This is a genomic window from Streptomyces sp. NPDC037421 (assembly GCF_055602105.1).
This window is the reverse complement of the sequence record NZ_JBVJWV010000001.1, coordinates 177,634-235,304: the sequence shown is the minus strand read 5'-3', so window position 1 is coordinate 235,304 and position 57,671 is coordinate 177,634. Positions and strand designations below refer to the sequence as shown.

General features: G+C 75.2%; 46 protein-coding genes and 1 pseudogene (2 of these 47 only partly in view). 23 read left to right on the top strand and 24 right to left on the bottom strand.

Going from position 1 to position 57,671, the window contains the following annotated elements; all coding sequences use genetic code 11:
- The 4 genes from ACZ7IF_RS00995 to ACZ7IF_RS00980 form a co-directional block, all read left to right on the top strand.
- On the top strand, positions 1-1,119 hold the 3' portion of the coding sequence (locus ACZ7IF_RS00995; RefSeq protein WP_470961071.1) for an SGNH/GDSL hydrolase family protein. Its footprint begins 147 nt before the window's first position; only the last 1,119 of its 1,266 coding nucleotides appear in the window; the start codon falls outside the window, past its left edge; it ends in the stop codon at positions 1,117-1,119.
- A 134-nt stretch (positions 1,120-1,253) separates the two neighbouring features.
- Positions 1,254-2,213: a PLP-dependent cysteine synthase family protein gene (locus tag ACZ7IF_RS00990; protein WP_470961069.1), complete on the top strand. Its 960-nt coding sequence runs from the start codon at positions 1,254-1,256 to the stop codon at positions 2,211-2,213.
- Positions 2,214-2,299: 86 nt separating this feature from the next.
- Complete coding sequence (locus tag ACZ7IF_RS00985) at positions 2,300-4,858, top strand: ATP-grasp domain-containing protein (protein WP_470961067.1); 2,559 nt, start codon at positions 2,300-2,302, stop codon at positions 4,856-4,858.
- On the top strand, positions 4,855-6,117 hold the full coding sequence (locus ACZ7IF_RS00980; RefSeq protein ID WP_470961065.1) for an MFS transporter: 1,263 nt from the start codon (positions 4,855-4,857) through the stop codon (positions 6,115-6,117). The genes ACZ7IF_RS00985 and ACZ7IF_RS00980 overlap by 4 nt, the downstream gene beginning before the upstream one ends.
- Before the next feature lie 86 nt (positions 6,118-6,203).
- Here ACZ7IF_RS00980 and ACZ7IF_RS00975 read toward each other — a convergent pair whose 3' ends face one another.
- Both ACZ7IF_RS00975 and ACZ7IF_RS00970 read right to left on the bottom strand, forming a co-directional pair.
- Positions 6,204-7,091 (bottom strand): carbonic anhydrase, encoded by an 888-nt coding sequence (locus tag ACZ7IF_RS00975; protein WP_470961063.1) that lies wholly within the window; start codon positions 7,089-7,091, stop codon positions 6,204-6,206.
- A 116-nt stretch (positions 7,092-7,207) separates the two neighbouring features.
- Positions 7,208-7,441, bottom strand: a complete 234-nt coding sequence (locus ACZ7IF_RS00970) for a DUF6296 family protein (protein WP_470961061.1) — start codon at positions 7,439-7,441, stop codon at positions 7,208-7,210.
- A gap of 99 nt (positions 7,442-7,540) precedes the next feature.
- On the opposite strand from ACZ7IF_RS00970, the gene ACZ7IF_RS00965 reads away from it, so the two are divergent.
- Positions 7,541-7,954 carry an MmpS family transport accessory protein gene (locus ACZ7IF_RS00965; RefSeq protein ID WP_470961059.1) on the top strand — a complete coding sequence of 138 codons (414 nt, stop codon included), beginning with the start codon at positions 7,541-7,543 and terminating at the stop codon, positions 7,952-7,954.
- Positions 7,955-8,003: 49 nt separating this feature from the next.
- On the opposite strand, the gene cynR is transcribed toward ACZ7IF_RS00965, so the two are convergent.
- Positions 8,004-8,915, bottom strand: a complete 912-nt coding sequence (gene cynR, locus ACZ7IF_RS00960) for a transcriptional regulator CynR (RefSeq protein ID WP_470961057.1) — start codon at positions 8,913-8,915, stop codon at positions 8,004-8,006.
- A 125-nt stretch (positions 8,916-9,040) separates the two neighbouring features.
- On the opposite strand from cynR, the gene ACZ7IF_RS00955 reads away from it, so the two are divergent.
- Together ACZ7IF_RS00955 and cynS are read left to right on the top strand one after the other, a co-directional pair.
- The gene (locus ACZ7IF_RS00955; protein WP_470962268.1) at positions 9,041-9,625 is read left to right on the top strand and encodes a carbonic anhydrase; all 585 of its coding nucleotides are present in this window, start codon (positions 9,041-9,043) and stop codon (positions 9,623-9,625) included.
- 27 nt (positions 9,626-9,652) lie between these two features.
- Positions 9,653-10,123, top strand: a complete 471-nt coding sequence (gene cynS, locus ACZ7IF_RS00950) for a cyanase (protein ID WP_470961055.1) — start codon at positions 9,653-9,655, stop codon at positions 10,121-10,123.
- 35 nt (positions 10,124-10,158) lie between these two features.
- Here cynS and ACZ7IF_RS00945 read toward each other — a convergent pair whose 3' ends face one another.
- On the bottom strand, positions 10,159-11,439 hold the full coding sequence (locus tag ACZ7IF_RS00945) for an amidohydrolase (RefSeq protein WP_470961053.1): 1,281 nt from the start codon (positions 11,437-11,439) through the stop codon (positions 10,159-10,161).
- A 155-nt stretch (positions 11,440-11,594) separates the two neighbouring features.
- On the opposite strand from ACZ7IF_RS00945, the gene ACZ7IF_RS00940 reads away from it, so the two are divergent.
- Positions 11,595-11,768 (top strand): thiazolylpeptide-type bacteriocin, encoded by a 174-nt coding sequence (locus tag ACZ7IF_RS00940; RefSeq protein WP_007268044.1) that lies wholly within the window; start codon positions 11,595-11,597, stop codon positions 11,766-11,768.
- A gap of 126 nt (positions 11,769-11,894) precedes the next feature.
- Here ACZ7IF_RS00940 and ACZ7IF_RS00935 read toward each other — a convergent pair whose 3' ends face one another.
- The 11 genes from ACZ7IF_RS00935 to ACZ7IF_RS00885 all read right to left on the bottom strand — a co-directional run bounded on the left by ACZ7IF_RS00935 (position 11,895) and on the right by ACZ7IF_RS00885 (position 29,131).
- Entirely contained in the window at positions 11,895-13,862 is a 1,968-nt protein-coding gene (locus ACZ7IF_RS00935) for a TOMM precursor leader peptide-binding protein (RefSeq protein ID WP_470961051.1), read from the bottom strand.
- Positions 13,859-14,614 carry an ABC transporter permease gene (locus ACZ7IF_RS00930; protein ID WP_470961049.1) on the bottom strand — a complete coding sequence of 252 codons (756 nt, stop codon included), beginning with the start codon at positions 14,612-14,614 and terminating at the stop codon, positions 13,859-13,861. The genes ACZ7IF_RS00935 and ACZ7IF_RS00930 overlap by 4 nt, the downstream gene beginning before the upstream one ends.
- The gene (locus ACZ7IF_RS00925; protein ID WP_470961047.1) at positions 14,611-15,579 is read right to left on the bottom strand and encodes an ABC transporter ATP-binding protein; all 969 of its coding nucleotides are present in this window, start codon (positions 15,577-15,579) and stop codon (positions 14,611-14,613) included. Before ACZ7IF_RS00925 ends, ACZ7IF_RS00930 begins: the two co-directional genes overlap by 4 nt.
- 51 nt (positions 15,580-15,630) lie before the next feature.
- A complete protein-coding gene (locus ACZ7IF_RS00920) occupies positions 15,631-16,737 on the bottom strand; it encodes a peptidase M50 (protein ID WP_470961045.1) in 1,107 nt (368 codons plus the stop codon).
- A complete protein-coding gene (locus tag ACZ7IF_RS00915; RefSeq protein ID WP_470961043.1) occupies positions 16,734-17,789 on the bottom strand; it encodes a lantibiotic dehydratase C-terminal domain-containing protein in 1,056 nt (351 codons plus the stop codon). Before ACZ7IF_RS00915 ends, ACZ7IF_RS00920 begins: the two co-directional genes overlap by 4 nt.
- Entirely contained in the window at positions 17,777-20,548 is a 2,772-nt protein-coding gene (locus ACZ7IF_RS00910) for a lantibiotic dehydratase (protein ID WP_470961041.1), read from the bottom strand. The genes ACZ7IF_RS00915 and ACZ7IF_RS00910 overlap by 13 nt, the downstream gene beginning before the upstream one ends.
- A 30-nt stretch (positions 20,549-20,578) precedes the next feature.
- Entirely contained in the window at positions 20,579-22,126 is a 1,548-nt protein-coding gene (locus ACZ7IF_RS00905; RefSeq protein ID WP_470961039.1) for a SagB family peptide dehydrogenase, read from the bottom strand.
- Between the two features lie 48 nt (positions 22,127-22,174).
- Positions 22,175-24,085: a TOMM precursor leader peptide-binding protein gene (locus ACZ7IF_RS00900; protein WP_470961037.1), complete on the bottom strand. Its 1,911-nt coding sequence runs from the start codon at positions 24,083-24,085 to the stop codon at positions 22,175-22,177.
- Positions 24,075-26,210, bottom strand: coding sequence for a TOMM precursor leader peptide-binding protein (locus tag ACZ7IF_RS00895; protein ID WP_470961035.1), 2,136 nt, complete (start codon positions 26,208-26,210; stop codon positions 24,075-24,077). Before ACZ7IF_RS00895 ends, ACZ7IF_RS00900 begins: the two co-directional genes overlap by 11 nt.
- A 132-nt stretch (positions 26,211-26,342) precedes the next feature.
- Positions 26,343-27,965 (bottom strand): AfsR/SARP family transcriptional regulator, encoded by a 1,623-nt coding sequence (locus ACZ7IF_RS00890; RefSeq protein ID WP_470961033.1) that lies wholly within the window; start codon positions 27,963-27,965, stop codon positions 26,343-26,345.
- Positions 27,966-28,510: 545 nt separating this feature from the next.
- Positions 28,511-29,131 carry an L-threonylcarbamoyladenylate synthase gene (locus tag ACZ7IF_RS00885; protein WP_470961031.1) on the bottom strand — a complete coding sequence of 207 codons (621 nt, stop codon included), beginning with the start codon at positions 29,129-29,131 and terminating at the stop codon, positions 28,511-28,513.
- 170 nt (positions 29,132-29,301) lie between these two features.
- On the opposite strand from ACZ7IF_RS00885, the gene ACZ7IF_RS00880 reads away from it, so the two are divergent.
- From ACZ7IF_RS00880 to ACZ7IF_RS00870, 3 genes are read left to right on the top strand one after another with little or no spacing between them, the layout of a single operon-like run.
- Positions 29,302-30,726, top strand: a complete 1,425-nt coding sequence (locus ACZ7IF_RS00880) for a L,D-transpeptidase (RefSeq protein WP_470961029.1) — start codon at positions 29,302-29,304, stop codon at positions 30,724-30,726.
- A 3-nt stretch (positions 30,727-30,729) separates the two neighbouring features.
- The gene (locus ACZ7IF_RS00875; RefSeq protein WP_470961027.1) at positions 30,730-32,157 is read left to right on the top strand and encodes an MFS transporter; all 1,428 of its coding nucleotides are present in this window, start codon (positions 30,730-30,732) and stop codon (positions 32,155-32,157) included.
- On the top strand, positions 32,154-33,335 hold the full coding sequence (locus tag ACZ7IF_RS00870) for an anhydro-N-acetylmuramic acid kinase (protein ID WP_470961025.1): 1,182 nt from the start codon (positions 32,154-32,156) through the stop codon (positions 33,333-33,335). Before ACZ7IF_RS00875 ends, ACZ7IF_RS00870 begins: the two co-directional genes overlap by 4 nt.
- Here the strand turns inward: ACZ7IF_RS00870 and ACZ7IF_RS00865 are convergent.
- A complete protein-coding gene (locus ACZ7IF_RS00865) occupies positions 33,256-33,906 on the bottom strand; it encodes a hypothetical protein (RefSeq protein ID WP_470961023.1) in 651 nt (216 codons plus the stop codon). The two genes, ACZ7IF_RS00870 and ACZ7IF_RS00865, sit on opposite strands and share 80 nt — an antisense overlap.
- 5 nt (positions 33,907-33,911) lie before the next feature.
- On the bottom strand, positions 33,912-35,060 hold the full coding sequence (locus tag ACZ7IF_RS00860; protein ID WP_470961021.1) for a dehydroquinate synthase/iron-containing alcohol dehydrogenase family protein: 1,149 nt from the start codon (positions 35,058-35,060) through the stop codon (positions 33,912-33,914).
- A 131-nt stretch (positions 35,061-35,191) separates the two neighbouring features.
- Between ACZ7IF_RS00860 and ACZ7IF_RS00855 the strand changes: the two genes are divergently transcribed.
- From ACZ7IF_RS00855 to ACZ7IF_RS00845, 3 genes are all read left to right on the top strand, one after another.
- On the top strand, positions 35,192-35,860 hold the full coding sequence (locus ACZ7IF_RS00855; protein ID WP_470961019.1) for a response regulator transcription factor: 669 nt from the start codon (positions 35,192-35,194) through the stop codon (positions 35,858-35,860).
- Between the two features lie 100 nt (positions 35,861-35,960).
- Entirely contained in the window at positions 35,961-38,063 is a 2,103-nt protein-coding gene (locus tag ACZ7IF_RS00850) for a sensor histidine kinase (protein WP_470961017.1), read from the top strand.
- Positions 38,064-38,112: 49 nt separating this feature from the next.
- Positions 38,113-38,367, top strand: coding sequence for a hypothetical protein (locus ACZ7IF_RS00845; RefSeq protein WP_470961015.1), 255 nt, complete (start codon positions 38,113-38,115; stop codon positions 38,365-38,367).
- An 85-nt stretch (positions 38,368-38,452) separates the two neighbouring features.
- On the opposite strand, the gene ACZ7IF_RS00840 is transcribed toward ACZ7IF_RS00845, so the two are convergent.
- The 4 genes from ACZ7IF_RS00840 to ACZ7IF_RS00825 all read right to left on the bottom strand — a co-directional run bounded on the left by ACZ7IF_RS00840 (position 38,453) and on the right by ACZ7IF_RS00825 (position 43,094).
- The gene (locus ACZ7IF_RS00840) at positions 38,453-39,235 is read right to left on the bottom strand and encodes an oxidoreductase (protein ID WP_470961013.1); all 783 of its coding nucleotides are present in this window, start codon (positions 39,233-39,235) and stop codon (positions 38,453-38,455) included.
- A gap of 81 nt (positions 39,236-39,316) precedes the next feature.
- The gene (locus tag ACZ7IF_RS00835) at positions 39,317-39,895 is read right to left on the bottom strand and encodes a TetR/AcrR family transcriptional regulator (protein ID WP_470961011.1); all 579 of its coding nucleotides are present in this window, start codon (positions 39,893-39,895) and stop codon (positions 39,317-39,319) included.
- Between the two features lie 33 nt (positions 39,896-39,928).
- The gene (locus tag ACZ7IF_RS00830; RefSeq protein ID WP_470961010.1) at positions 39,929-41,836 is read right to left on the bottom strand and encodes a hypothetical protein; all 1,908 of its coding nucleotides are present in this window, start codon (positions 41,834-41,836) and stop codon (positions 39,929-39,931) included.
- A gap of 160 nt (positions 41,837-41,996) precedes the next feature.
- Positions 41,997-43,094, bottom strand: coding sequence for an ADP-ribosylglycohydrolase family protein (locus ACZ7IF_RS00825; RefSeq protein ID WP_470961008.1), 1,098 nt, complete (start codon positions 43,092-43,094; stop codon positions 41,997-41,999).
- Positions 43,095-43,305: 211 nt separating this feature from the next.
- Between ACZ7IF_RS00825 and ACZ7IF_RS00820 the strand changes: the two genes are divergently transcribed.
- The 7 genes and pseudogenes from ACZ7IF_RS00820 (at position 43,306) to ACZ7IF_RS00790 (ending at position 53,097) form a co-directional block, all read left to right on the top strand.
- The gene (locus tag ACZ7IF_RS00820; protein ID WP_470961006.1) at positions 43,306-44,781 is read left to right on the top strand and encodes a multicopper oxidase family protein; all 1,476 of its coding nucleotides are present in this window, start codon (positions 43,306-43,308) and stop codon (positions 44,779-44,781) included.
- Between the two features lie 302 nt (positions 44,782-45,083).
- A complete protein-coding gene (locus ACZ7IF_RS00815) occupies positions 45,084-48,269 on the top strand; it encodes an amidohydrolase family protein (RefSeq protein WP_470961004.1) in 3,186 nt (1,061 codons plus the stop codon).
- A gap of 73 nt (positions 48,270-48,342) precedes the next feature.
- A complete protein-coding gene (locus ACZ7IF_RS00810) occupies positions 48,343-49,860 on the top strand; it encodes an alpha/beta hydrolase (RefSeq protein ID WP_470961002.1) in 1,518 nt (505 codons plus the stop codon).
- 91 nt (positions 49,861-49,951) lie between these two features.
- Positions 49,952-50,758, top strand: coding sequence for an MBL fold metallo-hydrolase (locus tag ACZ7IF_RS00805; RefSeq protein ID WP_470961000.1), 807 nt, complete (start codon positions 49,952-49,954; stop codon positions 50,756-50,758).
- 26 nt (positions 50,759-50,784) lie between these two features.
- A pseudogene (locus ACZ7IF_RS00800) lies at positions 50,785-51,780 on the top strand (threonine synthase); the annotation flags it as partial.
- Entirely contained in the window at positions 51,725-52,285 is a 561-nt protein-coding gene (locus tag ACZ7IF_RS00795) for a DUF2278 family protein (protein ID WP_470960998.1), read from the top strand. The pseudogene ACZ7IF_RS00800 and the gene ACZ7IF_RS00795, both read left to right, overlap by 56 nt.
- Positions 52,285-53,097 (top strand): class I SAM-dependent methyltransferase, encoded by an 813-nt coding sequence (locus ACZ7IF_RS00790; RefSeq protein WP_470962265.1) that lies wholly within the window; start codon positions 52,285-52,287, stop codon positions 53,095-53,097. The genes ACZ7IF_RS00795 and ACZ7IF_RS00790 overlap by 1 nt, the downstream gene beginning before the upstream one ends.
- Here ACZ7IF_RS00790 and ACZ7IF_RS00785 read toward each other — a convergent pair.
- Both ACZ7IF_RS00785 and ACZ7IF_RS00780 read right to left on the bottom strand, forming a co-directional pair.
- Positions 53,072-54,139: a peptidoglycan recognition protein family protein gene (locus ACZ7IF_RS00785; RefSeq protein ID WP_470960996.1), complete on the bottom strand. Its 1,068-nt coding sequence runs from the start codon at positions 54,137-54,139 to the stop codon at positions 53,072-53,074. The genes ACZ7IF_RS00790 and ACZ7IF_RS00785 overlap by 26 nt on opposite strands.
- Before the next feature lie 222 nt (positions 54,140-54,361).
- Positions 54,362-54,796, bottom strand: coding sequence for a CBS domain-containing protein (locus tag ACZ7IF_RS00780; protein WP_470960994.1), 435 nt, complete (start codon positions 54,794-54,796; stop codon positions 54,362-54,364).
- 157 nt (positions 54,797-54,953) lie between these two features.
- On the opposite strand from ACZ7IF_RS00780, the gene ACZ7IF_RS00775 reads away from it, so the two are divergent.
- Positions 54,954-55,538, top strand: a complete 585-nt coding sequence (locus ACZ7IF_RS00775; protein ID WP_470960992.1) for a TetR/AcrR family transcriptional regulator — start codon at positions 54,954-54,956, stop codon at positions 55,536-55,538.
- Positions 55,539-55,641: 103 nt separating this feature from the next.
- The gene (locus tag ACZ7IF_RS00770; protein WP_470960990.1) at positions 55,642-56,400 is read left to right on the top strand and encodes an SDR family NAD(P)-dependent oxidoreductase; all 759 of its coding nucleotides are present in this window, start codon (positions 55,642-55,644) and stop codon (positions 56,398-56,400) included.
- Here the strand turns inward: ACZ7IF_RS00770 and ACZ7IF_RS00765 are convergent.
- On the bottom strand, positions 56,328-57,671 hold the 3' portion of the coding sequence (locus ACZ7IF_RS00765) for an alpha/beta hydrolase (protein WP_470960988.1). Its footprint extends 276 nt past the window's final position; the window shows 1,344 of its 1,620 coding nt (coding positions 277-1,620); its start codon lies off the right edge, out of view; it ends in the stop codon at positions 56,328-56,330. The two genes, ACZ7IF_RS00770 and ACZ7IF_RS00765, sit on opposite strands and share 73 nt — an antisense overlap.

The following is a 57,671-nucleotide window of genomic DNA, read 5'->3' as shown; positions in this document are numbered from 1 at the left end:
TGGTTCCCCAACTGGTCCGAGGAGGGCTTCCGGAACCAGTCGGTGCGCCAGGTCGTCCGGGCCGGCGCCGAGGGCTCGGAGCTGCGCGTACGGCTCACCAACGCCTACGGGAAGACCCCGCTGCGGCTCACCGGCGCGACCGTCGCCCGCAGCGCCGGCGGCGCCGCCGTCCGGCCGGACTCCGTACGGACGCTGCGGTTCGGGGGCGCCGGAGCGGCGGCCGTCCCGGCGGGCGGAACGCTCGCGAGCGACGCGGTGGCCCTGCCCGTCAAGGCCTTCGAACAGCTCACCGTCACCCTGTGGTTCCAGGGCCCCACCGGCCCCGCCACCTTCCACAACGTGGCCATGGGCACCTCCTACCGGGCCTCCGGCGACCACCTGCGCGACACCGCCGGCGACGCCTTCTCGGCCCCCGGCGACCAGAGCCGGTCCTGGTACCACCTGGCCGGGATCGACGTGAAGGGCGGCGGCCGCGACGTCGCCCGCCGTGCGGTCGTCACCTTCGGCGACTCCCTCTCGGACGGCTTCGGCGCGACCCCCGGCACCGACCGCCGCTACCCCGACGCCCTCGCGGGCCGCCTCGCCGGGCAGGACCGGCCGCGCCCCGTCCTCAACGCCGGGATCGCCGGGAACAAGGTCCTGAACGACTCGCCCTGCTTCGGGGAGAGCGCCCTGCACCGCTTCCGCCGCGACGCGCTCGGCCGCCCGGACACCGGCACGGTGATCGTCCTCCAGGGCACCAACGACATCATCCAGCCCGACATGCCGCAGGACCGCTGCACGGCGGGCCCGCGGGCGACCGCGCAGGAGATCATCGCCGGTCACCGGCAGCTGATCCGCGAGGCCCGCCGGCACGGTGTCCGGATCCTCGGCGGCACCCTCCCGCCCTACGGCGGCGCCCAGTACTGGAACCCGGGCGCGGAAGCCATCCGGAACGAGGTCAACGAATGGATCCGCACCAGCGGGTCCTACGACGGCGTCGTGGACTTCGACCGCGCGGTCGCCGACCCGGAACACCCCGAGAAGCTGAAAGCGGAATTCGCCTTCGGGGACCGCCTGCACCTCAACGACGCCGGCTACCGGGCGATGGCGGAGGCGGTGGACCTCAACTCCCTGTGAACCACCCGGTCCACGGACGCACGCGGCGCGCGACCGGTACCCGAGTCCGGCCCGAGCCGGGCACCAATCGCGCGCTACCGGGTCTGGCTACTTTTCAGAGACCCACCGCACGTCCAGCACCAAAGGGGTAGCACGTGAACCACGCGCGCACCACCCGCCGCATCGCGGCATCGTTCGAGGACCTCGTCGGCGGTACGCCGCTGTTCCGGCTCCAGCTCGACGGCCTGCCCGAAACGGCCCGGGTCCTCGCCAAACTGGAAGCGGCCAACCCGCTGTCCAGTGTCAAGGACCGGGCCGCCCTCTTCATGCTGAGAGCCGCCGAGGAGTCCGGAGCCCTCCAGCCGGGTGCCACCGTCATCGAGTCCACCTCCGGCAACACCGGCATCGCCCTGGCGGCCCTCGCCGCCGCCCGCGGCTACCGCTGCCTGATCGTGCTCCCCTCCAACGCCTCCCGCGAACGCGTGCTGACCCTGCGCATGCTGGGCGCGGAGGTCGAGTTCACCGACCACACCCTCGGCTTCGCCGCCTGCATCGAGTACGCCGAGAAGCTGCACGCCGACATGCCCGGCTCCTGGTACGCGCGCCAGCACGAGAACCCCGACAACGTCCGCGCCCACTACGAGACCACCGGCCCCGAGATCTGGCACGACGCCGACGGCCGCGTCGACTACCTGGTGTGCGGGATCGGCACCGGCGGCACCCTCACCGGCACCGCCCGCTACCTGCGCGAGCGCAACCCGGACCTGAAGGTCGTCGCCGTCGAGCCGGCGGGCTCCGCGCTGCTCTCCGGCGGCCAGGCAGGCCCGCACGCCATCCCCGGCCTCAACGGCGGCTTCATCAGCCCCGTCACCGACATCCACCTCATCGACGAGGTGATCCCCGTCCAGGACGCCGACGCGGCCGCCACCACGCGCGCCATCGCCGCCCGCACCGGGCTCCTCGTCGGGATCTCCGCGGGCGCCGCCGCGTACGGCTGCCTCGAACTCGCACGCCGCCACGACCTGTCGGACGCGGTCGTGGCGACCGTGTTCCCCGACAGCGGCGAGCGCTACCTCAGCTGGTGGCCGCAAGAGGACACCGCCGGCCGGGGGTGAGCCGGCGCCCGGCCCCACCCCACCCCCCGTTCCCACCCGAGTACGAGCCCGAAAATCCCTGCGGCCGCAGGGGGAGAAGAGAGCTGATGAACCCCGAGCGCACCCTGCTGCTGGTCGGTGCGACCGACGAGACCGTGCGGAAGGCCCACGACCTGGGGCTGAGCGTGCTGCTGCTCCAGCACCCCACCAAGGTCAGCGAGGAGCAGAACCGGCTCGCCGCGGCCGTCGAGGTCGTGGACTTCACGGAGTGGGAGCAGATCGAACCCCTGGTCCGGGCCTGGCACGAGAGCCCCGGCTTCGCCGCGGCCGTCTCCCTGACCGAGCCGGGGCTGGAGAACGCGGGCCGGATCAACGACCTGTACGGGCTCGGGGGGACCGGCTACGAGGTCACCGCCCGCATCCGGGACAAGGCCGCCATGCGGCGCTACGTCGCCGAGCACGACCCGGAACACGCCGTCGGCGCCCGGTCCCTGAAGGCCCGTGAGGACCTGGACGCCTTCGGGGCCTCGTACGGCTTCCCCTTCATCGTCAAGCCCGTCGACGCCACCGCGAGCATCGGCGTCATGCGCGTCGAGGGGCCCGAGGACGCCGACCGGGTCTGGGCCGAGGTCACCCGGCTCTCCGGCACCCGCACCGACCGGGTCTCCTCGCTGTTCGTCCTGAAGGACTTCCTGATGGAGGAGTTCCTGCACGGACCCGAGTTCAGCGTCGAGTCCTTCAGCTTCGGCGGCCGCCACGTCATCGTCACCGTCACCGAGAAGTTCACCGCCGACGGCCACTTCGCGGAGCTCGGCCACGCGGTCCCGGCCCGGCTGTCCGACGCCGACGACGAGGCGATACGCGAAGGCATACGCGGCTTCCTCGACGTGATGGGCCTGCGCGACGGCGTCTGCCACACCGAGGTCCGCCTCACCCCCAAGGGCCCGCGCGTCATCGAGGGCCACAACCGGATCGGCGGCGACTCCATCCCCGAGCTGGTGCGCAGCGCCTTCGGCGTCGACCTCGTCACGCTCGCCGTCGGCGCCCCCTTCGGCCTGGTCGAGGAGCTGCCCGACCGGCCGCAGGCACACGGCGGGGCCAGCGTCCGCGCCCTGATCGGCACCCCCGGCACCCGGGTCGAGTCCCTCACCGGGATCGAGGAGGCGCGCGCCGCCGAGGGCGTCATCTCCGTCACCCCCAGCGCCAAGCCCGGCGACGAGGTGCGGGTCCTCCAGGACAACTGGGACCGGCTCGGCCTGATCGCCGTCGCCGCCGAGGACACCTCGGCCGCGATCCGCCGCGGCGCCGAGGTGATCCGCGAGCACATCCGCATCACCCTGGCCGGCCCGGACGGGGAGACCGTCCTCGCGCAGCCGTCCGAGATCGCCCCCCGCGAGAACCTGCTGATCCTGCACCGCAACCCGCTGGAGCCGTTCCCGTACCGCTCCTGGCTGCCCGACCACACCGGCGACATCGTCGTCCTCGCCGCCCGCGACAAGATCGAACTCGCGGGCGAGAAGGTGCCGGACGGCGACCTCGGCTACACCCGCCTGGAGATCTTCGACGACTTCGACGCGGAGGAGGTCGACGCCCGCGCCGTCGAACTCATCGCCGAGCACGGCATCACGGGCGTGACCGCGCTGCACGAGGCCGACATGCTGCGCGCCGCCCGGCTGCGCGAGCGCTTCGGACTGCGCGGCGCCTGGCACGACGACGTGATGCCGTTCCGCGACAAGGCGCTGATGAAGACCCGCGCCCAGGCGTCCGGCATCGACGTCGCGGCCTGGGTCCAGGCCCGAACCGCCGACCAGGCCCGCGAGTTCGCCGCCGCCGAGGGCTTCCCCGTCGTCTTCAAGGAGCGCAGCGGCTTCAACGCGGTCGGCCTGCGCATCCTCCAGGACGAGGCCTCCTTCGAGGAGTGCCTGACGGAGGTGTACGCCGACGGCGAGCGCGACGACGTCCTGCTGGAGGACTTCGTCCCCGGCCGCATGTGCCACGTCGACGGCGTGGTGCGCGACGGCCGGGTCGCCATGGCCTGGCCCTCGCAGTACCAGTACGACCTGTCCTCCTTCGCCTCCGACCCGGGCCCGCGCATCGACCTCACCCTCGACGAGGACGACCCGATCACCCCGCGCCTGCTCGACCTCGCCGAGCGGGTCCTCGCCTCGCTGGCCCCCGAGGGCTCCCGGCTGCGCGACCACACCTTCCACATGGAGGTCTTCCACACCCCGGACGACCGCCTCGTCATGTGCGAGATCGCCTGCCGCCCCGGCGGCGCCAAGATCCGCGAGGTCTTCAACAGCCTGTTCGGGGTGCACCTCGGCGGGTACGCCGTGCGCGCCGAGGCGGGCCACGAACTGCACCCCGCCGTACGCCGGGGCGGTGACTCCGCCGGGCTGCCGAAGCCGCGCCACATGGCGGGGCAGCTGCTCATGATGAAGCGGCCCGGCCTGGTGCGCCGGCTGCCCGCGGTGCCGGGGCACGACTGGCTCGCCGGGTTCTGGCTCTACGCCGAGGAGGGCCAGGTCATCGCCCCGGCCTCCGGCTCCTCCGACTTCCTCGCGGCCGCGGTGGGCACCGGGCCGACCCGCGCGGAGGTCGAGCGCCGGCTGCGCGAGCTCGGCGAGTGGGTGCGCGAACACAGCGTGATCGGCGACGAGTCATGACGGGGGCCCGCCTGTCGGCCAAGGCGCGGTACATGCTGGGCATGGTCGTCGACGCCACCGGCGCCGGCATGTACCTGCCCCTGTCCCTGCTCTACTTCCACCACGTGACGGGGCTGCCGCTCACCCAGGTGGGCACCCTGATGACGGCCGCCGCCGTGATCGGCCTGGTCAGCAACCCGGCGGCGGGCGTCCTGATCGACCGGTTCGGGGCCAAGGCCGTCGTCACCGGCGGGTACCTGCTGCGGGCCGCTGGCTTCTGCACGTACCCGCTGGTGGACAACGGCTACACGATGTTCGCCGTGATCCTGCTGGTCGCGCTCGGCGACACCTCGTACCCGCCCGCGATCCAGTCGTTCATCGCCGAGTTCGTCCAGGGCACGGAGCGGGACAAGCTGCTCGCGGCGCAGCGCAGCCTGCGCAACGCCGGTCTGGGCGTGGGCGGTCTGGTCGCCGGCGGGGTCCTGGCCCTCGGCAGCGACGCGTTCTACTACGTGATCGTGTTCGGCACCGCCGCCGGGTACCTGCTCGCGGCCGTCTGCTTCGGCTCGATCCCGATCGCGAAGTCGGCCGCCCCGGCCGCCCGGACCTCCCGCAAGGGCGGCTACCGGCTGGTGGCGCGCAACCGGCCGTTCCTCGCCCTGACCCTGCTCAACGTGCCGACGGCGTTCGGCTACACGGTGCTCGCGATCGGCATCCCGGCGTACGTCACCCAGGACCTGGGCGCGTCCACCTCGCTGGTGGGCGTCCTGTACGCGGTCAACACGGTCGGGATCGCGCTGCTGCAGATCCCGGTCACCCGGGCCCTCGTCGCCTACCGGCGCTCCCGTGCGGTGGCGCTGGGCGCGGCGGTGTTCGCCTCCTCGTTCCTGGTGTTCGCCGTACTCGCCGCGGTGGGGGACAAGACCGTCATCCTGATCGGCATCTTCGCCGCGACGGCCCTGTTCACCGCGGGCGAGCTGATGCACGGCGCGACGGCGTCGGCCCTGTGCGCGCAGGCCGCGCCCGAGGAGACACGGGGCCGGCACCTCGCCGTGTACCAGCTCTCCTGGGCGGTGCCCAGCGCCCTGGCCCCGGCCGTCCTGACGGCCCTGCTCACCCTGTCGCCCCTGGCGATGTGGCTGGTCCTCGCGGCGGGCGCGACGGTCTCGGCCCTGGGCGTGCTGCGGCTGGAGCCGAGGCTGCCGGAGGAGGCGGTGTACCCGCGTCCGCGTCCGGTGCCGGAAGGCAGGAGCACGTCCGCCGAGCCCGCGGCGGCCTGACCGCCCGGGGCGCGCCCCCTGCCCGAAGCCCCCTGCGGGGCCGCGTCACCGCGGCCCGGCAGGGGGCTCGTGCGTACCCGGCGGATTCAGGAGGGGGTGTCCATCGGCATCGTCCCCATCGGCATGGTGCCCATCGGTGCGGGGGTGCCGGAGGGTTCCGGGGCCGTGGAGGGTGCGGGGGTGGCGGCGCCGGTGCCCGCCGGGCCGGGCGTCGCCGCGGCCGCGGGGGCGCCCGTCAGGATCTCCACCTTGCCGGTGTCGAGGGAGTAGTAGCCGCCGACCACCACGACCGACCCCTTCTTGACCAGGGGGGCCAGATCCGCGTTGGCGCGCAGGTCGTCCGCCGTCAGCTTGATCTGGGCGCGGATCATCCGGTCGACCGGGTCGCCGGTGCCGCCCTCCTTGGCCACCTGGTCGTACGCCGGCTTCAGGGCCTGCTGGACCGCCTGGAGATTGCCCGGCAGGCTCTTCCCGTCGCGCAGCGCCTTGTACGCGGCGTCGATGGCGCCGCAGCGCTGGTGCCCGAGCACGAAGACCAGCGGGGTGCCGCCGGTCACCGGCCCGAACTCGACGGACCCGGTGACCACCGGGCCGACCGCCTGGCCACCGGTGCGCAGCACGTACAGGTCGCCGAGCCCGGTGTCGAAGAGCAGCTCGGGCGGGACCCTGGAGTCGATGCAGGAGAGCACCACCCCGAACGGCTCCTGGCTCTGGGCGACCAGCTGACGCCGCGTGGGGTCCCGGTCGGGGTGCTGGAGCGAGCCGTCCACCCAGCGCTTGTTGCCCTCCATCAGCCGGGCGAAGGCCGCGTCCGGCGTGGCCGGCGCCGCGTTCGGCGCGGCGGCCTCGGGCCGTGCCCTCGTACCCGCGCCCTGTGGGGTGCCGGCGGCCGTGCAGGCCGAGAGCGTGCCCGCGACGGCCGCGAGGCCGCCCGCGAGCAGTGCCTTGCGGCGCGGTAGTCCTGCGCTGTCCATCGCCCGTTCCTCCGATTCGTCGACCCTGGCGACTATCGGACGGGAGGCGGCCGGTACGGGCGCAGGCGCGAGCGGCCGGGGCCCGCGTTCCCACCGTCGGCGCACAGCCGGACCGGTCAGGCTTCGGGCAGCCGGCGCGCCCCGGTGGGGTGGGCGAGGGCCTGCTGGCCGCCGGAGGCGAGCATGCGGACCTCGTCCCGGTCGCTGATCTCCGCGCGGACGATGCCCGTGGCGTCGGCGTACACCGGGTGCCCTCCCGGACCGGCCACCTCGGTGCGCTCCACGATCACGGTGTCCTGGCCCGTCCCGTCGCCACCGGGAAACGTCAGCTCGTACCGTCGGACGCTCATGTGTCCATCGTGGGCCGAACGTCCCCGGGCCGCCTTTTGACTTTACCTTTACTTTGCGATTGTGTACGGGGTGCCCGCTTGCTCCGTCGAAGGAACCCCGTGAACACCCACCGCCTCGCCCGCACCGGCGCCCTCGCCGCCACGCTCCTGCTCGCCGTGACGGCCTGCTCCGCCTCCGACGCCGTCGACCGGGTCGACAAGGCGGTCGACGAGACGTACGAGGTGACGTACGAGGTCACCGGCAAGGGGGCCGCCTCCATCGGCTTCGCCGCCGGCGCCGGGACCGCGATGGAGCCGCAGCACGAGACGGTGGACGCCCCGTCCCTGCCCTGGGTCAAGACCGTCACCCTGCGCGGCATCATGCCGCCCACCGTGCTCCCGGTCGCGGCGGCGGGCGCCGAGGGGCAGGTCACCTGCAAGATCACCTACAAGGGCAAGGTCATCGCCGAGCAGTCCGGCGAGGCCCTCACCGCCGCGGGCGGCTGCGTGGCCGTCTCGCCCGTGGCGGGCTAGGGGGTGTCCGGCGGATCAGGGCCGGACACCCCCTGGGTCTGACGAACGCTCAGTCCCCCCGCTCCGCGGAGTCGTAGCCCCGGGCCGCGGTGAGCTCCCGGGCCAGCGCCGTGAAGGCGCGGGCGGCGGCGCTCTGGTAGGCGGTGTCCCGGCGGAGCAGGGTGACCGTGCGGGAGGGCGGGGCCGGGAGCAGCGGGACCCGGGTCAGGCCCGGCTGCTCCCGGGCGACGGCGTCCGGCAGCACGGTGGCCAGACCGGTCCGGCGCACGAGCTCGGTCAGGGCCTGGACCGAGTCCGCCTCGACCGCCACGCGCGGCCGCACCCCCTGCGCCGCGCAGTACGCGTCCACGTGCCGCCGGGTCGCGAAGTCCCCGTTCAGCAGCGCCAGCGGACGGTCCGCCAGCCCGGCCGCCGCCACCGGCCCCGCCGGGGCCCCCGGACGCGAGGAGACCACCAGGCCGAGGGTCTCCGTGAACAGGGCGGTGGCCGCGATCCCCGGCGGGTGCGGCCCGGCGAACGCGATCCCGAGGTCGGTGCCGTCCGCCAGCAGGGCCGACTCGATGCGGTCCTGGGCCATCTCCCGCACCTCCACCGTGATCCCGGGGTGCGCCTCGTGCAGGGCGCCGAGCAGCGGGCCGAGCAGGTACGCGGTGAAGGTGGGGGTCAGGGCCAGGCGCAGGTGGCCGCGCGAGAGGTCGCCGACGTCGTGGACGGCCCGCTCGGCGGCCGCCAGGTCGCGCAGCGCCCGGCGCGCGTGGTGCGCGTACGCCTCGCCGGCGTCGGTGAGGCGCACCGAACGGCCGCCCCGGTCCAGCAGCCGCACGCCCACCGTCCGCTCCAGCTGCTTGATCTGCTGCGACAGGGTGGGCTGGGAGATGTGCAGCTCCTCCGCGGCGCGCGTGAAGCTGTGGTGCTCGGCGACCGCGAGCAGATAGCGCAGGTGGCGCAGTTCGAGAGCCATGACGACAACCATAGATGTCATCGATAGGTCTCATGGTTTACAGCTCTTGGACACTATGGGTGCAGGTCATGCAGGGTGGAACACATCAGCCCCACAGGGGTGGACCCCACAGACCGGGAGTGACCGTGCACGACCTCATCCAGGGCGTCGACCGTTTCCGGCGCGACGTCTTCCCCGCCAAGGCGGAGCTGTTCGCCCGCCTGGCCCGGACCCATCGGCCCGCGACCCTGTTCATCGGCTGCTCCGACGCCCGCGTGGTGCCGGAGCTGATCACCCAGAGCGAGCCGGGCGAGCTGTTCGTCGTCCGCACCGCCGGCAACCTCGTCCCCGCCCACACCCCCGGCCCCGACGCGGTCGGCGCCGGCATCGAGTACGCCGTGGCGGTCCTCGGGGTCGGCGAGATCGTGGTCTGCGGGCACTCCGGCTGCGGGGCGATGACCGCCCTCGCCGAACGCCACGACCTCAGCGCCGCCCCGGCCGTCGCCGGCTGGCTCCGGCACGCGGACGCCTCGCTGGCCCGCGCGGCGGAGACCGGCGGCGGAATGGACTCCCTGGTACGCGAGAACGTACGGGCCCAGCTGGCGAACCTCGCCACGCACCCCTCGGTGGCCCGCGGCCTCGCCCGGGGCGCCCTGGTCCTGCGCGGCTGGGTCTACGACATACCCACCGGCGCCGTCGAGGAACTCGACGCCCCCGCCCCCGCTGCCTGACGCACCACCGACCGAAAGGAACTTCCTGTGATACACGCCCAGTTCGCCCCCGCCGTCCGTGAGCGGCTCGCCGCCGACGCGGTCGAGGCCAAGACCCGCAAGAACCTCACCTGGCAGCAGATCGCCGACGTCACCGGCCTGTCGGTGGCCTTCGTCACCGCCGCCGTCCTCGGCCAGCACCCGCTGCCCGGGCCCGCCGCGAAGGCCGTCGCCGAACTCCTCGGCCTGGACGAGGACGCCACGATGTGGCTCCAGACCATTCCCACGCGCGGTTCGATCCCCGGCCGGGTCCCGACCGACCCGACCGTCTACCGCTTCCACGAGATGCTCCAGGTCTACGGAACCACCCTCAAGGCCCTGGTCCACGAGCAGTTCGGCGACGGCATCATCAGCGCGATCAACTTCAGGCTGGACGTGAAGAAGGTCGCCGACCCCGACGGCGGCGAGCGCGCCGTCATCACACTCGACGGCAAGTACCTGCCGACCAGGCCCTTCTGATCCCGCCGCCGGGACCGGGCGGGACGCCCGAGGGGTCACCGGGCCGTCCCGCCGCCCCCCGGCTCCGCCAGGCAGGCCAGGGCCGCCGCGGTCAGGGCGTCCACCCCGGCCGGCAGGGCCGTGCGGACGTCCGGGGCGAAGTCCGGGGCGTGGTTGGCGGGGAGGGCCGCCAGCTTCCCGGCGGCGCCCTCCCCGGGCGCCGCCGCCCAGGCGGCCGGCCCGATCACCCCCAGCATCCAGTAGGCGAGCCGCACCCCCCGCGCGCCGTGCACCGCCCGCCCCGCGTCGCCGAACAGCCCGAAGTCCTCCGTGGCCAGGGACGGCGGCCACATCGCCACCCGCTCCGCCCCCAGCCGCGCCGTGTGCGCCGCCCGCACCGCGGCCGTCGTGGCCGGATCGGGGTGGGTGACGGGCGAGGAGCCCTCGCGGACGATCTCCGGCTCCCGCGGGCAGCCGGAGGCGGCGCACTCGGCGCGCACGATCCGCTCGACCGCCTCCGCCGCCCGGCTGAGCGCGGCCTCCCCGGCCGCCCGTACGGTGATCCCCAGCTCGGCCCGGTCGGGCACGACGTTGGCCCGCTCGCCGGCCCGCAGCCGCCCCACGGTGACGGCGACCTGCTCCGAGGGCGCCGCCTCCCGGGCCACCACCGTCTGCAGCCGGGTCACCACGTGGGCCGCCGTCACCACCGGGTCCACGGTCAGGTGCGGGGCGCCCGCGTGTCCGCCGCGCCCGTGCACCACCACCCGCAGCGTCACGCTCCCGGCGGTCATCGGCCCGTACCCGTGCGCGACCATCCCGGCGGGCAGCGGAGCGGCGTGCTGCGCGAGCACCGTGTCCGGGCGGCCGACGCGCTCGTACAGCCCGTCGGCGAGCATCGCCCGCGCCCCCTCCAGGGTCTCCTCCGCGGGCTGTCCCACCACCACGAGCGTGCCCTGCCAGGCCCCGGGCCCGGCGTCCGCCAGCAGGGAGGCGGTGCCGGCGGCCGCGGCGAGGTGGAGGTCGTGCCCGCAGGCGTGCGCCGCCGGGCCCTCGCTCGCGTACGGCAGCCCCGTCGCCTCCCGCACCGGCAGCGCGTCCAGCTCGGCGCGCAGCATGACCGTCGGGCCCTCGCCCCGGCGCAGCACCCCGGCCACGCCGTGCCCGCCGATCCCGCGCGTGGTCTCGTACCCGGCGGACTCCAGCCAGTCGGCGAACCGGGCGGCCGTGCGCTCCTCCTGGCCCGAGAGCTCGGGGTGGCGGTGCAGGTCCAGGTACAGGGTCGTCAACGGGCGCAGCAGCGGCGGGAGTCCGGGGAGCACGGTGGCGGAGGCGGTCATGACGACCATGCTCGGCCACCGGCTCCGGGCGGGACTGTCAAGGCGCTGACACTTTCTGTCAGAGGAGTGTCAGGAGATGAACAGGTGAAGTGACGGCGCGGCCGGGTTTCCTGAAAGGGCAACACAGACCGCCTGAACCAACGAAGGAGAGTCCCATGGAGAAGTCGCCGCTCGCCTCGCTCGCCGACGAGATCCTCGAGCTGGAGTCGGAGACCTTCGAGATCTCGGACTACTCGGACGCCAGCGAGGTCGTGCTCGCCGGTTCCACCAGCTGCAGCTCCACCTCGACCTGTTCCTCCACCACCAGCACCACCTCCTGCAGCGCCTGACACCCCGGCGCCGTACCGCACACACCGGATGCCCCGGACCCCGCAGGAAGGGGTCCGGGGCATCCGGTGTGTGCGGTACGGCCGCCGAGAAGGGCCCCGGGGGATCCCGGGGCCCGGCCGGCCAGGTCAGGGGAACGGGTGCGGCACCAGCCGGACCTCCGCGTCCGTCAGCGGGCTCCCGCGCAGCCCCGCCCGCATCGCGGCCGTCCGCAGCCGGGGCATGTACGGGGCCCGCTGGCGCGACCAGCCGAAGTCGATCGGCAGCAGCCCCGGCACGACGGCGCACACCGTGCTCAGGCCCATCCGGCGCTGCTCCGGCGTGGTCTGGTCGACGACGATCACGTCGTGCCCGGCGTCCGTCAGCTCCCGTACGCACAGCAGCAGGTCGTCCCGCAGGTCTCCGGTCCTCGGCCGCCCGCCGGCCTCCCAGTCCGCGTACAGCTCCGCCATGGACCGCACGCCGAGCGGCTCCCGGTAGGTCCGCGCGTGCGGGGCCATCGCGGGCAGCCCGTACAGCTGGGCGTGGTCCTTGAGGTGCAGGACCTTCCCGAAGTCCCGGGTCATCGCCTCCAGTTCGCCCTGCCGCTCGGCGACCTGCCGGGGCAGGTGCGGGATGTAGGTGAGCACCTCCGACAGCGCGGCCTCCACCGCCGACGCCGGATCCAGCGCCGCGCCCGCGCCGAAGGAGTACAGCCCCGGCCCGCCGTCGCGCCGTACGGCCAGTCCCGTCACCACCGGCACCGCCAGGTCGATCCGGTTGTCGAAGGCGTGCACGTCGTACCCCTGGAGGGCCGCGCGGTCCACCATCATCCGCACCGCCGGCCCCGGTACGGAGTCCAGGTCGATCTCCGTCAGCCGCTGGCCGCCGTACCAGGCGAGCAGGAACGCGTCCCGCTCGATCAGCTCCAGCAGCGCGCCGAGCAGAGCCTCCTCCAGGCAGCCGCCGATGGCGCAGCCGTTGGAGCACTCGAAGACGAAGTTGTCGGCGGCCAGGCCCGCGCTGTAGTAGGCCAGCCGGGCCGGCACCAGCACCGGCCGGTCGTCGCGCAGCGAGTGCCCGTACACCCAGGGGATGGGCCGCTCGGGGTCGAAGGGCGACACGAGCGGGTCGTCCCGGTAGGTCTCGGGCGGGTAGAACCCGCACTCCGCCGGGTTCAGGGCCCGTTCGCCCAGCTCCGCGTAGGAGGCGGTGAGCGCTTCGGCGCCGGTGCGCCGGTGGGTGCCCGCGTACCGCTCCAGTCCCTCCAGGAAGGCCAGGTCCCGGCTGGCCGAGAAGCTGTTGGCCTGCCCGCTCCAGGTGACGTCCGTCAGCCCCGCGTAGCCGCGCATGAAGACGCTGCCCGCGACCGGAGCGGTGGTCGGCGAGGTCACGTTGATCCAGGTGCCCCCGCCGAGCACCCCGGTCACCGGATTGGCCAGCGCCTCCCGCGGCACCGGGTACGAGGACGCCTTGCGCAGCCGCTGCGCGTCCGGGTCCGGCTTGGGCCGCGAGGCGGGGGCGAAGGGCCGCGGCGCGGCGGCGGCGCGCGGGCCGCAGTCGGGGCAGAGCGGGTCGGCGGCCAGCGGGTACGTGCGCACCTGGAGGGTCTCCAGGTCCAGCCGGGACACCTGCGGCAGGGCCCGGTCGGCGGCCGCCGCGCCCGGGGCCCGCGCGTCACCGCCGGCCACGGCGGCGTGCAGGGCCGCGGCCGCGTCCAGCACGTACGGCGACAAACGCGGCCACCGCGCCGAGACGGGGGTGCGCGGCCCGGACCCGGTCTCCAGCGCGTCCCGCTCGCTCTTGCTGCGCAGCCGCTGCCAGCGCATCGCCAGGCACTGCCCGCAGGCGGGGGCGGTGCCGTCGCCGCCCCAGGGCCCCAGCAGCACGGCCTGCGCGCCCAGGTGGACGGTGGCGGCCGGGCGGACCGCGGCGAAGGGGTCGGCGGTACGCGGCCCGAGGGCGTCGTGCACCCCGAGCGTGACCACGTACGGCGCCGCCGCGCCCGGGGCGGCGGCAGCGGCGAGGGCCCGCTCCAGCTGCCGGCGGGCCGCCTCCAGCGCGGTGCCGTCGGGGGCCCCGGCCGCCCGTACGGTCTGCGTCGCGGTGTCGGTCATGACTGGTTGCTCCAGCGGAAGGTCTTCAGCCCGATCCCGCCGAACAGGAGGGCGAAGCCGGCCAGCGCCGCGCAGCCGATCCCGATCGAGGCGAGGGAGCCGGTGCCGGTCAGGGCCCCGGAGGCGGCGTCGTTGAGGTAGCGCAGCGGCAGCACCTGCGAGACCGTGCGCAGCCAGGACGGCATCATGTCGAGCGGCAGGAAGGAGCCCGACAGGAACGCCATCGGCACCATCATGCAGTTGGCGATGGCGGCGACGGCCTCGGGCGTCTTGGCGTAGTTGCCGACGATCACCCCGATGGCCATGAAGGCGGTGATGCCGAGGACCAGCGCGGGCAGCACCAGCGGCCAGCGCCCGTCCAGTTCGAGCCCGAACCCGGGCAGCATGGCGACGGCGACGAACACGGCCGCCTGCACCACGCCGACCACCAGGGCCAGTACGTAGCGCGAGGCCAGCACCGTGGTCAGCGGCGTCGGGCTGAGCCGGATCAGGCGCAGCAGGTCGTCGCGGCGCCACTGCATCAGGGTGAAGGCGATCCCGAAGACGGCGGCGTTGGCGACGCCCCAGGACATCACGCCGGGCGCGATGTACGAGATGTACGGGCGGCCGCTCTGCTCCACGTCCTGGCCGCTGAAGATCAGGCCGAAGACGACGAGGAACAGCAGCGGGAAGGCGAAGGTGAAGAAGAGGGTGGCCTTGTCCCGGACCTGCGCCCGGTAGCCGGCTGCGGTCAGTGCCGTGTAGGCGCTCATGCGCGGGACTCCAGGGTGTGTGCGGGGGAGTGGCCGTCGGCCGCGGCGTGGCCGGTCAGCTCCAGGTAGACGTCCTCCAGGGTGGCCGTGCGGGTCATCACCCCGTCGAGCCCGGTGAGCGCGTCGACGGCCTGGAGCACCTTGCCGGGGACCGAGGTCTCCAGCACCAGCGAGCCGCCCTGCTCGCTGACCCGCTCCACCCCCTCCAGCGCGGCGGCCTCGGCCAGGCCGATCCGCCCCTCGGGGACCAGCAGCCTGGCCCGGGCCCCGGCGGAGGTGATCAGCTGGTGCGGGGAGTCCAGCGCGGCGATGCGGCCGCCGACCAGGATGGCCACCCGGTCGCACAGGGCCTCGGCCTCGTCGAGGTGGTGGGTGGTGTAGACGATGGTGCGGCCCTCGCCCTTGAGGGCCCGCAGCACCTGCCACAGGTCGCGGCGGGCCTGCGGGTCCAGCGCGGCGGTCGGCTCGTCCAGGAAGATCAGCTCGGGGTCGTGGACCAGTGCGGAGGCGATGGCGAGCCGCTGGCGCTGGCCGCCCGAGAGGTTCTCCACGAGCACGTCGCGCTGCTCGGTCAGCCCGACCAGCGCCAGCGTGCGGTCCGCGGCGGCCGCGTCCTTGCGGTACAGGCCCGCGACGGTGGCGAGGTGCTCGCGCGCGGTCTGCCGGACGAAGAACGCCGAGGCCTGGGTCTGTACGCCGATCCGGGGCAGCAGCGCCGTGTTGCGCGGCCAGGGGCTGTGGCCGAGGACCTCGACCGTGCCCGAGTCGGCCTGGCGCAGGCCCTCGACGATCTCGATGAAGGTGGTCTTGCCCGCCCCGTTGGGGCCGAGGAGTCCGAAGAACTCGCCGCGGCGCACGTCGAGGGAGAGCCCGTCCACGGCCTGGCGGTCGCCGTAACGCTTGCGGACCTCCCGGACGGCGACGGCCACGGGCGCGTCGGGCGGCGGAGTGCGGTCAGTTGTCATGGGCGTGCGGTTCCCTCGGTGTCGGAATCGGGTGGGGGGACGGAAAGCGGTCTAGGGGGTGACGGTCAGCACGACGGCGGCGGCGAGGCACCCGGCCAGGAGCAGGACCAGCACGGCCGAGCCGATCCCGTAGCCGAGGTACAGCCGCCGGGCCCGTACCGGGTAGGCGGCCGCCGCGCCCTTGTCCCGCATGCGCAGCCGCAGGTACGCCGAGCTGGCGGGCGCCAGCCGGGTCACGCGCAGCGCGTGCCCGAGCAGGGTGTAGCCGTCGAGCGGCGGCAGCGGGACGAGGTTGACCAGGGCCTGCGCGCTGCCGAGCAGCAGCAGCGCGCCGAGCACCCGGCGGGTGGGGTCGCCCGCGGGGAGCGCCGCCCACCAGGCGCAGAACGGCAGCAGGAAGAGCAGGTTGGCGAAGGCGCCCGCCCCGGCCACGGCCAGCTGGTCGCGCCGGCGCGGCAGGTAGCGGTAGTTGTCGACCCGGCAGTACATGATCACCATCGGCAGCCGCCAGCGCAGCCCGATCTCCCCGACGGTGCCGCCGACGTGCCGGGCGGCGATCCCGTGGGCGAACTCGTGCAGGGCCGTGCTGAGCCACAGCAGCGTGGCCACGGCCAGCAGCGGCGCCGGACGCGGCAGCAGCCACCGCAGATCGGCGAACAGGGCGCCCGCCGAAGCCGCCAGCCACGCCTCCATGGCCAGGAAGACGAGCAGCAGCGCGCCCAGCACCGCCGGCCGCAGCACCGGCCGCAGGAGGCGGTGCAGACGGGCCGTCGTGGCATCGGCGTCCGCGACCAGCCGCAGGGTGCCGCGCAGCAGGGTCCCGGTCCGCTGCGGCCCGGGACCGGCCTGCGCCTGCGGGACCGGGCCGCCCGCGAGCAGCCGCCGGGTGCCGAGCAGCCCGAGCAGCTGCTGCCAGTTCCGCTCGCCCAGCCGGCGCCCGAAGGCCTGCCCGTACGCCTCGCCGATCTCCGCCAGGCTGCGCGAGCCGTCGAGGCGCGACACGAGGAAGTACTCCTTCGGCCCGATCTCGAACGCCGCCCCGGACACCGGGTCCTTGACCAGGTGCACCACGGCGGGGCCGTTCAGCAGCGGCGGCGACAGCAGGACCCCGGGCCGCAGCGCCGGCCGGTGGTCCGGCATCCCGGAGGGCGCGGTCACGGCACGACCACCCCGCCGGTCCCCGCGCCCTCGCGCAGCACCCGGCCCAGCAGGTGGGAGAGGTACGCCTCGTCCCGGATCGTCACGTGCAGCCGGTTGTTGGTCATGTGCATGTACGGGGACAGCAGCAGCGGCAGCGCCACCGCCGGATCGGTCACCCGCTCGTCCCGGCTCCCGTCCCAGGACCGGAACACCAGCTCCCCGCCCGCCGCCAGGGCCTCCGCGCGGCTCCGCAGCTCCCGGCAGTGCTCCGCCCAGCCCGCCAGGAAGGCCGGCAGCCGGGCCGTCTCCCCGGAGCCCAGCGCCTCCAGCACGGCCTCGAACCGCCGCCCGAGACCGGGACCGGTCTGCTCGTACGTGCGGTCGTACTCGGTCGAGCCGATGAAACCGGTGCCGGGGAAAGCGCGGTGCCAGAACCGGTAGTAGCTGTCCAGGTAGTTCCCGAGCTCCTCCCGGTCGGGCAGGAACACCCCGGCCATCACCATCATCAGCTGCGCCGAGGTGCCCAGCAGCACCGTCCGCAGGTGCAGGTTCATCGAGCCCAGGGCGTCCATGACGAGGTCGCTGGAGTGCGCGAAGTGCCACTCCGCGAGCTCCACCCCTGCCGGGCCGCCGTACTTGCCGTACTCCGGCTCGTACGGCTCGTAGGAGAAGGAGTTGTTGGGCCGCAGGTTCATCCGGCCGTCCTCGCCCATGAAGGCGGCCCGGTCCCCTTCCGGGAACTCGATGTCGAACAGGGTGTTGTAGAACTCGTTGAGGAAGCCGGAGTCCACCTCGTACAGCGCCGGCCGCGCCTTCAGGAACGCCGACACCGCCTCCTCGGCACGTCGGCGCACCTCCGGCTCCGCCTCCGGACTCACCGGCCGGAGCCGCAGCCGTACGTGCGGGCCCTCCAGCCAGTAGTTGATGAAGAAGTGCCCCGCCAGCAGCCCGTCCGCCGTCAGGGAGGCGATCAGCGGCCGCACGCACTGCACCAGCAGCGGCTGCGGGTTGGCGGCGTAGAACACGTGCATGGCCTGCCACGCGCCACGCGTCGGGGTCAGCTCTGACATGCGGGTGCGCCCTCCTCGGTCCGGACGGTCGTGGTGAAGGTCTCGACGGCGAGCTCGGCGACGTGCCCGCCGCGCGCCGAGCGGACGTGCAGGCCGCCGGGGTCCGGGAGCATCTCCCGGAAGACGACCCGGTGGCCGCCCTCGCGCAGCAGCGGCTCGAACGCCGCCAGCGACAGCAGGCTGGAGAAGTCCACGTACTGCGGTTTGGCCCCGAGCGCGGACGGGCCCGCCGACACGGTCGCGAACACCCGCTCCGGCAGCCCGTGCGCCCGGCGCCAGCGCTGCCACTCCAGGAAGTGCCCGGCCTCCCGGGCACCGTGCGCGGGAAGTTCGCCCGCCGTGGTCGTCCAGCTGCGCCGGCTCAGCACCAGGTCCCCGTGCACCACCCGCGGACGCGTGGTCACCCCGGCGTGCGCCGCGCCCTCCGGCACCCCCGCCCAGACGTCCAGCGGGGACATCGAGGACGGCGAGAGCAGCAGCAGGGTGCGCGGTACGGCGGGCAGCGCCAGCGGCACCAGGTACCCCAGGTACACCGGGATCACCTCCAGGCCCAGGCGCCGCGAACGCAGCACCACGCGGCCGGTCTCCGGCACGTGCTCCGCGTACAGGTCGTCCAGGCGCAGCAGCCGGTCCTCGGGCAGGGTGCCGCTCTCGCCCGGGCAGACGATCTCGTACTCGGTGAGCCGGCCGTGCAGGTTCAGGTTGGTGGTGACCGCCCCGCCCGTGACCTCCGCGAACACAGCGCCGGGCGGGGTGACCCCGGCGGCCGTCGCGCGCAGTTCGCCGTCCAGCCCGGCCGGCTCCGGGTAGAGGTGCGTGAACCGGCTGAACGGGAAGGACAGCCCGCCGTACGAGCGGTTGAGGACGGTCAGCTCCGCGCCCGTCTCCGGGTCCCGCGCCAGCTGGAGGTGGTGGCAGCGCGGGGCGAACCCGGGCACCACCGGCTCCAGTTCCGCCGCGACCGCCTCCACGTCCTCCCCGGAGAGCCGCAGTTCGCCGCCGCCCGCGCCGTGCTCCTCGTACGCCGCCCAGTGCGCCCGCATCCGGCCGGTGAAGGCCCGCCGCGCCGCGTCCAGGGCCCGGATCCCGGGCAGGCCCAGCCAGTTCTCCTCCGGCACGTACTCGCCGCGCGCGTCGAACGGCGTGCGCCGCGCGGTGAAGGACAGGTACTGGTCGAAGAAGTCCTCGTGGAAGTCGTGCACCAGCCCCAGCAGGTCCTCGCAGCGCCCGCCCCGGCCGTAACGGGCCGTGAAGAACCCCTCGAAGGTGATCCGCTGGGCCACCGTCAGGTCGAAGGCCGGCAGGATCCGCTCGACCGAGCGCAGCGAGCCGCCCTCCGCCCCCGGTTCGGCCCAGGCCGGGGGAGCCGCCGCCAGGTCGCGGCCCGCGCTGGCGTCCTCGTACACCAGCGTCTGCGGCAGCGGGGCGTCCGCCGGCGCGCCCAGTTCCTCCTGCGCCCGGCGCAGTGCCGCGCGCAGGGCGGACAGCAGCTCGCGGCGCTCGGTGCGCCCGGCGAGCGGGTAGCGTTCCAGCAGCCGGGCGGGCTCCTCCAGGAGCGCGGCCAGCCCGTCGGCCCAGGGCCGCTCCAGGCCGGACAGGGCCCGCTGGAAGGCCCGGACCGGATCACCGCTGTGCACCTCGGTGTCCAGGCACGGCACCCGCACCATGCCGAGCTGGAGCAGGGCCCCGATGTAGGCCTCGCACTCCTCGGGGGCCGCGCCGTGCTCGGCGGCCAGCCAGTCGGCCAGCTCGTGGTGGCGCAGCTCGGGCCCGCCGCCGTCCGCGGCCCCTCCGCCCCGCTCGGCGAAGAGGGCGAGCAGCCGGTCCAGGGTGCCGCTGCGGCGCAGGAAGAACAGCCGGTCCTTGACCGCGTCGAAGGTGACGGCGGCCGTGTCGTCGCCGGCCGTCACCGAGCGGCGCACGTACCGGATCCGGTCGTCCTCCCGGCCCCAGCCCGGGGCCGGGCGCAGCGGCAGGTCCCGGCGGCGCACCGGGTCGGCGAGGACCAGCTCGGCGAGCCGCGCCAGCACCACCACGTTCAGCCGGACGTGGCTGCTCCAGGCGTCCTCCACCCGGATGCCGTCGGCCCCCGCCTCCGGGGTGAACCGGCCCGTCGCCACCCCGGTGAAGGTGCTGAAGGGGCTGGTCTTACAGGCGGTGCGGTAGAGGTACGAGAGCACCGAGCGCTCGGCCTTGCGCGACCGGCCCCCCGGCTCCCCGCCCCCGGCGGTGGCCGCCGCGTACGCGTCGAGCTGCCCCTCCAGCACCGGCGAGGCCAGCAGCAGCCCGTGCCGCAGCCGGTCGTCGCCGAGCAGCTCGCGCAGCGCGGCCCGGCCCCGGCCCAGATCGGCGGCGAGCAGCGGCTCTCCCTCGGCCAGCAGCTTCTCCAGCGCGCGGGTCCGCTCCAGCCAGAGCGCCAGCCGGTCGCCCGCCTCCTCGCCCAGGTCCGCCACCGCCCGCAGGGCGGCCCCGGGATCGGCGGGCAGCCGCCCGTTGTGGACCTGGCGCCGCAGCCGCAGCAGTTCGCGGCGGTGCGCCGCGCCCGGCCCGCCCGGCTCCGGATCGGTCGCGCCGACCGCCCGGTGCAGCGCCTCGCTCAGCCACTGCGCGTCCGCCCGCAGCGCCTCCTCGGCGGCGAGCACGTCGGCCGCCCAGCGCCCGGTGTCCCGGCAGCGCAGCGCGTCGGCCGCGGCCAGCGGCAGGCCGGCGACGCGCAGCATGAAGCGCTCGCCGGTGTGCCATTCGGTGGTGGTGTCCATCCTGGTCCCCCTGCTTCTCTCGTGGCCCGGTCAGGCGATCTCGTGGCGGAAGTCGGCGGGCCGCGGCCGCTCGTGGCCGAGCAGCATGATCAGCAGCGGTGCCTCGTCGGTGTCCGCCAGCCCCAGCCGCTCGGCGTACGAGACGTTGTCGAAGCCCAGCGCCACGCCCGCGCCGAGCCCGTGGGCGGCGGCGGTGGTGTAGAAGGTCTGCGCGATCGCGCCCACGGCCGCCCCCATGAGGCGGTAGCCCCGGTCGCCGACCGCGTCGAGGACCGCGGTGGTCCGCACGGTCGGCACCAGAACGGCACCCGCCTGTTCCAGGTTGTAGTTGGACAGGAAGTAGTTGGCCTGGAGGAACGGTCCGGGCGGCCCCGGCACCACCAGCCGCAGCGCGTGCTCCGCCGGGTCGTAGGCGTAGCTGCCCGGCTCGATCCCCTCGACGTGGTTGACGAAGGCGTACAGCGAGGTCAGCGGCGGCCCGTCGGGCCGCTCCGCCTCACTGCCGGGCCGCGTCGCCGCGCAGTCCGCCAGCGCCGCCGCCAGCTGCTCCGCCGTCACCGCCCGGGTCGCGTCGAAGCGGCCGAAGCTGCTGCGCCGGGCCCGCAGCGCGGCGGCCTCCTCCATCGGGGGAGCCGCCGGGGCGGGCAGGGGTACGGTCCGCCCGCCCCGCGGCGGGTACGCGGCGGCGGCGTCGAGCGCGCCGGGCGCCGGACGGTCGCCGGCCCGCCCGAGGGTGGCCCCGTGGATCCGCTCCAGCGTCTCGAAGGCCAGCACGGTGCGGGACCGCTCCGAGTCCCGGTGGCGGACCCCGGCGCCCGCCGACGGAACCCCGGCGGGGCGGGCCGCGTCGCCCTCCCACTCCAGGGGGAGCACCGCGAAGACGCCCTCCTCCCCGGGGGCCACGCCGAGCAGCCGGGCGAGGCGCTCCTCGTCGAACCAGAGCGCGGGCGCGATCCGCAGCCCGTACGCGCGGGCCCACAGCCGCCAGGTCTGCACCAGCGCGCCCACGTCCATGCTGACCGCGTGGAAGGAGAAGCTGTTGTACTTGAAGGAGTTCTGCCAGTACTTGACGCTCAGCACCAGGTACTGCGAGGACCCCTCCTCAGGGCCGTGGCCCAGCGCCTCCCGCACGTCACCGGTGACGTCGCCGGCCAGCAGCCGGCGCAGCCCGTGCTGGTGCGGGGCGTAGTGGTACAGGCCCGGGGTGAGCGGCCCGCCCGCACCGGCCGCCCAGTACACGCCGACCGGGTAGAGACCGCCGCCCGAGGCGGTGCCCCGCGACCAGTTGGCCTGCGTGTAGTGGGGGAGCGCCGCCAGGTCGGTGTTGGCCTGCACGCCCAGGCGCCGGCCGGTCAGCCCGTACGAGTCCTGGAGCATCCCGGACAGCAGCGGCAGGGTGAACCCCGGCGCGGGGCGCGGCCCGCCGGCCGCCGGATCCGGCAGCGGCAGGGTCTCCGCGCCGGGGTAGTACTTCGCCTTGCGGGGGCGGTCGGCCCAGTCGGGCACGAAGTCGACGGGCTCCATGGGCACCCTGCCCCGGTACATGATGGCGCTGGCGTAGTCATGGGCGTAGCCCACGGGTCCTCCTCGGTTGGTGCGGCCGTGCCGGGCGGGCCGGCGGCCGGGTCAGGGGAAGGGGTGCGGGGCCGGGTTGAGGTCGGCCGGCTCCAGGTCGCGCCCGCGCAGCCCCGCCTCGCGCAGGGCCGTGCGCATGCGCGGCATGCCCAGCGCGCGCTGCCTCGACCAGCCGAAGTCGATCGGCAGCAGCCCCGGCACCAGCACGCTCACGGTGTGCAGGCCCAGTGCCCGCTGCTCCGGCAGGGTCTGGTCGACCACCACCACGTCGAACCCCCCGGCGGCGACGGCCTCCACGCACCGCGCCAGGTCCTCGGCCACGTCGTCCGACACCCCCTCGGGGCCCAGCAGCGACGACACCGGCCGCAGCGGCCCCCGCGAGGGCCCGCGCAGCAGGAAGTCGGCGTGGCGGCCCATCTCCGGCACCCCGTACACCAGCGGGTGGTCGTGCAGGGCGGTGACCAGGTCGAAATCGGCGGCCATCGCGCGCAGCCGCTCCTCGTCCCGCTCGGTGCGCCCGGGCAGGTTCACGGCGTCCGTGGCGATCTCGCACAGCGCCGAGTCCAGCGCCGATTCCGGGTCCAGCCCGGCCCCCGCCCCGAAGCACATCCGGCCGGGGCCGCCGTCGAACCGCTCGGCGACCGCGGTCACCACCGGGATCGGGAAACTGATCCGCGTGTCGAAGAACCGCGCCCGGTACCCGTACAGGGCGAGCCGGTCGACCATGGCCCGCGTCGAGGCCCTGGAGCTGGTGGCCGGGTCGATCTCGGGCAGCGGCTGCCGCCCGTACCAGGTCAGCAGGAAGGCGTCCCGCTCGACCACCTCCATCAGCCCGAAGTAGGCGGCCTCGGCCAGACTCCCGCCGGAGGCGCAGCCGTTGGAGCTCTCCTGCACGAACCGGTTCTCCAGACCCGGCGCGTGGTAGTACGTCAGCACCTCCGGTACCAGCCGCGGCTGCCGGTCGCGCAGCGACCAGCCCCACACCCACGGGATCTCCCGGTCCGGGTCGAAGGGCCGCACCCGGGGGTTGTCCCGGTAGAACGCCTCGCTGTACAGGCCCACCCGCCGCGGGTCGACGGCCTCGGCCCCGAAGCCGTTCAGCGAGCCGGTGACGCTGGTCGTGCGCGACCGCGAGCGCATCCCCGCGTACCGCTCCAGCCCCTCCAGCACGCCGACCCGGGCGCTGCGGTCGAAGGAGTCCGTGTGCCCGCCCCAGAACGTCTCGCGCAGGTACTCGCCGGAGCGCATCGAGAAGCAGCCGATGGTCGCGGAGGTGGACGTCGAGGAGATGTCCTGCACCAGCGAGGGCCCCAGCGCCCCGCACAGCGGGTTGGCGAACGCCGCCACGTCGATGGCGTACGCCTCCACGGGCCGGGTACGGAACGCCCCCGGCCGGTACTTGGGCGCCGGCTCCGGATCCAGCGCCCGGGCCGTGTCCGCCTCGGGCGTCCCGCACACCGGGCACTCCGGATCGGGCACCAGCGGGTACCCCCGCACGCCCCCGCTCCGCAGGTCCAGCACCCACACCCCGGGGAACACCCCGCCCGCCGCCCCGGCGGAGCCGGAGCCCGCCGAGACCACCAGCGCGGCCAGCGCGTCGGCGGCGAAGGCGTGCGCGTACGGCCAGCCGCCCGCCGCCCGGGTCCCGCCGCCCAGCTCCAGGGCGTCCCGCAGCGCGACCGACCGCACCGCCTGCCAGCGCCGCTCCAGGCACCGCGCGCACCCCGGCCCGTCCCCCGGGAGGGGGCCCACCACGGCCTGGTGCCCGTAGAGGGCCACCGGGACCGCGCCGGCCGGCACCTCCCGGTCCCGGGCGGCGAACGCGTCCCGCAGCCCCAGCGCCGACACGGCCACCGGCGGCCCGCCCAGCGCGGCCACCGAGCGCTCCAGCAGCGCCGTGAACCGCCCGGCGGCCTCCCGCCCGAGCCCGTCCGCCACCGCGGCGGATCCGCTACGCGTCATCGCCGGACTCCCGGACCGCCGCCGCGGCGAGCAGCACCCGCACGGCGTGGATCCCCGCCCCGGCCAGCTCCGCGGACCCGGTCGGGACCGCGTACGCGTCGAGCCCCGCCCCGGCCAGGAACTCCAGCACCCGCTCCCAGGACGTACCCGGCCCCGCCGCCACGGGCGCGGCCGGCTCCCCGGACACCGCCAGCGCGCGCGGGTCCAGGTCCCGCATCAGGGGATCGCGGCCCGCGTCGGCGGTCTCCGCCCCGTACTGGACCCCGCCCAGCAGCTCCCGCAGGGCCGCGACCGCCGCCGTACGCCGGTCCAGGCCCTCGCCCAGCGCCCAGCGCTCCCCGGCGCGCGCGAGCAGCACCTGCACTCCGGAGCGCGCGCCCTCCCCGAGGTCCAGCAACTCCGGCTCCACCTCCAGCCGGTCCGCCGACCGCAGCAGGAAACCGAGTTCGGCGTCCTCCCCGTCGCGCTCCGGCAGCGGCACCCGGGCCGCCTCCGCCCCGCGCACCGCGCGCAGCAGCGCGGCGTGCCCGAGCGCCGACAGCAGCCCGGCCGCGGCCGCGTCGGCGGGGGAGGGGCCGGCCCCGGCCCCGGCGCGGGTGCGCTCGAAGAGCCGTTCGGCGTTGTGCGGGCCGAACGGCCGTACCGCGCCCGCCGGGACCAGTACGGACTCCTTCGTCAGCAGGGACACCGCGAGCTGGTACGCGGACGCCTCGCCCGGTATCCCGGAGGCCGTCGCCAGCCGAGCCGCGTCCACCGCGCCCGGCCCCGCGGAGGCGCCGACCACGTCGCGGGCCGGCACCACGTGCTCCGCGTACACCAGCGCCGCCGCGTCCAGGGCCCGCATCCGGGCCCCGGCCACGTGGTGGACGTCGAACGCGGCCACGGTGCGGGTCTCCCCGTGCCCGAGGCCCAGCTCCACCACCCCGGCCTTCAGCGGGATCTGGGTGAGCTCCTCGTCCGCGTACCGGGTGAACACCCCCGCGTACGGGCGCACCAGGGCGGAGCGCCGGTTCAGCTCCTCGACCAGCTCGTCCGCCTCCCGGGCGGTCTCCAGCGTCGGCAGTGCGGGCGTTGCCGAGGTACCGGCGGCGGTGAGGTCCACAGGAGCGGCCTCGGTCTCCCCGGGCGCGCAGAACGGGCAGCGCGGGTGCGGGAAGAGCGGCTCGGCGGTGACGTCCAGCGAGGCGGTGTCCTGGACGAGGAGCCGTCCGGCGGTCTCGGCGGGCAGGGAGCCGGAGGCCGCGCGGAACACCTCGTACCCGAGCAGGTTGCCGATCATCGCGGCCAGCGGCCGCCCCGGCACCGGGCCCTCGGCGAGGGGCGCCTCCGGCAGCGCGAGGGCGCTCCAGAGCGCGGCCGCCGCCGGGCCGCCGCGCGCCGAGCCCAGCCTCAGGGCCGCGCAGGACCAGCAGCCGGCGGTGCCGTGCGCCATGAGCGGGCCGACCACCGCGTCGTTCCCGTACGACCAGGCGGGCAGCAGGGTGCGCCCCTCGGGGACCCCGGCGCGCAGCAGCGGCAGCAGCCGGGCCGGTGCCGCCGCCCCGCCGGTCACCACGACGAAGTCGTACTCCTCCAGCCCGTCCCAGCCGAGCGGCTGTCCGGGCAGCGTGCGGATCTCCGCCGGACAGCCGTCGGCGACGGCCTCGGCAGCCTCGGCCCGTACCCCGTCCGCGTCGGCCCCCGGCAGCACGCCGATGACGGCGCAGCCGTTGCGCACCAGGCTCAGCGCGCACCAGCGGGCCACCGCGTCCTCGCCGAGGACGGCGACCCGGGTGCCGCGGAAGCGCAGGAAGCGGGCTTCGGCGTCGTCGGCGTAGTGGTCGGCGTAGGCGATCTGCGGCGCGAATCTGCGGGCCACGTCCGGCGGCGGCGCGGCGGCCCGCTGCGCTCGCGCGGGCTCGGCGACGGAACGGGCGAAGTCCCGTTCGTACAGGGTCTTGACGAGTTCGCCGACCATCGCGCGCTGGGAGTCGCCCAGTCCCTGACACAGCTCGGTGACGGTGTGCTCGCCGGTCAGGTGCGGGACGATCAGCGTGGCGAACCGGTACGCGGTGCGGGCGGTGAGGCGGAAGCCCCCGTCGGAATTGTGGAACAGCACGCCGTCGGGCGTTTCGGTGAAGAGCACGTCCCGGCGGATCCTGGGGCGTGTCGCGGCAACGTACTGATAGCTGTCCAGGGACATGGAACACCTCTGATTGCGGTCTGGTGGGGACAAAGACGTGAGGTGGGAAATGTCGGGGAGGCGGGCGGGGCCGCCTCAGCGGGGCAGGAGGACCGCGGCGCCGGCCCGGCCCCGGGCCAGCCACCGCGCGTACACGCGGAGGAAGGCGTGGATCCGGTAGGGCTCGCCGGGCGGCCCGTCCTCCAGCATCCCGGCCTCCACGAGCTGTTCGAGCACGCTCTCTTCCGCGGCTGTGGCGGGACCGGAGCCGGGCTCGAGCGAGCCCAGCCGCAGGAACGCCTCCCGCAGATCGGGCGGGAGCGCGCCGACGGCCTGCCCGAAGACCTCCGGCACCGACAGCCGGGGGTCCTCGGCGAGGGCCAGCCGGCCCGGCGGGTCCTCCGCCAGCCAGGCCGCGCAGTCGGCGACGGACAGTCCCGGCCGGGTCAGCAGCCGCCCGGCGGCGATCCGCAGCGCGAGCGGGAAGTACCCGCAGACGGCGGCCAGTTCGCGCGCGGCCGGCTCCTCGCCCGTGATCCGGTCGGCTCCGACGAGACCGGTGAGCAGTGCGTGGGCCTCGGCCGGTGCGAGCACGTCGAGCCGGTGCACGGAGCCGCCGTGCGTGGCGACCGCCGCCGCCAGGGCGCGCCGGCTGGTCACCAGTACGGTGGCGCCGCCGGTCTCCGGCAGCAGCGGCAGCACCTGGCCCGCGCCGGCCGCGTTGTCGAGGATCAGCAGCCGCCGGCCGTCGCCGCCCGGTCCGGGCAGCAGCTTGCGGGCCTCCTCGGTGTCGAGGGGGCTCCCGTCGGGCCGGGCCAGGTCGATGGCGGACACCCCGCCCGGGAAGGCCCCCCGGACCTCGTACGCGCTCTGCTGCGCGAGCGCCGACTTGCCGATCCCGGGTGCTCCGGAGACGACCAGCAGCCGGGGGCCGCCGGTGTCGGTGAGGCGCAGGGCCAGGGCCCGCAAGTCCGCCGCGCGTCCGGCGAAACCGGGCACCGGCGGTGGTCCGGCGCGCTCCAGGGCGCGGTCGTGGACGGCGGCGGCGGGGCGGGGCGGGGCCGGTTCGAGGACCTCGGGGCGGGCGGCCGGGCCCAGTTCCTCGGCCCGCAGGATCGCCAGCTCCAGGCGGCGCAGGCCCGGACCGGGGTCGACGCCCAGTTCCTCGCGCAGCCGCTCCCGCACGGTGCGGTACTCGGCGAGCGCCTCCGCCTGCCGGCCGGTGCGGTAGAGGGCCTCGACGAGCTGCTCGGTGAAGCGCTCGCGGACGGGCTGGCGGCGGGCGCCCTCGTACAGGTCGACGAGCACCTGATGGCAGTTGCCGGCGGCCAGTTCGAGGTCGCACACCCGCTCCAGGACCCGTAGCCGCTCCTGTTCGAGGGCGGGCACCGCGTCCCGCTGGAGCATGCCCGAAGCCACGTTCGACAGGGGCTGCCCCTGCCAGAGGGAGAGGGCCTCGCGCAGCCGGTACAGCTCCTCGGGCGTCCCGGCGGCGGCCCGCGCCTGCGCGGTCAGCAACCGGAACAGCACGAGGTCGAGCGTCTCGGTGTCGTTGCGCATCCGGTATCCGCCCGGCACGGCCTCGATGGTGGTCGCGGATATGCCGTATTTCGCGAATAACCGGCGCAGCCGCAGCACACAGGTCTGGAGTGCGGCCCGGGCCGTCGCGGGAGGCTCCTCGTCCCATACGGCACGCAGCAGATAGCCGGTGGAAACCACGGCGCCGGGATGGAGCAGAAGGGCGGCGAGGAGACTGGTCGGCTTGGATGGTTTGAGAACTACTGTCTCGGGGCCGTGCGCAATACTCAAGGGCCCCAAAAGCTGGAACCGCATTGATGGTCCCCCGTGTCGGGTCACGTGTGTCGCAGATGAGCGTGACGGGGGCGTCATTCCCGCGAGCGGCCGTGACGGACACGCCTCCGGAAAAGTCCGGACCAGTGCCCGCGGCTGCTCGCCGCTCCCCGTTGGGCGGTGAATAACTGGAACCCTACAGAACGGATCTTGTGAAAGTCGAGTTCGGATACGGATCAATTCCGGCGTACCCGGCCTTCTTCTCCTCTCCGTCACCCCGGGAATCCGTGGAGTTACCGCCGGTTCGCCAATTCTGTTCACAGCTAAACGAGTCCGGATAAAGGATCGCTTGAGTATGGAGGGGGGGAGCATTGGCGGCCGGCTCCCGCATGGCCGGATCGGATGGCGGATTGGCGGATTCCGGATAGTGATCCGGAACCGGAATCCGCCGTCGCAGGAGGATCGCGGGAGGACTACTCGAAGCGCGCGGTGTCGCCCGCCCCGCGGCGCAGGATCTCCGCCCCGCCGCCGGAGAAGTCGATGACGGTGGTCGGCCGGGTGCCGCAGTCCCCGGAGTCGACGACGGCGTCCACCACGTGGTCGAGCCGCTCCTTGATCTCCCAGCCCTGGGTCAGCGGCTCGTCCTCGTCCGGCAGCAGCAGGGTGCTGGAGACCAGCGGCTCGCCCAGTTCGGCGAGCAGGGCCTGGGCGACGAGGTGGTCCGGGATCCGGACCCCGACCGTCTTCTTCTTCGGGTGCAGCAGCTGGCGCGGCACCTCCGAAGTGGCCTTCAGGATGAAGGTGTAGGCGCCCGGGGTAGCCGCCTTGACGGCCCGGAACACGTCGTTGTCCACGTACACGAACTGCCCCAGCTGGGCGAAGTTCTGGCACACGAGGGTGAAGTGGTGCTTGTCGTCGAGGTTGCGGATGGACCGGATCCGCGCGATGCCGTCGCGGTTGCCCAGCTGACAGCCCAGCGCGAAACAGGAGTCCGTCGGGTACGCGATGAGCGCGCCTGAGCGGATGGAGTCCGCCACGCCGGTGAGGGTGCGGCGCTGGGGATTCTCGGGGTGAACGTCGAAGTACTTCGCCATCCGCCGAGCCTACGGGACCGGACCGCCGCACTCCGGCGGTCGCGCGGGTACTCCGTCCGGGTTCACTTGGGGCGCCCGTTCGGGCGCAGCGCCGAGTTTATGATCATCGTTTCGGCTTCCCGTCCTCTTTGATGCTGCCATCCGGCCGAGGGACAAAGGTGGAGGGCTGCGTGGCGAAGTCACGGACGAAGGCGTGGAGCGGCGCGGTCGCCGCGGTGACGGGGGCCGCCGCGCTGGCCCTCGCCGCCGCACCCGGCCGCACGGCCGAGGCGGCGGCCCCCGGCGCCGCCCCGGAGGCGGCGGTCACCCTGCTGGTCGGCCACGCCCTGGACGGCGGGGTCCGCGCCGACTCCGCCGTGTGGTGCGCGGCCGGAGCCTTCCGCGGGAGCCGCTGCGGCACCTGGCAGGAGCAGCGGGTGCTCGCCACCGCCCGGGGCGGCACCGTCCTGTGGGACCCGGCCCTCGGCGACGCCGGTGAACTCCCCACGGACTCGGGCTCCCCGCTGGAGATCACCCTCGCCCGGGCGGAGGCCGGCCGCCTCACAGACGTCACCGTCACCGACGGGCACGGCCGCCACCTCGCCGGCGAGCTCGGCCCGGACGGCGGACACTGGCGCAACACCGAACCCCTGCGCGCGGGGGAGGGCTACACCGTCCGCGTCGGCGCCCAGGACGGCCGCGGCGCCCCCGTCGGCGTGAGCATGGTCTTCCGGACCGCACCGCCCGACGCGCCCGCCGACGGGGGCAGGCTCACCGCCGAGTTCGGCCCCCGCCCGGGCACGTACGGCGCCGGCGAGGTCGTCACCGCCGAACTCAGCCACCCCGTCCCCGCCGACGACCCCGACGCCCGCGCCCGCGTCGAGCAGGCCCTCCAGGTGACCTCGCGGCCCCAGGTGGAGGGAGCCTGGCACTGGGTCGACAGCTCGACCCTGCACTTCCGGCCCCGCACGTACTGGCCCGCCCACACCGTCGTCCGCGTCCGCAGCGGCCTCGACGGGGTCGGACTCGGCGAGCACGGCTACGGCGGCCCCTCCGAGCCCCTGGAGTTCACCGTCGCGGACCGCATCGAGGCCGTCACCGACTCCGCCGCCCACGAGATGACCGTACGCCGCAACGGACGCGTCATCAGGACCATCCCCGTCACCACCGGAAAGGCCGGCTTCCGCACCCGCAGCGGCGTCAAGGTCGTCCTCGGCAAGGAGTACAAGGTCCGCATGCGCGGCGACAGCGTCGGCATCAAGAAGGGCACCAAGGAGTTCTACGACCTCCCCGTCTTCTACGCGACACGGGTCACCTGGAGCGGGGAGTACGTCCACGCCGCGCCCTGGTCCGTCGAGTCCCAGGGCGAGGAGAACGTCAGCCACGGCTGCACCGGCATGTCCACCGCGGACGCCGCCTGGTTCTACGAGACCGTCCGCGAGGGCGACATCGTCGAGGTGGTCAACAGCGGCGGCGAGCGGATGGACCCCTTCGGCAACGGCATCGGCGACTGGAACATGGACTGGCGCACCTGGCTCTCGGGCAGCGCCCTGACCCCGGCGGCCGCCGCGCACCGGCCGGCGGACGCCCCCTCCCGCCTCGACCCGACGACCTGAGGAGTGGCCCCCCTCGCGCCGCCCCGCCCCGCGCGGCCCGCTGCCGGACCGCGCCGGGTGCTGCTCGCGGGCTCCGCCGGGAACTTCACCGAGTGGTACGAGTTCGGCGTCTACGGCGCCTTCGCCACGGTCATCGCCGACCGGTTCTTCACCCCCTCGTCCGCGGCCGGCCAGGGCGGCGCCGGCCCGCTGGTCGCCACCTACGCCTCCTTCGCGGTGTCCTTCTTCTTCCGGCCCGCCGGAGCCCTGCTCTTCGGCCGCCTCGGCGACCGCATGGGCCGCCGCCCCGCCCTGGTCCTCGTCATCGCCCTGATGACCCTGGCCACCACCCTGATCGGTCTCCTCCCGACCCGGGCCGCCATCGGACCCGCCGCCCCCTGGCTGCTCACCCTGCTCCGCGTGCTGCAAGGGCTGTGCCTGGGCGGGGAGTTCGGCGGGGCCGTGGCCCTGATGACGGAATCGGCGCCGCCGGGCCGGCGCGGCCGACACGGTGCCTGGCAGTCCTTCACCGTCGCCCTGGGCCTGCTCGCCGGCGCGGCCGTCGCCGCCCTCCTGGCCGGGCTGCTCTCCCCGGCGGCCCTGCACGCCTGGGGCTGGCGGATCCCCTTCCTGCTGGCCCTGCCGCTCGGCCTGGCCGCGTACCGCCTGCGCTCCGGCCTGCCGGACGAACCACCCCCGGAGCCGCCGCACAAGGCCGGCCCGCCGCCGGGAGCCGCCCGGTCCGCACCCGCGCCCGTACCGCCGGTGGCCGTGCCGCCGTCGCCGGAGGCAGTGCCCCACGGCCGCGCCGGAGCCGGCCTCACCGGAGCCGGCCTCACCGGAGCCGCCGGGAGCGGCGCCGGTGCCGCCCGGGCCGTCCTCCTCGGGGTCGCTCGGCTCATGGGCTGGTCCGCGGCCGGGTACACCTTCCTCGTGGTGCTGCCCTCCTACCTCCAGACCACGCTCGGCGCCTCCTTCGGGCAGGCCCTGACCGCGACCGCCCTCGCCAACCTCGGCTTCGCCGCCGCCATCCTGCCCGCCGGGATCCTCAGCGACCGGGTCGGCCGCCGCCCCGTCATGCTCGCCGGGGCCCTCGGCGTCACCCTCCTCGCGTTCCCGCTGCTCCACGTCCTCCAGGACCCCGCCGCCACCGCCCCCGCCAAGGCCGCCGCCGTCCTCGGCGCGGGCGCCACCGTCGGGCTCCTCGCCGGCCCCGGGCCCGCGATGCTCGCCGAGATGTTCCCCGCCCGGGTGCGCTGCACCGGCCTCGGACTGGCGTACGCCCTCACCGGCGCCGTGTTCTCCGGCTGCGCGGGCCTCGTCGTCACCGCCCTGACCGCCGCCACCGGCGACCACGACGTCCCCGCCTACTACGCCGCCGGCACCTGCGCCCTCAGCGCCGTCGCCCTGGCCGGGCTGCGCGGCGACGACCACAGGAGGCCCCTGGAATGAGGGTGATCGGCCTGATGTCGGGCACCTCGTACGACGCCGTCGACGCGGCCGCCGCCCGGCTCACCCTGGAGGACGGCGGCGAGACCCTGCGGCTGGTGCCGTTCGGACTGGTCAGCGCCCCCTACGAGGACGGCCTGCGCGACGCCCTCGCGGCGGCCCTGCCGCCCGCGCCCACCACCCTGGCCGACGTCTGCCTGCTCGACACCCGCATCGGGCAGGCCTTCGCCGCCCTCGCGGTCCGCGCCGAGCGCGAACTGTGCGCCGGCCGCGCCGACCTGATCGCCTCGCACGGCCAGACCGTCTACCACTGGACCGACGCCGGGCAGGTCCACGGCACCCTCCAGCTCGGCCGCCCCGCCTGGATCGCCGAAGCCACCGGCCGCCCCGTCGTCTGCGACTTCCGCCCCCGCGACATCGCGGCCGGCGGCCAGGGCGCCCCGCTCGTCGGCCTCGTCGACCTGATGCTGCTGCGCGGCCGCCCCGGCACGCCCGCCGCCCTCAACATCGGCGGCATCGCCAACCTCACCGCCCTGCCCCGGTCCGGCCCGCCCGTGGCCTTCGACACCGGCCCCGGCAACGCCCTGATGGACGCCGCCGTACGCGAACTCACCGGCGGCCGGCTCGGATACGACGAGGACGGCGCCCTCGCCGCCGCCGGCCGGGTCCACGAACCGCTCCTGCTGCGCCTGCTCGCCGAGCCCTACTACCGGCTGCCCGCGCCCAAGAGCACCGGCAAGGAGCTCTTCCACCACGGCCACCTGCGCGCCGCCCTCGACGGCTGCGCGGCCCTCCCGCCGCAGGACCTCCTCGCCACCCTCGCCCGGCTCACCGCCCGGACCGTCGCCGACGCCCTGCGCCCGCTGGGCGTCACCGAGGTCGTCGCCTCCGGCGGCGGCACCCGCAACCCGGCCCTCATGGCCATGCTCCGCGAGGAACTGCCCCCGCGCACCGCCCTGCTGGATTCGGCGGCACTGGGACTGCCCGCCGCGGCCAAGGAGGCGTACGCCTTCGCCGTCCTCGGCTTCCTCACCCTGCACGGCCTGCCCGGCAACGCCCCCGGGTGCACCGGGGCCCGGGGGCCCCGGGTGCTCGGCTCCCTCACCCCGGGCCGCGAGCCGCTGCGGCTTCCGCCCGCGCCGTCCCGGCCGCCGGTACGGATCGCCGTGGGCCCGCCGTGAGCGCGGCCGGCTCCGCCCCGCGCACCAGCCGCAGCCCCGCCCGGCGCGAGCAAACGGCGGTGGTGCCGGGCGGCAGCGTCCGTACCCGCTGCCCCGGCCGGTCCGGCAGCAGCGCGAGCAGCGCCGGGACGGCCGAGGCGAAGCACAACCGCCCCCGGCCGGGATCCCAGTGGTAGTGGACCGGAGTGCCGTCCGCCCCGCAGGCGGCCAGGACCAGCACCGGTTCGGCGCGCGCGTCGACCACGGCCGCCGCGTACGCGCCCTTGAGGTGCGCCGCGAACTCCGCGCCGTCCAGCTCGAAGGCGGAGTGCGCCAGCGCCGCGTCGTTCCGGTCGGCGACCGGGAGGCCGCGTACCTCCAGCCGGGTGGCCAGGGCGAGCCGGCCGTCGATCCCGCCGTCGAGGACCGCGGCGATCCCGCCCCGCTCGAAGACCCGGCCGGACGCCAGCGCCCACCCCCCGCCGCGGCTCAGGCACGTCCCGCCGGGAGTGCCCGTGCGCAGCTGCGCGGCGGCGGCGCGCAGCCGGTGCGCCGGGAGGCCGGCGCCGAAGTGGCCGAGGAACGGGTACATGGTGATCACTTCCTTGAGAGCGTTCGGCCCGGGGCGGGGAGTCCTCCGTCCCGGCCGCCCGGGACGGAGACCCGGGCGCGGTCCCGGGCCCGGTCCGGTGCCGGGATCCGCCGGCCGGCGGGCACGAGGTCGGTGAGTGCGGCTTCCAGCAGGCCCGCGGGGACCGGGGCCAGCAGGGAGCCGTGGTGTGCGTACGGATCGCCCAGCCCGCGCAGCAGCACCATGCGGGCCTCCTCCCGGCCCCCGGTCACGGCCGCCGCGAGCTCGCTCGGGCGGATCCCGTCGGGCAGGGTCCGGGCGGCGCCGGCGCGGGTCAGCAGGTCCTCGTGGGCCGCTTCGTCCGCCGGGCCCAGCAGCCCCAGGCGGCGGGAGACCGCGGCGGCGGCGCGCAGGCCCAGGGCGAGCGCGTCCCCGTACGGGAGTTCCGGTCCGGCGAGGCTCCGCACCGCCCGGGCGACGGGCTCGCCGTAGCGCAGGGCGGCGGCGGGGCCGCGCCCGAGCGGGTCGTGGGAGCCGAGTGCGGCCCTGGCCTCCAGGCAGAGGGAGACGTACGACGCCAGCGTCTGCGGGTCGTACCCGCCGCCGGGCCGCAGCCGGGGGGCCACGCGCCCGGCCGACGCCGGCACGACGGCCAGTACGGTGCGCAGCAGCGGGCTCAGCCCGGCGCGCAGCCTGTGCGGCGGCAGGGTCGCGAGGTACTCCAGCTGGATCCGGACCAGAGCCGGCGCCGAGATCCGGCCGCCCGGACCCGCCACCGACAGGGCCGTGTCCGTCATGGCCCGCAGGGTGGCGGGCAGGCGGACCAGGGCCGGCCGGGTGCCGTCGGCGTACCGGGCCCGGTCGGCCGCTTCGATCACGCGGCTGCCGCCGAGCGCGACGGCGAGGGCGCCGTCCGGGACCACGAGGGGGCCTTCGCCGTCGGGCCACAGCACTCCGGCGGGCGCGGCCGCGCCCAGCAGGCGCAGGACGCCCGCCGCGTGCTCGCGCGGCAGGCCGGGGTCGGTGACCAGGGCGATCCGGCCCGGGGCGAGGTCCCGCAGGACGTCGGGGAGTTCGTCCGCCGAGCCGTCCCCGCAGCGGATCTGCACGGGGACGTGCGCCGGGCCGCAGAGCAGGGACCGGTCGATGCGGACGGAGGAGAGGTGTGCGGACATGCCGCTCACGATCCGGGCGCCCGCACCCCAGGGGCATGAGGCCCAGACCCCTTCCCGGTCCCTCCGGCCCGGTCCCACCCCGTCCGGCCCGGTCACTCAGAGCGACTGGTCGTGACTGGTAGTGTCGATCCGTGGACGAAGAAGACCGAACCATTCCCAGGGTCTTGATCGTCGACGACCACCCCCTGTTCCGCGAGGGCCTGCGGGCCGCCCTGGAGAGCACCCGGGGCGCGGTCGTCGTAGCCGAGGCCGAGACCGGCGGCGAAGTCCCGGACGCGGTGGACCGGCACCGGCCGGACGTGGTCGTGATGGACCTGTCCCTGCCCGACGTCTCCGGGATCGAGGCCACGCGCCGCCTCGCCGGCACCCACCCCGGGCTGCCCGTCCTCATGCTCACCATGTCCGACGACGACGGCAGCCTGCTCGCCGCCCTCCAGGCGGGCGCCCGGGGCTACGTGGTCAAGGGCGCGGGCTCCGAGGAGGTGCTGCACGCGCTGCGCACGGTCGCGGCGGGCGGCGCCGTCATCGGCTCCGAGATCGCCGCCCGGCTCTCGGAGCTCCTGGCCGGCGGCCGGCGGCGCGACGCCGGACAGCTCTTCCCCTCCCTGACCTCCCGTGAGGTGGAGGTCCTCGAACTGATCGCGCGGGGCCACGACAACCGGCGCATCGCCCGGGAGCTGGTCCTGTCCGAGAAGACGGTCCGCAACCACATCACCCACGTCTTCGAGAAGCTCCAGGTCACCTCCCGCGCCGAGGCCGTGGCCCGGGCCCGGGACGCGGGCCTGGGCGGCGACGGCTGAGACCCCGGACGCCCGGAAACCGGGGCACCCGCCCCATGCGCCCGGGACCGGGGGCGCACCAGGCTGGATACCAACGCACCGAGCGGCCGGGGAGGCCGACATGCGCACAGCGAACCGGACCACCGCGAGCACGCCCCGCTCGGGGCCGGAGATGCTGCCCGCCTACGCCGTCTGCGTCCTCACCATGCTCGCCGCCATCACCTGGGGCATCGTCACCCTCACCCACATCGGCCACCCCGCGCTGCGCAGCGTACGGCTCCACCTCGCCGCCGACCACGTGCTCGTCGGCCTCGGCATCGCCCTCACCGGCATGGTCTTCGCCGCCCGGCGGACCGCCCGGCTCCTCGGCTGGCTCATGCTCTGCTCCGGCTGCGCGCTCACCCTCGCCCAGGTGGTGCCGCAGACCGCCGTGGTGCACGGAGCGGGCCCGCGCGTGCTCACCGCCGTGTTCATCCTGGTGGCGGTCGCCTTCACGCTGATCAACGTCATCATCTACCCCATGCCGCTGTGGCTGCCCACCGGCCGCTTCCCCCGGTGGGGCGCGCCGTACGTGGCCTTCACCGCCCTCTTCAGCGCCGCCCAGCAGTACTACGTCTTCACCCGCCCCGGCTTCGTCTACTACGGGGTCGAGACCCCCATCGCCGGCGCCGGATGGGACGGCCTGGAACGCCTGCTGACGCCGTGGATGGACACCGCCTCGCGCTGGGTGCCGCCCTTCATCGCGGGCATCGGCATCCTCGTCATGGCGGTCCGCTGGCCCCGCACCGCCAGGTCCGACCGCCCCTACGCGATCCTGGCGGTGCCCTACCTGCTGTGGATCGCGGTGATCGCCGTCAACCAGTACGGCGACCCGCCGATGGGCTTCGAGGTCGTCATCGTCTACCTCGCCGCCGCGTCCTGGCCGGCGACCGTGGGCTACGTGCACATCCGGGAGCGCACCTGGGCCCTGGACCGGGCGGGGCGGCGCATCCTGACGGCCTTCGTGCTCACCTTCGGCCTGTTCATGGCCTACGCGGGCGGCGCCTTCGTCCTCGACTACTTCGCGCCCGGCTCCCTGACCCCCGAGTCCGGGCTGATGGCCTGCCTCACCCTGCTGGTGGGCGTCCTGCTGCGGCCCACCGCCCGCTGGGCCGCCCGGCTGGTCGACCGCTACTACTACGGCGAACGCGCCCAGCCCTACCAGGCGGTGCGCGCCCTCGCCGACCGGCTCAGCCACGCCCTCGACCCCGGGGACATGCCCCGCCTGCTGTGCGACACGGTGGTGCACACGCTCCGGCTGCCCGCCGCCCGCCTGGTGATCCGCACCCGGCACGGGGACCGCGAACTGGCCCGCCTGGGCAGCCCCGGCAGCGGCGACGAGGCCTTCCCCCTGGTCCACCGGGACCACGCCATCGGCCACCTCTACGTTCCGCCGCGCGCGGGCGAACTCGCCCTCGACCAGCAGGACCGCGAGGCCGTGCGGATCCTGGCCGACCACAGTGCGCCCGCCATCGCCTCCCTCCAGCTCTACGAGGAACTCCAGACGAGCCGCGAACAGATCGTCCTGGCCCGCGAGGAGGAGCGGCGCCGGCTGCGCCACGACCTCCACGACGGCCTCGGCCCCGCCCTGTCCGGACTGCGCCTCCAGGTCGACGCCGCACGCGCGGCCATACCGCCAGGCACCCGGGCCACGGACTCGCTGGCCGCCGTGTCCGAGGGCATCGGGCAGGCCATCGACGAACTGCGCCACATCACCGGCGGGCTGGCCCCCGCCGCCCTGGACGGCGCCGACCTGCCCCGCGCCCTGCGCCAGCTCGCCGAGCACCTGGGCCGCAACCTGCGCATCACCGTCAGCCTGGCCCCCGAGCCGTTCCCGGGACTGCCGGCCGCCGTGGAGGTGGCCCTCTACCGGATCGCGGCGGAGGCCCTGAACAACGTGGTCCGCCACGCGCGGGCCGGCCACGCCCACGCGGCGGTGGTGCTCACCCCCGAGGCGGTGACGGTGGAGGTCACCGACGACGGCTCCGGCGTCCCCGCGGGCGTGCCCGCCGACGCCGGGGTGGGGCTGCGCTCGATGGCCGAGCGCGCGGAGGAGCTGGGCGGCACCTTCGACCTGGTCAGCACCGGGACCGGGACCGTGGTCAGGGCGGTGCTCCCGCGTACGGCCGGGACCGGCACGGGACCTGGGGACCATGTGCCCGGGACAGGGGGCTCCGTACGTTGATGGTCCGAAGCCCGAACGGGCCCGGAGAATCCGAGAAAGAGGGACCATCATGTACGCGAAGATCGTTCGGCTCGCTCCGGTGGCTCTGGTCACCGCCGGTCTGATCATGGCCGGTCCGGCCGCACTGGCCGCCCCGCAGCACCAGTCCGACGCGGTGTCGGTGCTGGAGCACAAGGCCAAGGGGAAGAAGGGGCCCTACCCGAGCAAGTCGTCCTGTGAGGCGGCCGGCAAGGCGGGCCACTACAAGAGCTACTACTGCAAGCAGCAGGACCACAAGTGGTGGCTGTACTACACCACGAAGTGACCGGAGGACAGCTCCTCAAGCCGGGCCCGGGACACACGTCCCGGGCCCGGCGCCTTGCCGTGCGCGCCCGCGCGGCGGCCGGCGGTCAGACCGTCTTGAGCGTGCCGCCGTCGATGACGTAGTCCGCGCCCGTGATGTTGGCGGCGGCCTCCGAGAGCAGGAACACGACCAGCGAGGCCACCTCCCGCGGCTCGGTGATCCGGCCGGTGGTGATCCCGAAGTTCTGCGGTATCGCCTTCACGAAGGCGGCGTGGTCCACCCCGTGGGCCTCGGCCACCTTGCCGCCGAAGCCCTCCGGGTCCTCCCAGATCGCGGTGCGCACCACACCGGGCGAGACGGTGTTGACGCGTACCCCGCGCGGGCCGAACTCCTCCGCGAGGGACTTGCCGAGCGCGGTGAGCGCCGCCTTGGCCGCGCTGTAGGGCGCCGGGCCGGAGGCGGGGAGGCGGGAGTTGACCGAGGAGACGTTGACGATGGCGCCGCGCCGCTCGATCAGGCCGGGGAGCAGGGCCCGGGTCACGCGTACCGTGCTGTACAGGTTGACGTCCAGGTAGCCGGCCCACTGCGCGTCGTCCGCGTCGAGGAAGCCGGTGAGCGCGGTGTCGGGGCCGCCGCCCACGTTGTTGACGAGCAGGTCGACGCCGCCGAGTCCGGCTGCGGCGGCCTCCGCGAGGGCGGCCGCTCCGGCGGGGGTGGTGAGGTCCGCCGCGAGCGGCACGGCGCCGGAGGCGGCGAGTTCGGGCGTGACCGTGCGGGCGGCGCCGAGGACGCGGACCCCTTCCTCCAGCAGGGTGCGCACGGTGGCGAGGCCGATGCCGCGGCTCGCTCCGGTGACGACCGCGGTCTTGCCGTTCAGTCCGAGCTTCATGAATTCCCCAGTTCTTGAGCTACAGGTACAAAATATCGGTACGGCGGATCCGCCCCCGCGGGGGCGGGCGTGCCGGTCCGGTCAGAGGGAGTCGAGCGTCGCGTCGACCACCCGGGAGAGCCGCTCGGGCCCCTCGGCGACGCGCCCCAGCAGCCGCAGGCCGATGAGGGTGCTCAGCAGCATGCTCCCGACGGCGCGGGCGTCCCGGTCGGGCGGGATCTCCCCGGTGCGCTGGCCCTCCTCGACCAGCGCCCGGAAGGCCTCCTCCGTGCGGTCGAACATGCGCCGCACCAGCTCGGAGGCCATCGCGTCAGCCCCCGCCAGTTCGGCGGCGGTGTTGATCCCCATGCAGCCGCGCCGGTCCGGATCGGCGAGGTCCATCTCGGTGAGCAGCCGCAGCGCCCCGCGCAGCCGCTCCTTGACGGGGCCTTCCCCGCCGAGGAGTTCGACGAGCGCGGCCGCCTGCCCGTCGCGGTAGCGGCGCAGGGCCAGCTCGAACAGCGCGTGCTTGCTGCCGAAGGCGTTGTAGAGGCTGCCCTTGCCGATGCCGAGCGCGTCGACCAGGTCCTGCGGCGTCGTGGCGGCGTACCCCTGCCGCCAGAACACCTGCATGGCCTGCTCCACGGCGGCTTCCGGATCGAACTGCTTCGGCCTTCCCATGACGGCTACTCAACACCATTGTGTACCTGGAGGTCAAGTACGGGATGCGGGCGGCGCCGCCAGGGGGGCGTCCCCCAGCTGTACGAGGGTCAGCAGGACCAGCGCGTCCGTCCAGCCGAGGGGCACGACGGCCTTCGGGAGGCCCTGCGCGTCCACCGTCTCGGGGAGCTCGCCGAGCACGTTGCGCTGGGCGAGCACCCAGTCGAGCACCGCGTCACCCTTCGCCCGCTCGCCCATCGCCGACCAGGCGAGCGCGAAGAAGGAGGTGCTCGCCGTCCAGGTGATGTTCCCCCACCGCGTGTCCGGGTCACTGCCCGGCACCAGCCCGCCGTTGGGCCGCAGCAGCTCCCGGTAGGTGGTGTCCAGCGCCCCGGGGAGACCGGCCGGGGCCTCGTTGAACGGCGGCGCCATGAACGCCGCCGCGCTGTCGTGGCCGTGCAGCCCGTCCACCGTGCGCTGGTAGCCGAGCGGCGCGAACCGCTTGGCGATGCCCCGCTCCAGCCGGCCCGCCGCCTCCGTCCAGCGCGCGGCCTCCTGCTGCCGCCCGAGGCCGGCGGCCAGGTCGGCGGCGGCCCGCAGCCCGGACAGCAGCGGGGCCGCCGTGCCGATGTTGGCGGTGTCCGTGGGCAGTTCCCAGTAGTCGGGGGAGGCCGGCGGCAGCCCCTCCCCGTCCAGGGACGCCGCCGCGAAGTCGGCCGCCTTCAAGATCGCCGGGTACAGCACGCGCAGCCGCTCCTCCCGGTCCGCCGCGGGCGCCGTCCGGTACCACTGCCAGGTGGCCCAGGGCACCCAGCCGTTCGCGTCCAGCTGCCACCGCCGGTCGTCCGGCGGCCCCGAGCCGTCCAGCTTCGTACGGGCCTCCCAGGTGCCGTCCGGCCGCTGCGTCCGCGCGTTGTACAGCAGGACCCGGTACGCCTCCTCGTCGTGCCCCGTGTGCGCGAACGCGGCCGCCGCGAACGCGGAGTCGCGCGGCCAGGAGAAGTCCCAGAACGGGTACCAGGCCGCCGCCAGCGCCCCGTTGGGCCGCAGCAGCGCCCGCATCGACAGCAGCGCCCGCTCCGCGCCCTCGCGCCGGGCCCCCGCAGCCCCCGGCACCAGGCCCCGGGCCAGCCAGCGCCGCGACTCGGCGATCTGGGCCAGCGCGCCCGCGTCCCCCGCCTCGACCACCCGGGACTTCTCCGCGCCCTCCGGCAGGTAGCGCCAGCGGCCCGAGGGCAGCACCAGGACGTTGCTGCCCTCCACGTAGCGGGCCCCGACGGCGAAGGACGGGTCGACGGCCTCCACCGCCCGCCCGTTGGAGAGCAGGCCGGCCGTCCGGGCCGGCTTCATCGAGGCCGGGACGTAGCAGGCCTCCGTCTCCCCGCACCGCTCGGACCCGGCCGGGTTCACGTAGAACGCCAGCCGGCCCGGGCCCGCCTGCCAGCCGCCCCGCGCCGGGTCGTACTGCGCGCCCGCCGGGGAGCCGGCCGCGGCCGCCCGCGTGCCGTGCCAGGTCACCGCCCCGGCCTCGGCGGTCGTGGCCTGGGCGAAGAGGTAGTACCGGGCGCCGGGCCGCAGCGCCGCCGTCAGCGGCACTTCCACCCAGCCCGTGCCCGGCCCGCCCAGGGCGGCCAGGTCCACGGCCGCCGAGGCGATCGCGGAGCCGGCGTCGTCCCGGGCGGTACGCACCTGCACGCTCAGCTTCCCGGTCGCCGCCGCGCTGGCGATGAACAGCGAGACCCGCGAGAGCCGGTCGTCGTCGGTGCTGAACTCCTGGGCCCCCGCCCGTCCGGCGCTCCCCGCGCCCTTGATCCCGTACAGGGCCACGTCGTGCCCCGCCTGACCGTCGAAGGCGGACCGCCCGCCGGGGGAGAGGGGCCCGCCCGCGGCGGCCGCCCCGTCCGCCGTCTGCAACAGCGTCGCCAGCAGGGCGGTGGCCAGCAGGACGGACCGAGTGCGCATCACGCATTGCCTCCACTGTGATGAAGCGTCAAGAAGCCTGGCAGAGCGCGTACGCGGCGCTGTTCATCCAATATCCCCGGCGGTGGCGCCATCGGGGCGACGTGATCGCTCCAGCCGCGCAAGACACCCCGAACCACCGCCCGGACGGTCCAACGCCCCGTCACCAGCCGGGGTAACGGTCCAGCCAGTACGGGTCCCAGCCCTCCTCGTACTCGCTGCCGCCCGGGGACTCCCGGCCCTCCGACAGCAGGTCCCGGGCGAGGGTGTCCAGCACCCAGGCCAGCTCGTGCCGGCTCACCAGCTCCACCGGCAGCGCCTGCGCCCCGTGCGCCGCCCCCAGCAGCGCTCCCGCCACCGTGCCCGCCGACTCCCCGTCGGGCGCCGCCGCCGCGAACCGCAGGGCCCGCTCCAGCTCCGCGCGCTCCGGGAACGAAGCCGCCGCGTACAGCCCTCCGAGCACCGCCGACCAGGCCGTCTGGTCCGGGGCGAGCCGTGCCAGCCGGGCCGGATCCCCCGGGTGGGAGGCTGCCTCGCCGAGCGCTGCGGCCAGCAGGCCGAGCTCCGCCCCGGGTACGCCGTCCACCGCGTTCAGCGTCGCCAGCGCGGCCCCGGCGGAGCCCCGCACCGACTCCCCGGCCAGGCAGTGCGCCGCCAGCACGGCGGCACACGCCGCCGCCCACTGCGCGTCGGGGTTCCCGTGCGTCAGGGCCGCCATCTCGCGGGCCCGCTCCACCCCTTGCCGCGCGTACTTCGGCGACCGGGCCGAGCCGATGAGCGCCAACGGCAGCGTCCGGCCCACCGCGTGCCAGCCCCGGCTGCCGGTCACGGGCCGCTCCAGGGTGCCCTGCTCCAGCCCCGACAGGGCCGCCACCGTGGCCGGGGCGCTGCCGCGCCGCTCCGCCAGCGCCGGGACCCCGGCCAGCCACCCGTCCGGCCACGCGAGGGTGCCGGAGCCCCTCCAGCGCTCACGCATCCGCTCGCGCTCGATGCCCTGCAGGTCCGCCCAGCGGCAGTAGGCGTGCCACAGCACCGACGGCGGATGGCAGATGCCCTTGTGGCCGCCCCGCACCATGGCCCGTACCGAACCCTCCACCGTGAAGCAGGCCAGCTGGGTGCACACCCCCGCCCGGACCGTCCCCGCGGCCAGCGGCCCGCCCCGCGCCCCGCCCAGCGACTCCCCGAGCGCCAGCCCGAGCAGCAGCCCCCGGGCCCCCTCCGCCGTCCTGCCGTTCCGCGCCCGCGCCTCGCGCTCCGTCAACCCGTCCACCGTCTCCGGCCCCCATTCCTGTCGAACACCAGCGGGCATCGTACGCAGGGCAGTTCCCGGCCACCTCAGCAGTGCTCCACAGCCGCACCAGCGACACACCAGCGCATTCGAACAGGCTCTCCCCGTCCAGTCCGACCGCGCACGCACGCGCGAACCCGGCCGACCGGCACACCAGGCGCCGGGCCACACCCACGGGGGAAATGTGATCACTCGACGGACCGCGCTCCGGGCAGGCGTCGCCGCCACCAGCATCGTCGGCACCGGCGGCATGCTGCTGCCCGTCGTGAACGCCGCCGCGACCGGCCCGACCGGCGCCAAGGCCGGCGCCGCCGAGCTCGACGCCGCGGGCATAACCAAGTTCAAGCAGAGGATGCCCCTGCCCCCGGTCCTGGCGCCCTACCGGACCACGAGCACCACCAGCTACTACCGCATGACCCTGAAGGAAGCCACCAAGGAGATCGTGCCGGGCCTCAGAACCCCCCTGCGCACCTTCAACGGCTCCTTCCCCGGCCCCGTCGTCAAGGCCGAGTCGGGCCGGCGCGTCGTGATCAAGCAGACCAACTCCCTCGCCGTCCCGACCTCGATCCACCTCCACGGCGCCCACGTCCCCCAGGACAGCGACGGCGCCCCGATGGACCTGATCCCGGCCGGCGGCGGCACCAAGACGTACACGTACCCCAACACCCAGCCCCACGCGAACCTGTGGTTCCACGACCACGCCCACCACATGGAGTCGGAGAACGTCTTCCGCGGGATGACGGGCACCTACATCCTCACCGACGACATCGAGCGCCGCCTGCGCCTGCCCTCCGGCCAGTACGACGTCCCCATCTCGCTGCGCGACGCCCGCTTCCTTGAGAGCGGCGAACTCGTCTACGCCATGGGCGACTTCATGAAGCGCAACGTCATCCTCGCCAACGGCAAGTCCTGGCCGTTCTTCGAGGTCGCGGCCCGCAAGTACCGCTTCCGCCTCACCAACACCTCCAACCAGCGCTTCTTCGACCTCCACCTCGCCGACGACTCCGAGCTCGTCCAGATCGGCACCGACGGCGGCCTGCTCCCCGCCCCGCACCGCACGAACGTGGTCTCGATCAGCCCCGGCGAGCGCGCCGACGTCGTCATCGACTTCTCCCGCTACCCGGTCGGCACCGTCATCGAGCTGCACAACAAGGACATCGCCCCGTTCGAGTCCGCGGACGTGGTCGGCAAGGTGCTCCAGTTCCGGGTCACCCGCACCGCGGCCGACCACAGCGTCGTCCCCGACCGGCTGCGCACCCTGCCGGCGCTCGGCCCGGCCAGCGTCGACCGCGCGTTCGACATGCGGATGGACGAGGCCCCCGGCGGCAGCGCGTACATCAACGGCAAGACGTACGACATGGACCGGATCGACACCGAGATCGCCTACGGTGCCACCGAGATCTGGACCGTGACGAACAGCAACAAGATCGCCCCGCACAACTTCCACATGCACCTGGTGCAGTTCCGGGTGCTGGAACGCAACGGCAAGCCCGTCACCTCCGGCCCCGAGACCGGCCTGAAGGACACCGTGCCGCTCAAGCCGGGCGAGACGGTCAAGCTCCAGGCCACCTTCGACGGCTACCGCGGCACCTACGTCTACCACTGCCACCTCTTCGACCACGGCGCCATGGGCATGATGGCGAACATGCGCATCTCCTGACGCCCCTCGCCCTCCCCCCGCCCCGGGGGGGGGGGGGGGGGGGGGGGGGGCGGCCCTCCCCCTTTTCCGACCCGGGGTTTTGGTGGTGGGCTCCCTCGGGGGAAGTGGGGGGGGAAGAACAAAAAAAGGAGGGGGGGAGAAAACCCTCCCCCCCCCCCCCCCCCCCCCCCCCCCCCCCCCCCCCCGCCCCCCCCCCCCCCCCCCCGGGGCCCACCCGTCCCCGTTGCCGAACCGGGGTCGTGATCGTTGGCCGCCTGACGGGCAGTCGGGCGGGAACGACCAACACGAGGCGGGTGGCCGGGATGCGGATCGGGCGCAGGACGGTACTGCGGGCGGCTTCGGCCGGGGCGCTGGCGGCACTCACCTGGACCGAGGCCCCGCCGGCGGCCGCACGGCCGGCCGCCCCCCGGACGGACGGCCGGGCCGTGCTGCGCCTCACCCGCGCCACCAACGGCGCGGCCACCGCCACCGCCGACGGACGGCGCGTCATCGCCGAGGTGCAGAGCATCCTCTGGTCGCTGCCCCCGGACGGCTCGCCCGCCACCCCGCTCACCCCGCCCGACCTGGAACCCGGCCGGCCCGTGTTCTCCCCGGACGGGCGCCGCGTCGCCATGAGCGCCTACCGCGGCGGCACCTTCCACATCTGGGTGATGCGCGCCGACGGCACCGCCCTGCGCCGCCTCACCGACGGCCCCTTCGACCACCGGGCGCCCGCCTGGTCCCCCGACGGCCGCACCCTCGCCTTCTGCTCCGAACGCGGCGGCGACCCCGTCACCGGCAGCCCCTACCGGATCTGGACCGTCTCCCTCGCCGACGGCGGACTGCGCCGCCTCACCGGCGCACCCGGACAGGACGGACCCGGCCAGGACGGCGCCTGGGAGGACCTCGACCCGGTCTTCTCGCCCGACGGCGGCCGCGTGCTGTTCCTGCGCGCCACCCCCGTCGGCGAGACCCTGCCCGCCCGCACCCTCGCCTCCGTCGCCGCCGACGGCAGCGGCCCCGTACGGACCGAACGCACCGTCACCGGCGGCAGCCTGCTGGCCCCCGCCCTCTCCCCGTCCGGCCGCACCGCCTGGCTGTCCGCCGCCCCCGGACCCCGCAAGGCCGAGAAGCTCACCCTGTACGCCGACGGCCGCCCCGTCCCCCTCGACGGCGACCTCGCCCCCGCGCCCCCGCGCTGGATCGGCGACGACCGCCTGCTGATCACCCTCGACGGCCGGTTCCGGGTGATCCGCCCGCACCGCGACGGCCCCGCCCAGGACATCCCCCTCGACGCCACCCTCGAAGTGCCCCGCCCCCGCTACCGGGTCAAGGAGTACGACCTCGAAGCCGACCGGCCCCGCCCCGTACGCGGCATCCACCTGCCCGCCCTCTCACCCGACGCCCGCAGCGTCGCCTTCGCCGCGCTCGGCGCCCTGTGGACCGCACCCGTCACAGGCGGAGCCCCGCGCCGGATCCTCCAGGCCCCCGCCACCGCCTACGTCCAGGGCCCGGTGTGGACCCCCGACGGGCGCGCCCTGCTCTACACCGACGACCGCGACGGGCTGAACACGGTACGCCGCCGCGAACTCGCCGACGGCCGCGACAGCGCGCTCTCCCCGCCCGGCCGGGTCTACGGCTCCCTGTCCCCGGACGGCACCCGGCTCGCCGCCCTCGACCTCGCCGGGCGGCTGATCGTCCGCGACCTCGCCTCCGCCACCGACACCCCGCTCGTCGCGGCCCTCGGCGGCGGGGGCCTGCCCAGCCCGCCCAGCTGGTCCCCCGACGGCCGCCACCTCGCCCTCTGCGACCGCAACCGGCTCAGCCGCCGCTTCCGCGAGGGCTACAACCTCATCCGCATCGTCGACACCGCCACCGGCGCCGCCCGCCTCCACGCCCTCGCCCCGCACACCTCCCTCTCCGACCGCTACGCCAGCGGCCCCGTCTGGTCGCCCGACGGCCGCCACCTGGCCTGCGTCGCCGAATCCGCCCTCTGGCTGCTGCCCGTCACCCCCGACGGCACCCCCACCGGCCCCGCCCGCCGCCTCACCGGCGAACCCGCCGACCACCCCTCCTGGTCCGCCGACTCCCGCACCCTGCTCTACCAGTCCAACGCGCGGCTGCGGCTGCTCTCCCTCCGCCCCGACGGCACCCCGGACGGCACACCCCGCACCGTCCCCGTCACCCTGTCCTACCGCCGCCCCGAACCCGTCGACACCGTCGTCCACGCCGGACTGCTGTGGGACGCCACCGGATCCCCGCCCCGCGCCGACGCCGACCTGCTCATCAGCGGCGGCCGCATCACCGCCGTCGAACCGCACCGCCCGCGCCGCCGGGCCGCCCGCACCGTCGACGCCTCCCGGGGCACCGTCCTGCCGGGCCTGTGGGACGCGCACGTCCACCCGTACCCCTACACCTACGGAGCCCGCCAGGGCGCCCTGCACCTGGCCTACGGCATCACCACCGCCGTCTCCCTCGGCGGCTCCGCCTACGAACAGGCCCGCCTGCGCGAGGACATCCGCGCCGGCCGCCTCGCCGCCCCCCGGCTGCTGGCCGGCGGCGAACTCCTCGACGGCTCCCGCGTCGCCTACAGCATGGGCCGCGCCCACCGCACCCACGCCGGACTCGCCCGCTCCCTGGCCCGCGCCGAGGCCCTGGACTGGGACTTCGTCAAGACCTACGTCCGCGCCCCGTACGCCTTCATGGAGGAAGCCGCCCGCTTCGCCCGCGAAACGCTCGGCGTCCGCTCCGGCTCCCACCTGTGCGCCCCCGGCATCCAGTCCGGCCAGGACCTCACCACGCACCTGGTCGCCACCGAACGCGCCGAGTACGGCCACGGCGCCACCCCCGCCGGCCTCACCCACCAGGACACCCTGGAGGTCTACACCCGCGGCGGCTTCGACCTCGTCGCCACCCCCTTCACCGCCCTGCCCCTGATCGGCGCCGACCCCTCGCTCGCCGCCGACCGCCGGGTCACCGCCATGATGCCGCCCTGGGACGCGGCCGCCCTCGAGTCCGCCGCCGCCCAGCCGCCCACCCCCGAGCAGTACACCGCCCTGGAACGGGAGGTGGCCGTCTACCGCGCCGTCCTCGCGGGCGGCGGCCGCGTGGCGCTCGGCACCGACGCCCCGCTCACCCCCGTCGGCCTCCACCTCCACCTCGCCCTGCGCGCCCTCCACCGGTACGGCCTCACGCCCGCCGAGGCCCTCACCACCGCCACCCGCACCCCCGCCCGCGTCTACGGCGCCGACGCCCACCTCGGCACGGCCGAACCGGGCAAGCTCGCCGACCTCACCCTCGTCGACGGCGACCCCTTCACCGACTTCGCCGACCTGGTCCGCGTACGGGCGGTCCTGCGCGCCGGCACCCCGTACGAACGCGCCGCCCTCGAAGCGGCCTACCCCGACCCCGTCACCCCGGCCCCGGACCGGGCCTGGCGGCCCGTACTGCGCCAGCTGCACCGCGATTCCTGCTGCACCGCCCACCGCGTCAACGGGAGGTTCCAGTAGGGGGGTTACCCCCACCCCCCGGCGGCCGGTCTGCCGGATGGGCCGCCGGGGCGGGCTGAACCAGGCTTGCCCCATGACGAATTCCCGGAACAAGGCCCTCCTGCTCACCCTCTCCGCCGCGGCCGCCGCCACCGCGATCACCGCCGCCACCCTCCCCGCACAGGCGGCGGCCGGAGCCCCCCGCACCGAGGTGCCCGCCCTCGGCTGGCACCCCTGCGCCAAGCCGGGCGGCCCCGCCACCCAGGAGTGCGCCGACCTCCCCGTACCGCTCGACTACGACGACCCCCGGGGCCCGCAGATCAGCGTCGCCGTATCCCGGATCCGCAGCGACCGCCCCCAGGCCCGGCGCGGCACCCTCGTCGTGATCCCCGGGGGCCCGGGCGGCTCCGGCGTACAGCGCCTGACGCAGAAGGGCGAGGCCCTCCGGCAGCAGCTCGCCGGGGCGTACGACCTCGTCGCCTTCGACCCCCGCGGCGTCGGCGGCTCCACCACCGCGAGCTGCGGACTCGCCCCCGAGGACCGCTTCCTCACCGCCCTGCGCTCCTGGCCCGCCCCCGACGGGGACATCACCGAGAACCTCGCCCGCTCCCGCCGCACCGCCGAGGCCTGCGCCCGCAACGGCGGACCCGTCCTGCGCAGCTTCACCACCGCCAACCAGGTCCGCGACATGGACCGCCTCCGCGCCGCGCTGGGCGAGCGCAAGCTCTCCGCCTGGGGAGTCTCGTACGGCACCTACGTGGGCGCCGTGTACGCGCAGACCTACCCCGGGCGCACCGACCGCTGGGTCCTCGACAGCAGCGGCGACCCCGACCCCAAGCGGGTGGCCCGGGGCTGGCTGGCCAACATGGCCCAGGGCTCCGACGACCGCTTCCCCGACTTCGCCGCCTGGGCCGCCCACCCCGGCCGCGACGAGGACGGCCTCCGGCTCGCGCAGCGTCCCGAGGACGTCGAACCCCTCCTGCTCTCGCTCTTCGCCTCCCTGGACCGCACGCCCCGCCCGTCCACCACCCCCGGGGTGCCCCTGACCGGCAACGGCCTGCGCCAGGCCCTGCAGAACACCCTCTACAGCGACTCCGCCTTCCCCGCCTTCGCCCGGCTCGTCGCCGCCCTGCGCGACCCGGCCCACACCCCCGCCCTGCCGCCGGAGCTCGCCCGCCCCCTGCGCGACGAGGACGCCGCCCAGCTCGTCGCGGTCCTGTGCAACGACGTGGCCTGGCCCGGCGGTTCCCAGGCCGACCGGCAGCGCGCCGTCGACGAGGACCGGGCCCGGCACCCGCTGACGGCCGGCATGCCGGTCAACGTGCTCCCGTGCTCCTTCTGGAAGGACGCCCCCGAGGACAAGCCCACCAAGATCACCAACCACGGCCCCTCCGGCATCCTGATGATCCAGAGCCGCCGCGACCCCTCCACCCCCCACTCCAAGAGCCTCAAGATGCGCGAGGCCCTCGGGGACCGGGCCGTGCTGGTCACCGTCGAGCAGGGCGGCCACGGCGTCTACCTCGGCAACGGCAACGCCTGCGGCGACCGCACCGTCACCGGCTTCCTCACCACCGGCCGGCGCCCCGTCCGCGACACGAGCTGCGCGAACTGAGCACCGGGGTCCGCGCGGCGCGCGGGCTCACCCGAACGGCGGCACGATGGAGGGTACGGCCCCTTCCTCCCACAGGGCCGTGGAGACCATCATGAGCACGCACAGGGTGGGGCCCGACACCACCGTTCTCGCCGACTGCCTGGAAGTCCCCGGAATCGGCTTCGTCCCCGTCAACGCCTTCGTCCTGCACGCCGAGGAGCCCGTCGTCGTCGACACCGGTCTGGGCCTGCCCGACCGGGACTTCCTCGCCACCCTCGCCGGCGTGATCGACCCGGCCGACGTGCGCTGGATCTGGCTGACCCACCCCGACCGCGACCACACCGGCGGCCTCTTCGCCCTCCTGGAGGCGGCGCCCCGGGCCCGGGTGATCACCACCTTCCTCGGCGTCGGGGAGATGTCCACCGAGTGCCCGCTGCCCCTGGACCGGGTGTACCTGCTCAACCCGGGCCAGAGCCTCGCCGTCGGAGACCGCACGCTGCACGCCTTCCGGCCGCCGCTCTTCGACAACCCGGCCACCGTCGGCTTCTTCGACGACCGCACCGGCACCTGCTTCAGCTCCGACTGCTTCGGCGCCCCGCTGCCCACCGCGGACCTCGCCACCTGCCCCGACGTCGCCGAGGTGGACGCCGAGGACCTCAGGGCCGCCCAGCTCCTCTGGGCCAGCGTGGACAGCCCCTGGGCCCAGACGGCGGACCCCGACCGCTTCCTCGCCACCGCCGGCCCGCTGCGCTCCGCCGACCCGGGCACCGTCCTGTCCACCCACCTGCCCCCGGCGTCCGGCCTGACGCCCCGCCTCCTCGACACCCTCACCGCGGTCCCGGGCCTCACCCCCTTCACCGGCCCCGACCAGGCCGCCCTGGAACAGATGCTGGCGGCCTTCGCCCCGGGCCCCCAGTAGGCGGCGGGGCCGTCTACGATCGCCGCATGACGGCAGCCCCCGGACCCTCGCTCGCCACGTCCCAGCGGTCCATGGGCGACCCCGCCCTGAGCTACCCGCTGTGGCCGCCGCTGCCACGCGGCTGCCCGCGTACGAGCACCCCCGCGACGGACTTCCCACTGGAGGTCGACTACGCGTACGAGGACACCCCGGCCGGCCTCTTCACCCGCCGGGCCGCCCCCGGCCCGGGCGCCGGGCTGGAACGCTGGGCCCCGCTCCTGCCGCCGCTCGACGCGCCCGGCCTGGGGGAGGGCGGCACCCCGCTGCTGCCCTTCGGCGACGGCCTCTGGATCAAGGACGAGTCCCGCAACCCCACCTGGAGCCACAAGGACCGGCTCAACCGCGTCACCGTCAGCGCCGCCGTCCACGAAGGAGCCCCGGGCATCGCGGTCGCCTCCTCCGGCAACCACGGAGCCTCGGCCGCCGCCTACGCGGCCCGGGCCGGGCTGCGCTGTGCCGTCCTCGCCTCGGCCGACGCCCCGCCCGCCGTGGCTTCCTTCCTGCGGGCCTACGGGGCCGACGTCCTGCCCGTCCCCGTGGAACACCGCTGGCCGCTGCTGAACGAGATCCACGACCGCCTCGGCTACCACCCGGTCAGCAACCTGACCCGCACCCACACCGGCCACCCCTTCGGTGCCGAGGGGTACAAGACCATCGCCTACGAGATCCACGCCGACCTCGGCGTCCCCGCCGCCGTGTTCGCGCCCGTCGGCTACGGGGAGCTGCTCCACGGCATCTGGAAGGGCTTCGCGGAACTGCGCCGGCTCGGCGTCACGGACACCGTCCCCCGCATGTTCGGCTGCGAGCCGGCCGCCGGCGGACCGCTCGCCCACGCCGTGCGCACCGGAGTCCCGGCCGCCGTCGTGCCGGTCGGACTTCCGCGACACGCCCGACACCCAGGGGCACTGGTTCCACGTCAACCTGGAGGTGGACGCGCCCGCGGGCCGGTACCGGTGCGCGGTCGACGTGGACAGCAAACAGTCCACCACCGGCGTCCAGTGGAAGGTGTTCACCCTGTCCGCCTCCGTGCTCGACCCGGTGCCCTCCCTGGAACCCGGCTACCACGAGCTCTCGATGAGCTCCGGCTCCGGCGCCCTCGACTACCAGCGCCACCCGGCCCTCCAGCACCGGCCCGGCTGCTCCTTCCCGGTCCGCCCGCCCGCCTGGCTCCAGGACCTGCTGGACCGGCTGAACCCGCCCCGCCCCTGGATCTCGGGCTCCAACCTCGACGCCGCCCGGGCGCTGGAGCCCATCCTGCTGCCCGGCCGGGAGATCATGATCTTCGGGGAGCCCTTCGACCACGGGCTCGGCATGCACAACATCCACCAGAACCAGGGCGATCCGTACGGCAGCCAGTGGTGGGACGACAACGGCACCTGGCAGGACGGCGCCACCCTCACCCGCCGGCCCGACGGCCTGTACGACGCATTCCTCAGCAGGTTCTCCAGCCAGGCCGGCCACACCGGCCCCGACGGCCACCCCGTCTAGTGGAGCAACGCTTCGACACCTGGGCCGCCGCAGGCGGCTACGAGCGCTACATGGGCCGGTGGAGCCGGCTGGTGGCCGGGGCCTTCGCGGCCTCGCTCGGGGCCGGGCCCGGAGCCCGGTGGATCGACGCCGGGTGCGGTACGGGCGCACTGGCCGGAGCGGTGGCGGCCCGCTGCCGGCCGGGGCTGGTGCTGGGCGTGGACCGGTCCGCCGCTTTCGTGGCGGCCGCCCGGGCCGCCGTCGCCCCGGCCGGGGCGACGGGACCGGTGTTCGCGGTGGCCGACGCGCAGGCGCTGCCGGTGCGCGACGGGGCGTTCGACGCCGCGGTCAGCGCCCTCGCGCTGAACTTCCTGCCCGCCCCCGGCGCGGCGGTCGCGGAGGCGGCCCGGGCGGTGCGGCGGGGCGGGCTGGTCGCCGCGTACGTCTGGGACTACGCCGAGGGCATGGGGCTCCTGCGGTACTTCTGGGACGCGGCCGTCGCCCTGGACCCGTCGGCGGCCGCCCTGGACGAGCGCCGCCGCTTCCCCCTGTGCCGGCCCGAGCCGCTGCGGACGCTGTGGGCGGGGGCGGGGCTGGACGCGGTGGAGGTCGTCCCCGTCGAGGTGCCGACCGTGTTCGCGGGCTTCGCGGACCTCTGGGAGCCCTTCCTGGCCGGACAGGGCCCCGCTCCCGGCTACGTCGCCTCCCTCACCCCGGCGGAACGCGGGCGGCTGCGCGACGCGCTCGCCGGGGCCCTGCCCGTCCGGCCCGACGGGCAGATCGCGCTGACCGCCCGCGCGTGGGCGGTCAGCGGCCGCCGAACAGGCCGTTGAAGGGGTCCGAGGCCCGGGCCCGGACGGCGGGGAGCTGCCGGTAGAGGGCGCTTCCCGGGCACTCGGTGGCGAAGACGTCGCGGTGCCCGGAGACCCGCTCCACCGTCACCCGCTCCCCGGCCTTGAAGCGCCCGTTGTCGACGGAGGCGGTCAGGCCGACGGTGCCCGAGGGGTCGTGCCCGTACCGGCCGAGGGCCCAGGCGGCGATCCGCGCGACGGCCGCCGTGGCCTCGGGCGGGGCCTCCGTGCCGGTGTACCGGCCGATCACCGCGACCCCGATGGTGTCGGTGTTGAAGCCGAGGGTGTGCGCCCCGGTGACCGGCCGGCCGGAGCCGCCGGCCCGGCCCTCGAAGACCGTGCCGCACTTGTCGACCACGTAGTTGTAGCCGAGGTCCTTCCAGCCGTTGACCCGCTGGTGGAGGGCCTGAAGGCCGCGTACGACGGCGGCGGAGTCGGCGCAGTCGTAGTCGTTGCTCTGGGCGGTGTGGTGGACGAACACGGCCTCGACGTCCCTGCCGTACACGACGGGCTCCCCGGGGCCTTCGTCCGCGCCCCAGCGGGCGCGCGGGACGATCCGGGGCCGGGAGCCGGCGGCGCCCGCCGGCTCGTACGCCGCCGGCTCGTACGCCGCAGCGGGTCCGGGGTCGGGCCCCGGGTCGACCAGGTCGAGGCGCACCCCGGCCGGCAGCTCTCGGCCGGCGGCGCCCGCGCGTACCTCCACGGCGTCGGACGGCCCGGCCCACCACGGCTCCCCGCCCTCCACCTCCGTCCACGGCGACCAGTGGCCGGTGCCCCGCTGCCGGGCGCGGACCCGGTACGTGCCCGCGCCCGGCCCGCCGGGGAGGTCGGCGGGCGCCGTGACGGCCAGCATGCTGAAGGGGGTCCGGGCGTCCGCGAGGACGGCGGCGCCGGCCGAGGTCAGGGTGACGGCGCGCGGCGGCGGGGGAGCCGCGGGCGGTTCGCCGCCGGCCGCGGCCACGGTGACGAGCAGGCAGCTCAGGGCGGCGGTGACGGGCGTCAGCGGGAATCCGCGGGTGCGCAACTCGGTTCTCTCCAGGATCCCCGGACGACGGTGGACGAGAACCGGAACAGCGGCTGCTCCGATACGCCCCCGAACCGATCCCGGGCCCCGAGGACACAGGGCGCCGACCGGGCTGGAAGTGCCCGGCCGGCGCTCTGCGCACTTCGCTGACCGCCCCCTTCAACGAGCCGGCGGCCCGGTGGTCACGGCCGGCGGCCGGCGGATTCCTCCGGGTCCTTCCGCTCAGTTGGCGGCGTACACCCGTACCGCGAACTCCGCGATGTCGGCGTCGGAGAGGTTCTTCGCCAGATTGGCCTCGGTGATCATGCCGACGAGGCGGTGGCCGCCCTCCACGTCGATGACGGGCAGCCGCTTGATCTGGTGGACCTCCATGGTGTCCAGGGCCTCCTGGGCGTTGCTGTCGGCGTCGATCCAGTGCAGGTTGCCGGCGAGGTCCCCGGCCCGCATTCCCGCCGGGTCCTTGCCGTCGGCGCAGCACTTGACGACGATGTCGCGGTCCGTGATCAGCCCCTGGAGGCGTCCGTCGTCCCCGCAGATCGGCAGGCAGCCGACGTTCAGCTCGCGCATCATGCGGGCCGCGTCCTGCAGGGACTGGTCCTCACGGATGCACTGCACACCCTTGGTCATGATGTCCCGGGCCCGCAGGTTCCTGTCCATGGTTCCTCCTCGGCTCTCCGAGTGCGTTCCGAAACCCTCCCGTGCCCTCCCCTACGAGGACAGCACGGATGGAGCGGAGCGGCGCGCCGGGAGCGCCGGGATCCGAACCCCGAAGGATTGTTGACCGTTCGTTCCAGATGGTTTTATGATCTTCACCGTGGCAAGGACCAAGGAATTCGATCCGGACGCCGCGCTCCAGTCGGCCCTCGAGCTGTTCTGGCGACGCGGCTACGAAGCGACGTCGGTGGCCGACCTCGTCGAGCACCTCGGCATCGGGCGGGCCAGCATCTACGCGACCTTCGGCAGCAAGCACGAGCTCTACCTGAAGGCGCTGGACCGCTACGCCGAGACGTTCGACCCGCTGCTCCTGGCCCAGCTCTCCGCGCCCGGGCCCGCACTGCCCGCCGTGCGGGCCGTCGTGCGCCGCTTCGCCGCGGAGGCCGCGACCCCCGGGGAGCGGCTCAGCGGCTGCTTCATCACCAACACGGCGGCCGAGCTGGCCTCCCACGACGCCGCCGCCGCGCGCCGGGTGGGGGTGAGCTGGGACCGCTTCGAGACCCTGCTCCACTCGGCGCTCGTACGGGCCCAGGGGCAGGGGGAGCTGGGCGGCGGCCGTGATCCGCGCGCGCTGGCCCGGATGCTGCTGGTCCTGCTCCAGGGCGTCCGCGTCGTGGGGAAGGCCTCGGACGACCCCGCCCGCGTCCGGGACGCGGCGGAGCAGGCGCTGGCCCTGCTGGACTGACGGGGCCGGCCCGCCGCTCCTGCGTCCCGCCCTTTCGCACGCCCTCATACTGAACCGTTCGTTCCAATAAGGGGCCACCGTCCCCTCAAGGGAGTCACCGAAGATGAACCGCTTCACCGGCAAGACCGTTCTGGTGACCGGCGCGGGCTCCGGCCTCGGCCGGGCCATCGCGCTCGCCTTCGCCGCTGAGGGCGCCTCCGTCGTGGCCGCGGGCCGCACCGCCGCCACCCTGGACGAGACGGTCGCCCTGATCGAGGCGGCCGGCGGCACCGCCGCCGCCGTCCCCGCCGACGTCACCGACTCGGGCCGGCTGGAGGACCTCGTGCGCGAGAGCGTCGCCCGCTTCGGCGGACTGGACATCGCCGTCAACAACGCGGGCATACTCCGCGGCGTCGGGCCCGTCGGCGACGTCAGCGAAGAGGACTGGGACGCCGTCCTGCGCACCAACGTCACCGGCGTCTGGCTGGCGATGAAGCACCAGATCGCGCACATGCGGCGCAACGGCGGCGGCACCATCGTCAACATCTCCTCCAACCTGGGCGCGCACATGCGGATCCCGAACGCCGCCGCCTACATCACCTCCAAGGCGGCCGTCTCCGCGCTCACCCGCGCCGCCGCCCTCGACCACATCCACGAGGGCGTGCGCATCAACGCGGTCAGCCCCGGCGCCGCCGACGCGCCCATGTCGCTGCGGCCCGGCGAGACCGAGGCCGACCGGGCCGAGCGGGTCAAGTCGGAGAACCCGCTCGGCCGGGTCGCGGAAGCCGGGGAAGTGGCCGCCGCCGTGCTCTACCTCGCCTCGCCCGCGGCCGGCTCGGTGGTCGGCACCGACCTCGTCGTCGACAGCGGCTCCTCGGCCTGAGCGCCGCCGCGCGCGGCCGGATCCGGCAGCGGCCGCCCCGCGCAGGCGGCGTCCGCGTCCGGGATCCGGCCGTCGAGCAGGAAGTCCTCGACGTACCGGTCCACGCAGGCGTTCCTCGACTGGTAGGTGCCGTGGTCGCCGCCGCCGACCGTGATCAGGCGCGACCCCGCCAGCCGCTCGTGGGCCCGTACGGCTCCCTCGTAGTAGGTCGCCGGATCGTGCTCCGAGTTGAGCATCAGCACCGGCGGCAGCCCCCGGCCGGTCACCTCGACGCGACGAGCGCCCGAGCGCGGCCAGGCGGCGCAGACCGAGGTGAAGGCCAGCTCCCGCGCGCCCGCCATCGGATAGGCGCGGCTGTCCGCCTCGCTCCTGCGCACCCAGTACTCGGTGTCGCGGTTCCAGGGGGTGTCCTGGCAGACCACGGAGAAGAAGTCCGCGGCGAACCGGGCGTCCATCGGGTGCTTGAGCTTCTGCGCGAGGGCCCGCCGGGTGGCGGCCGGGGCGCTCGCCGGGTCCTCCAGGACGCCGAGGAGCGCCGCCAGGTCCGGGAACCGGTCGCCGCTGTAGATGATGCCGGTCGCCGCCGCGTCCAGGTGGTCGGGCAGGACGCGGGTCCCCTCCAGGTCGAGCGGGTGCTCGCGCAGCGAGGCGCGCAGCCGCTCGTACGAGGCCTTGGCCTCCTCCGGGGTCCTGCCCCGGTGGTAGGTCGCGTCGTTCGCCGCCAGCCACGGCAGGAAGTCCTGCTCGAACCGGCGCTGGAAGCTCATCGGCTGCCCCGTCAGGAAGTCCTGCCAGCCGCCGCTGAAGTCGATGTTGCTGTCGAGCACCACCCGCTCGACCCGGCGCGGGAAGCGGGTCGCGTACTGGGCCCCGAGGTAGGTGGCGTAGGACGGGCCGTAGTAGGACACCTGCCGGACGCCGAGCAGCGACCGGTACAGGTCCATGTCGTGCACGGCCTGGCCGGTGGTGATGTAGGGCAGCAGGCCGCCCGAGTTGCGCCGGCAGTCGCGTACGAAGTCCCGCGCGCGCTCCACGGTGCCGCGCACGGCCTCCTGCGAGCGGTCGCGCAGGTCGCCGCCCGCGAACAGGGCGTCCACCTCGTCCTGGCCGGAGCAGACCACGTTCGTGCTCGCCCCGACACCGCGCTGGTCGAAGCTCACGATGTCGTACGCGGCCGCCAGCTTCGGCGCGTACGAGGCCAGGCCCGCCGGCCGCCGCAGCCCCGAGGCCCCCGGGCCGCCGGCGGCCATCATCAGGACGCCGCGCCGGGC

Coding starts and splice junctions, on each gene's coding strand:
- cynR (WP_470961057.1), bottom strand. CDS start 8,915: ATGGCTCTCGAACTGCGCCACCTGCGCTATCTGCTCGCGGTCGCCGAG.
- ACZ7IF_RS00870 (WP_470961025.1), top strand. CDS start 32,154: ATGAGGGTGATCGGCCTGATGTCGGGCACCTCGTACGACGCCGTCGAC.
- ACZ7IF_RS00835 (WP_470961011.1), bottom strand. CDS start 39,895: ATGGGAAGGCCGAAGCAGTTCGATCCGGAAGCCGCCGTGGAGCAGGCC.
- ACZ7IF_RS00860 (WP_470961021.1), bottom strand. CDS start 35,060: ATGTCCGCACACCTCTCCTCCGTCCGCATCGACCGGTCCCTGCTCTGC.
- ACZ7IF_RS00865 (WP_470961023.1), bottom strand. CDS start 33,906: ATGTACCCGTTCCTCGGCCACTTCGGCGCCGGCCTCCCGGCGCACCGG.
- ACZ7IF_RS00930 (WP_470961049.1), bottom strand. CDS start 14,614: ATGAGCGCCTACACGGCACTGACCGCAGCCGGCTACCGGGCGCAGGTC.
- ACZ7IF_RS00780 (WP_470960994.1), bottom strand. CDS start 54,796: ATGGACAGGAACCTGCGGGCCCGGGACATCATGACCAAGGGTGTGCAG.
- ACZ7IF_RS00980 (WP_470961065.1), top strand. CDS start 4,855: ATGACGGGGGCCCGCCTGTCGGCCAAGGCGCGGTACATGCTGGGCATG.
- ACZ7IF_RS00935 (WP_470961051.1), bottom strand. CDS start 13,862: ATGACCGACACCGCGACGCAGACCGTACGGGCGGCCGGGGCCCCCGAC.
- ACZ7IF_RS00830 (WP_470961010.1), bottom strand. CDS start 41,836: ATGCGCACTCGGTCCGTCCTGCTGGCCACCGCCCTGCTGGCGACGCTG.
- ACZ7IF_RS00810 (WP_470961002.1), top strand. CDS start 48,343: ATGACGAATTCCCGGAACAAGGCCCTCCTGCTCACCCTCTCCGCCGCG.
- ACZ7IF_RS00885 (WP_470961031.1), bottom strand. CDS start 29,131: ATGGCGAAGTACTTCGACGTTCACCCCGAGAATCCCCAGCGCCGCACC.
- ACZ7IF_RS00925 (WP_470961047.1), bottom strand. CDS start 15,579: ATGACAACTGACCGCACTCCGCCGCCCGACGCGCCCGTGGCCGTCGCC.
- ACZ7IF_RS00945 (WP_470961053.1), bottom strand. CDS start 11,439: ATGACCGCCTCCGCCACCGTGCTCCCCGGACTCCCGCCGCTGCTGCGC.
- ACZ7IF_RS00845 (WP_470961015.1), top strand. CDS start 38,113: ATGTACGCGAAGATCGTTCGGCTCGCTCCGGTGGCTCTGGTCACCGCC.
- ACZ7IF_RS00815 (WP_470961004.1), top strand. CDS start 45,084: ATGCGGATCGGGCGCAGGACGGTACTGCGGGCGGCTTCGGCCGGGGCG.
- ACZ7IF_RS00900 (WP_470961037.1), bottom strand. CDS start 24,085: ATGACGCGTAGCGGATCCGCCGCGGTGGCGGACGGGCTCGGGCGGGAG.
- ACZ7IF_RS00915 (WP_470961043.1), bottom strand. CDS start 17,789: ATGTCAGAGCTGACCCCGACGCGTGGCGCGTGGCAGGCCATGCACGTG.
- ACZ7IF_RS00975 (WP_470961063.1), bottom strand. CDS start 7,091: ATGGACAGCGCAGGACTACCGCGCCGCAAGGCACTGCTCGCGGGCGGC.
- ACZ7IF_RS00940 (WP_007268044.1), top strand. CDS start 11,595: ATGGAGAAGTCGCCGCTCGCCTCGCTCGCCGACGAGATCCTCGAGCTG.
- ACZ7IF_RS00770 (WP_470960990.1), top strand. CDS start 55,642: ATGAACCGCTTCACCGGCAAGACCGTTCTGGTGACCGGCGCGGGCTCC.
- ACZ7IF_RS00985 (WP_470961067.1), top strand. CDS start 2,300: ATGAACCCCGAGCGCACCCTGCTGCTGGTCGGTGCGACCGACGAGACC.
- ACZ7IF_RS00840 (WP_470961013.1), bottom strand. CDS start 39,235: ATGAAGCTCGGACTGAACGGCAAGACCGCGGTCGTCACCGGAGCGAGC.
- ACZ7IF_RS00970 (WP_470961061.1), bottom strand. CDS start 7,441: ATGAGCGTCCGACGGTACGAGCTGACGTTTCCCGGTGGCGACGGGACG.
- ACZ7IF_RS00850 (WP_470961017.1), top strand. CDS start 35,961: ATGCGCACAGCGAACCGGACCACCGCGAGCACGCCCCGCTCGGGGCCG.
- ACZ7IF_RS00910 (WP_470961041.1), bottom strand. CDS start 20,548: ATGGACACCACCACCGAATGGCACACCGGCGAGCGCTTCATGCTGCGC.
- ACZ7IF_RS00805 (WP_470961000.1), top strand. CDS start 49,952: ATGAGCACGCACAGGGTGGGGCCCGACACCACCGTTCTCGCCGACTGC.